At 71.0% G+C, this 57,671-nt stretch carries 46 protein-coding genes, 3 tRNA genes and 2 rRNA genes (1 of these 51 running past the window's edge); 43 read left to right on the forward strand and 8 right to left on the reverse strand.

All coding sequences use genetic code 11. The features are described 5' to 3' along the window. The 15 genes from VB059_RS07010 to VB059_RS07080 all read left to right on the forward strand — a co-directional run. Positions 1-1,726, forward strand: a 23S ribosomal RNA gene (locus VB059_RS07010); the annotation flags it as partial. 143 nt (positions 1,727-1,869) lie between these two features. Then, positions 1,870-1,986 (forward strand): 5S ribosomal RNA (gene rrf, locus VB059_RS07015). A 1,041-nt stretch (positions 1,987-3,027) separates the two neighbouring features. After that, positions 3,028-3,939 (forward strand): hypothetical protein, encoded by a 912-nt coding sequence (locus VB059_RS07020; RefSeq protein WP_323421312.1) that lies wholly within the window; start codon positions 3,028-3,030, stop codon positions 3,937-3,939. Further along, positions 3,932-4,930: an HAD-IIA family hydrolase gene (locus tag VB059_RS07025; protein WP_323421313.1), complete on the forward strand. Its 999-nt coding sequence runs from the start codon at positions 3,932-3,934 to the stop codon at positions 4,928-4,930. Before VB059_RS07020 ends, VB059_RS07025 begins: the two co-directional genes overlap by 8 nt. Next, positions 4,927-5,667: a TlyA family RNA methyltransferase gene (locus tag VB059_RS07030; protein ID WP_323421314.1), complete on the forward strand. Its 741-nt coding sequence runs from the start codon at positions 4,927-4,929 to the stop codon at positions 5,665-5,667. The genes VB059_RS07025 and VB059_RS07030 overlap by 4 nt, the downstream gene beginning before the upstream one ends. 164 nt (positions 5,668-5,831) lie before the next feature. Continuing rightward, a complete protein-coding gene (locus VB059_RS07035; protein ID WP_323421315.1) occupies positions 5,832-7,055 on the forward strand; it encodes an MFS transporter in 1,224 nt (407 codons plus the stop codon). Positions 7,056-7,064: 9 nt separating this feature from the next. Further along, positions 7,065-8,150 (forward strand): NAD kinase, encoded by a 1,086-nt coding sequence (locus VB059_RS07040; RefSeq protein ID WP_323421316.1) that lies wholly within the window; start codon positions 7,065-7,067, stop codon positions 8,148-8,150. Continuing rightward, entirely contained in the window at positions 8,147-9,895 is a 1,749-nt protein-coding gene (gene recN, locus VB059_RS07045; protein WP_323421317.1) for a DNA repair protein RecN, read from the forward strand. Before VB059_RS07040 ends, recN begins: the two co-directional genes overlap by 4 nt. An 11-nt stretch (positions 9,896-9,906) precedes the next feature. Next, complete coding sequence (locus tag VB059_RS07050; RefSeq protein ID WP_323421318.1) at positions 9,907-11,589, forward strand: CTP synthase; 1,683 nt, start codon at positions 9,907-9,909, stop codon at positions 11,587-11,589. 109 nt (positions 11,590-11,698) lie between these two features. Continuing rightward, a complete protein-coding gene (locus tag VB059_RS07055) occupies positions 11,699-12,331 on the forward strand; it encodes an NUDIX domain-containing protein (protein WP_416339518.1) in 633 nt (210 codons plus the stop codon). Between the two features lie 24 nt (positions 12,332-12,355). Continuing rightward, positions 12,356-13,309, forward strand: a complete 954-nt coding sequence (gene xerD / locus VB059_RS07060; RefSeq protein ID WP_323421320.1) for a site-specific tyrosine recombinase XerD — start codon at positions 12,356-12,358, stop codon at positions 13,307-13,309. A gap of 163 nt (positions 13,310-13,472) precedes the next feature. After that, entirely contained in the window at positions 13,473-14,348 is an 876-nt protein-coding gene (locus VB059_RS07065; protein WP_323421379.1) for a ParA family protein, read from the forward strand. A 95-nt stretch (positions 14,349-14,443) separates the two neighbouring features. After that, a complete protein-coding gene (locus VB059_RS07070; RefSeq protein ID WP_323421321.1) occupies positions 14,444-15,190 on the forward strand; it encodes a pseudouridine synthase in 747 nt (248 codons plus the stop codon). A gap of 137 nt (positions 15,191-15,327) precedes the next feature. Beyond that, positions 15,328-16,767 carry a Pup--protein ligase gene (gene pafA, locus VB059_RS07075; RefSeq protein WP_323421322.1) on the forward strand — a complete coding sequence of 480 codons (1,440 nt, stop codon included), beginning with the start codon at positions 15,328-15,330 and terminating at the stop codon, positions 16,765-16,767. A 52-nt stretch (positions 16,768-16,819) separates the two neighbouring features. Next, the gene (locus VB059_RS07080) at positions 16,820-17,854 is read left to right on the forward strand and encodes an FKBP-type peptidyl-prolyl cis-trans isomerase (RefSeq protein ID WP_323421380.1); all 1,035 of its coding nucleotides are present in this window, start codon (positions 16,820-16,822) and stop codon (positions 17,852-17,854) included. Here the strand turns inward: VB059_RS07080 and gluQRS are convergent. Further along, entirely contained in the window at positions 17,848-18,921 is a 1,074-nt protein-coding gene (gluQRS, locus tag VB059_RS07085) for a tRNA glutamyl-Q(34) synthetase GluQRS (RefSeq protein ID WP_323421323.1), read from the reverse strand. The genes VB059_RS07080 and gluQRS overlap by 7 nt on opposite strands. Positions 18,922-19,002: 81 nt before the next feature. On the opposite strand from gluQRS, the gene VB059_RS07090 reads away from it, so the two are divergent. From VB059_RS07090 to VB059_RS07135, 10 genes are all read left to right on the forward strand, one after another. Then, entirely contained in the window at positions 19,003-19,980 is a 978-nt protein-coding gene (locus VB059_RS07090) for a helix-turn-helix transcriptional regulator (RefSeq protein WP_323421324.1), read from the forward strand. Then, the gene (locus VB059_RS07095; protein WP_323421325.1) at positions 19,964-21,022 is read left to right on the forward strand and encodes a helix-turn-helix transcriptional regulator; all 1,059 of its coding nucleotides are present in this window, start codon (positions 19,964-19,966) and stop codon (positions 21,020-21,022) included. Before VB059_RS07090 ends, VB059_RS07095 begins: the two co-directional genes overlap by 17 nt. Next, on the forward strand, positions 21,019-21,324 hold the full coding sequence (locus VB059_RS07100) for a hypothetical protein (protein WP_323421326.1): 306 nt from the start codon (positions 21,019-21,021) through the stop codon (positions 21,322-21,324). The genes VB059_RS07095 and VB059_RS07100 overlap by 4 nt, the downstream gene beginning before the upstream one ends. A gap of 17 nt (positions 21,325-21,341) precedes the next feature. Then, entirely contained in the window at positions 21,342-21,614 is a 273-nt protein-coding gene (locus VB059_RS07105; RefSeq protein WP_323421327.1) for a twin-arginine translocase TatA/TatE family subunit, read from the forward strand. A gap of 4 nt (positions 21,615-21,618) precedes the next feature. After that, positions 21,619-22,539, forward strand: coding sequence for a twin-arginine translocase subunit TatC (gene tatC / locus VB059_RS07110; protein WP_323421328.1), 921 nt, complete (start codon positions 21,619-21,621; stop codon positions 22,537-22,539). Further along, complete coding sequence (locus VB059_RS07115) at positions 22,532-23,515, forward strand: diacylglycerol/lipid kinase family protein (protein WP_323421329.1); 984 nt, start codon at positions 22,532-22,534, stop codon at positions 23,513-23,515. Before tatC ends, VB059_RS07115 begins: the two co-directional genes overlap by 8 nt. Positions 23,516-23,565: 50 nt before the next feature. Beyond that, complete coding sequence (locus VB059_RS07120) at positions 23,566-26,427, forward strand: DEAD/DEAH box helicase (RefSeq protein ID WP_323421330.1); 2,862 nt, start codon at positions 23,566-23,568, stop codon at positions 26,425-26,427. A gap of 10 nt (positions 26,428-26,437) precedes the next feature. Further along, positions 26,438-27,205: an imidazole glycerol phosphate synthase subunit HisF gene (gene hisF / locus VB059_RS07125; protein WP_323421331.1), complete on the forward strand. Its 768-nt coding sequence runs from the start codon at positions 26,438-26,440 to the stop codon at positions 27,203-27,205. Continuing rightward, positions 27,205-28,170: an NAD(P)-dependent oxidoreductase gene (locus VB059_RS07130; protein ID WP_323421332.1), complete on the forward strand. Its 966-nt coding sequence runs from the start codon at positions 27,205-27,207 to the stop codon at positions 28,168-28,170. Before hisF ends, VB059_RS07130 begins: the two co-directional genes overlap by 1 nt. A gap of 200 nt (positions 28,171-28,370) precedes the next feature. Further along, a complete protein-coding gene (locus tag VB059_RS07135; protein WP_323421333.1) occupies positions 28,371-29,636 on the forward strand; it encodes a glycosyltransferase 87 family protein in 1,266 nt (421 codons plus the stop codon). A 54-nt stretch (positions 29,637-29,690) separates the two neighbouring features. Here VB059_RS07135 and VB059_RS07140 read toward each other — a convergent pair whose 3' ends face one another. Continuing rightward, positions 29,691-30,392 carry a TenA family protein gene (locus tag VB059_RS07140; RefSeq protein WP_323421334.1) on the reverse strand — a complete coding sequence of 234 codons (702 nt, stop codon included), beginning with the start codon at positions 30,390-30,392 and terminating at the stop codon, positions 29,691-29,693. 276 nt (positions 30,393-30,668) lie between these two features. Between VB059_RS07140 and VB059_RS07145 the strand changes: the two genes are divergently transcribed. The 3 genes from VB059_RS07145 (at position 30,669) to ilvC (ending at position 34,081) form a co-directional block, all read left to right on the forward strand. Beyond that, a complete protein-coding gene (locus VB059_RS07145; protein ID WP_323421335.1) occupies positions 30,669-32,426 on the forward strand; it encodes an acetolactate synthase large subunit in 1,758 nt (585 codons plus the stop codon). After that, a complete protein-coding gene (ilvN, locus tag VB059_RS07150) occupies positions 32,423-32,953 on the forward strand; it encodes an acetolactate synthase small subunit (protein ID WP_323421336.1) in 531 nt (176 codons plus the stop codon). The genes VB059_RS07145 and ilvN overlap by 4 nt, the downstream gene beginning before the upstream one ends. Before the next feature lie 93 nt (positions 32,954-33,046). Next, the gene (gene ilvC, locus VB059_RS07155) at positions 33,047-34,081 is read left to right on the forward strand and encodes a ketol-acid reductoisomerase (RefSeq protein ID WP_323421337.1); all 1,035 of its coding nucleotides are present in this window, start codon (positions 33,047-33,049) and stop codon (positions 34,079-34,081) included. 94 nt (positions 34,082-34,175) lie between these two features. Here ilvC and VB059_RS07160 read toward each other — a convergent pair whose 3' ends face one another. Next, entirely contained in the window at positions 34,176-34,748 is a 573-nt protein-coding gene (locus VB059_RS07160) for a cytidine deaminase (RefSeq protein ID WP_323421338.1), read from the reverse strand. A 22-nt stretch (positions 34,749-34,770) separates the two neighbouring features. Continuing rightward, complete coding sequence (locus VB059_RS07165) at positions 34,771-35,841, reverse strand: 3-isopropylmalate dehydrogenase (RefSeq protein ID WP_323421339.1); 1,071 nt, start codon at positions 35,839-35,841, stop codon at positions 34,771-34,773. A 192-nt stretch (positions 35,842-36,033) separates the two neighbouring features. Between VB059_RS07165 and VB059_RS07170 the strand changes: the two genes are divergently transcribed. The 4 genes from VB059_RS07170 (at position 36,034) to VB059_RS07185 (ending at position 41,319) form a co-directional block, all read left to right on the forward strand. Further along, complete coding sequence (locus VB059_RS07170) at positions 36,034-37,122, forward strand: branched-chain amino acid aminotransferase (protein ID WP_323421340.1); 1,089 nt, start codon at positions 36,034-36,036, stop codon at positions 37,120-37,122. 514 nt (positions 37,123-37,636) lie between these two features. Then, positions 37,637-39,343 (forward strand): citramalate synthase, encoded by a 1,707-nt coding sequence (gene cimA, locus VB059_RS07175; protein ID WP_323421341.1) that lies wholly within the window; start codon positions 37,637-37,639, stop codon positions 39,341-39,343. After that, on the forward strand, positions 39,340-40,032 hold the full coding sequence (locus VB059_RS07180; protein ID WP_323421342.1) for a DUF1707 domain-containing protein: 693 nt from the start codon (positions 39,340-39,342) through the stop codon (positions 40,030-40,032). The genes cimA and VB059_RS07180 overlap by 4 nt, the downstream gene beginning before the upstream one ends. Before the next feature lie 192 nt (positions 40,033-40,224). Then, positions 40,225-41,319: a hypothetical protein gene (locus VB059_RS07185; protein ID WP_323421343.1), complete on the forward strand. Its 1,095-nt coding sequence runs from the start codon at positions 40,225-40,227 to the stop codon at positions 41,317-41,319. Between the two features lie 92 nt (positions 41,320-41,411). On the opposite strand, the gene VB059_RS07190 is transcribed toward VB059_RS07185, so the two are convergent. Further along, positions 41,412-42,713 carry a thymidine phosphorylase gene (locus VB059_RS07190; RefSeq protein WP_323421344.1) on the reverse strand — a complete coding sequence of 434 codons (1,302 nt, stop codon included), beginning with the start codon at positions 42,711-42,713 and terminating at the stop codon, positions 41,412-41,414. A 70-nt stretch (positions 42,714-42,783) separates the two neighbouring features. On the opposite strand from VB059_RS07190, the gene VB059_RS07195 reads away from it, so the two are divergent. The 8 genes from VB059_RS07195 (at position 42,784) to VB059_RS07230 (ending at position 50,898) form a co-directional block, all read left to right on the forward strand. Next, positions 42,784-43,626, forward strand: a complete 843-nt coding sequence (locus VB059_RS07195; protein ID WP_323421345.1) for a fumarylacetoacetate hydrolase family protein — start codon at positions 42,784-42,786, stop codon at positions 43,624-43,626. A gap of 53 nt (positions 43,627-43,679) precedes the next feature. Beyond that, positions 43,680-45,155, forward strand: a complete 1,476-nt coding sequence (gltX, locus tag VB059_RS07200; RefSeq protein WP_323421381.1) for a glutamate--tRNA ligase — start codon at positions 43,680-43,682, stop codon at positions 45,153-45,155. 1 nt (position 45,156) lies between these two features. After that, positions 45,157-46,155 carry a type II CAAX endopeptidase family protein gene (locus tag VB059_RS07205; RefSeq protein ID WP_323421346.1) on the forward strand — a complete coding sequence of 333 codons (999 nt, stop codon included), beginning with the start codon at positions 45,157-45,159 and terminating at the stop codon, positions 46,153-46,155. Between the two features lie 95 nt (positions 46,156-46,250). After that, a tRNA-Gln gene (locus VB059_RS07210) sits at positions 46,251-46,325 on the forward strand. Between the two features lie 81 nt (positions 46,326-46,406). Continuing rightward, positions 46,407-46,482: transfer RNA gene (locus VB059_RS07215), tRNA-Glu, on the forward strand. Positions 46,483-46,668: 186 nt separating this feature from the next. Continuing rightward, positions 46,669-46,741, forward strand: a tRNA-Glu gene (locus tag VB059_RS07220). 237 nt (positions 46,742-46,978) lie between these two features. After that, on the forward strand, positions 46,979-48,886 hold the full coding sequence (locus VB059_RS07225; protein WP_323421382.1) for a potassium transporter Kup: 1,908 nt from the start codon (positions 46,979-46,981) through the stop codon (positions 48,884-48,886). 116 nt (positions 48,887-49,002) lie between these two features. Next, positions 49,003-50,898, forward strand: coding sequence for a potassium transporter Kup (locus VB059_RS07230; protein ID WP_323421383.1), 1,896 nt, complete (start codon positions 49,003-49,005; stop codon positions 50,896-50,898). 4 nt (positions 50,899-50,902) lie between these two features. Here the strand turns inward: VB059_RS07230 and VB059_RS07235 are convergent, their stop codons facing one another. Together VB059_RS07235 and VB059_RS07240 are read right to left on the reverse strand one after the other, a co-directional pair. Continuing rightward, positions 50,903-51,106 carry a hypothetical protein gene (locus VB059_RS07235; RefSeq protein ID WP_323421347.1) on the reverse strand — a complete coding sequence of 68 codons (204 nt, stop codon included), beginning with the start codon at positions 51,104-51,106 and terminating at the stop codon, positions 50,903-50,905. Positions 51,107-51,197: 91 nt separating this feature from the next. Next, on the reverse strand, positions 51,198-51,380 hold the full coding sequence (locus VB059_RS07240; protein WP_323421348.1) for a hypothetical protein: 183 nt from the start codon (positions 51,378-51,380) through the stop codon (positions 51,198-51,200). A 275-nt stretch (positions 51,381-51,655) separates the two neighbouring features. Between VB059_RS07240 and VB059_RS07245 the strand changes: the two genes are divergently transcribed. Together VB059_RS07245 and VB059_RS07250 are read left to right on the forward strand one after the other, a co-directional pair. After that, entirely contained in the window at positions 51,656-53,695 is a 2,040-nt protein-coding gene (locus tag VB059_RS07245; RefSeq protein WP_323421349.1) for an NAD(+) synthase, read from the forward strand. Positions 53,696-53,753: 58 nt separating this feature from the next. After that, positions 53,754-55,727, forward strand: coding sequence for an ABC transporter ATP-binding protein (locus VB059_RS07250; protein WP_323421350.1), 1,974 nt, complete (start codon positions 53,754-53,756; stop codon positions 55,725-55,727). A gap of 117 nt (positions 55,728-55,844) precedes the next feature. On the opposite strand, the gene VB059_RS07255 is transcribed toward VB059_RS07250, so the two are convergent. After that, the gene (locus VB059_RS07255; protein WP_323421351.1) at positions 55,845-56,438 is read right to left on the reverse strand and encodes a DNA-3-methyladenine glycosylase; all 594 of its coding nucleotides are present in this window, start codon (positions 56,436-56,438) and stop codon (positions 55,845-55,847) included. A gap of 81 nt (positions 56,439-56,519) precedes the next feature. On the opposite strand from VB059_RS07255, the gene VB059_RS07260 reads away from it, so the two are divergent. Next, on the forward strand, positions 56,520-57,671 hold the 5' end (the start) of the coding sequence (locus tag VB059_RS07260) for a 6-phosphofructokinase (protein WP_323421352.1). It continues 1,179 nt past the right edge of the window; only the first 1,152 of its 2,331 coding nucleotides appear in the window; its start codon is at positions 56,520-56,522; the stop codon falls past the right edge of the window.

A 57,671-nucleotide genomic window follows, 5' to 3' on the forward strand; every position in this document is an offset into this window, starting at 1 on the left:
TAGCGAATGACGGGTGAGAAACCCGTCCGCCGAATATCCAAGGGTTCCAGGGTCAAGCTAATCTGCCCTGGGTAAGTCGGGACCTAAGGCGAGGCCGACAGGCGTAGTCGATGGACAACGGGTTGATATTCCCGTACCGGTGTAATGGCGACCCTGCCGAGGCGCGCGATGCTGAGCACGGAAGCCGTTCCCATGGCACCTTCGGGTGGCGGGGTTCGGTGACTCTGCGACCCAGACGTGTAGTAGGCAAGCTACGGAGTGACGCAGGAAGGTAGCCCATCCTGGGCGGTGGTTGTCCCAGGGTAAAGGTGTAGGACGAGGTGTAGGTAAATCCGTGCCTTGTGTGTCTGAGACCTGATGCCACTGCCCCGTTGTGGGGTGGTGTGGGTGATCCTATGCTGCCGAGAAAAGCTTCGTGAGCGATGTCATGAGCCGCCCGTACCCTAAACCGACACAGGTGGATGAGTAGAGAATACTAAGGCGATCGAGAGAATCGTGGTTAAGGAACTCGGCAAAATACCCCCGTAACTTCGGGATAAGGGGGGCCGGATGCGTGATCTGCCTTGCGTGGTGAGCGTTGATGGCCGCAGAGACCAGGCCCAAGCGACTGTTTATCAAAAACACAGGTCCGTGCCAAGTCGTAAGACGATGTATACGGACTGACTCCTGCCCGGTGCTGGAAGGTTAAGGGGACGTGTCAACTTCGGTGAAGCACTGAACTTAAGCCCCAGTAAACGGCGGTGGTAACTATAACCATCCTAAGGTAGCGAAATTCCTTGTCGGGTAAGTTCCGACCTGCACGAATGGAGTAACGACTCGGGCACTGTCTCAACCACGAACTCGGTGAAATTGCACTACGAGTAAAGATGCTCGTTACGCGCAGCAGGACGGAAAGACCCCGGGACCTTTACTATAGTTTGGTATTGGTGATCGGTACAGCTTGTGTAGGATAGGTGGGAGACGTTGAAGCGGCCACGCCAGTGGTTGTGGAGTCATTGTTGAAATACCACTCTGGTTGTTCTGGTTATCTAACCTCGGACCATGATCTGGTTCAGGGACAGTGCCTGATGGGTAGTTTGACTGGGGCGGTCGCCTCCCAAAGAGTAACGGAGGCGCCCAAAGGTTCCCTCAGCCTGGTTGGCAATCAGGTGTCGAGTGTAAGTGCACAAGGGAGCTTGACTGTGAGACTGACAGGTCGAGCAGGGACGAAAGTCGGGACTAGTGATCTGACGGTGGCGTGTGGAAGCGCCGTCACTCAACGGATAAAAGGTACCCCGGGGATAACAGGCTGATCTTGCCCGAGCGTCCATAGCGACGGCATGGTTTGGCACCTCGATGTCGGCTCGTCGCATCCTGGGGCTGGAGTCGGTCCCAAGGGTTGGGCTGTTCGCCCATTAAAGCGGCACGCGAGCTGGGTTCAGAACGTCGTGAGACAGTTCGGTCCCTATCCGCTGTGCGCGTAGGAGTCTTGAGAAGGGCTGTCCTTAGTACGAGAGGACCGGGACGGACCAACCTCTGGTGTGCCAGTTGTTCTGCCAAGGGCATGGCTGGTTGGCTACGTTGGGAAGTGATAACCGCTGAAAGCATCTAAGCGGGAAGCACGCTTCAAGATGAGGACTCCCACTTTTGGTAAGGCCCCCAGTAGACGACTGGGTTGATAGGTCGGATGTGGAAGCCTGGAAACAGGTGGAGCTGACCGATACTAATAGGCCGAGGGCTTACCCAACATGTCAAGACACAATGTCTGCGGTAAGGTTGTTCGCGTCCACTATGTTGTTCCCGGAACACAAACACGGTTCCTGGCCCATCACCACCCTTGGCGGGTGGGTGGGTGACAGTTGAATAGTGTGGATACTGTTTCGACAGTGTTACGGTGATCATGGCGGAAGGGAAATACCCGGTCACATTCCGAACCCGGAAGTCAAGCCTTCCAGCGCCGATGGTACTGCACACGGGAGTGTGTGGGAGACTAGGACATCGCCGGACAACACACACCACCTTCGGGTGGAACGGCTGGAGGCCGGTACCGTGAGGTGCCGGCCTCAGCTGCGTTATGGACTCTTTGTGAAAGGACTCGCCATGGGCGACGAGAACAGGGGACACCAGGGCGGTCCCGGTCGCGGTGGTCGCAGTGGCGGTGGCCACGGCGGTCAGGGCGGCCAAGGTGGTCGCGGCGGTCAGGGCGGTCGCGGCGGACGTTCCGGCGGAGGCGAGCGGGGCAGCTACGGCGGCGATCGACGTGGCGGCCGTCCCGGTGACGACCGCGGTCGAGCGGGAGGTGAGCGCGGCCGCGATGGCCGACCGTCCGATGGCGGAAGGTCCGGCGGTTACCGCGGAGATCGGCCTGAGGGTGAGCGTTCCAGTGGCTACCGCGGCCGGTCGGGTGACCAGCGCTCGGGTGGCCAGCAGCGTGGCGGTTACCGCGGAGATCGGCCTGAGGGTGAGCGTTCCAGTGGCTACCGCGGCCGGCCGGGCGATCAGCGTTCCGGAGGCCAGCGCGACGAACGTTCATCGGGTGGTCGTTCCGGTGGCTACCGGGGTGAGCGGTCCGGTGACGAGGGCTCCCGTGGCTATCGGGGTCCGCGCTCGAGCGGCGGGCAGGCGGGCGGCGAAGGTCGCGGTGACCGACAGGGATGGCAGAGCGACTCCGGTCGGTCGGGGCGTGGAGGATCGTCGCAGGGCCGTGGCGGACGCAGTGCCGGCGGTCGGTCCGGCGAGCGCCCCCAGGGCGGTCGGGGATACCGACGGCCGGAGGACATGCGGCGTAGCGAGGGTGACCACGGCGACCAGATGCGCCAGGGATCGCGTCCCGAACGCGGCCGGGACGGCGCGCAGGGGAACCGTACCTGGCAGGACTCCCGGGACCGGCGGGGCGGAGATCGTGACCGAGGGCGTGACAGGTCGGGTTACGGCAATCGTGGTCCGTCCAGCCGCGGCCCCGAGCGTGATCGGGGACAGGGCGGCCGCTCCGACCGGGAGCGTGAGCCGCTGCCTCCGGGCCTCGAGCGGGCCGCGGACGAGCCGCCGGTGCCGACGGACGCGGACCTCTCGCGTCTGCCCCGGCAGGTCCGCGCCGAGCTGCGCAGCCTGTCGGCTGACGCTGCGGAGTTCGTGAGCGCCCATCTGGTGGCCGCCGGCGATCTCATCGACGATGATCCCGCCCTCGCCCTGCGCCACGCCCAGGCGGCCAAGCGTCGGGGTGCCCGGCTTCCGCTGGTCCGTGAAGCCGTCGCCGAGACGGCGTACGCGGCCGAGGACTTCGCCGTGGCACTCACCGAGTACCGGGCGCTGCGGCGACTCACCGGTGACTCGGCGTATCTGCCGGTGATGGCCGATTGCGAGCGTGCTCTCGGCCGTCCGGAGGAGGCGCTCCGGCTGGTGCGCGAGGCGAAGCTGGTGGAGATGACCCAGCGCAGTCGTGTCGAGCTGGTGATCATCGAGGCAGGGTCCCGTGAGGACCTCGGCCAGGCCAAGGAAGGCCTCCGGGTCCTCCGGTCGTTCCTCGGCCACCTGTCGAAGGAGGTCCCGCACGAGGCACACGCGCGGTTGGCCTACGCGTACGCGGCGATGCTGCTGCGTCATGACCAGCCGGAGGAAGCCCGCGAGTGGTTCGCCATCGCGGACGAGCTCGACACCGCCCGTGAGCTCGACGCGGTTGACCAGATCGAGCTGCTCGACGGTATCGACCTCGAATTCGACTTCGAAGACGAAGACGAAGACGAAGATGTTGAGCGCCAGAGTGAGGCAGTCGAGGGCGTCGAGGGCGAGGGCGTCGAGGCTGAGGGCGTCGAGGGCGAGGTCGCCGAGGCTGAGGTCGCAGAGGCTGAGGCTCCGGAGGCGGCTGACGAGGGGGACGACGAGACCCCTGACGATGCGACCGCTCCGGCGCCCGAGACACAGCAGGACAGGACGAAGGACGACAGGGCGGCCGGTGAGTGAGGTGATCTCGGAGTACGACGCCGCGCTGTTCGACCTGGACGGCGTGGTCTACCTGGGGCCGCAGGCGGTCCCAGGTGCCGCCGAGGGCATCGCCGCACTGCGGGAACGCGCCGTGCCGGTCTGTTTCGTGACCAACAACGCCGCCCGGGCCCCTGAAGCGGTCGTCGACCAGCTCGTCGGGCTCGGCATCCCCTGCACCGTGGCCGAGGTGATCACCGCGGGCCAGGCCGGGGTACGGATGCTCAGCCAGGAACTGCCCGCCGGGTCCACCGTCCTGGTCTGCGGATCCGACGCCCTCGCCGACCAGGTCGCGGCCGCCGGGTTCACCGTCGCCACGTCGGCCGAGGACGCCCCCGATGCTGTCATCCAGGGCTACGAGCCGGACCTGTCGTGGTCCGTGCTCACCGAGACCGCGCTGGCCGTGCAGCGCGGGGCGCGTTGGTTCGCCACCAACGCCGACCCCACCCGGCCGACCGACCGGGGGCTGGAACCCGGCGCCGGGGCACAGATCGCGGTGGTGCGGATGGTCGTCGGCGGCGATCCGCAGACCGCGGGCAAGCCCGAGAAGCCGCTGATGGAGGCGGCTGCCGCACGGCTGGGCGCGGGTCGGCCGATCTTCGTCGGTGACCGGCTCGACACCGACATCGCCGGCGGACGCAACGCCGACATGGACACCATGTTGGTCTTCTCCGGCACCCACCGCGCCGCGGACCTCTTCGCCGCCGACCCCGCACACCGTCCCACTCACATCGGGCGCGACCTGCGCGATCTCCTTGCGCCCGCTGCCACGGTGACGTCGGACGGCGACGGGGCCCGCTGCGGCGAGGCCCACGTACGCCTCGTCGACGACGCCGTGACCATCGTGGCCGCCGGCGACCCGCTCGACCTCGTCCGCGCCACCGCCCGTCTCGTCTGGTCCGTCCGGGACGCCGGCCGCGCCGTCGACCCGTCCGCCGTCGAGGAGGCGGTGGCCGCGGAGCTGGGTCGGTGACCCCGGCCGCCCGCAGACTGGACCGCGTCCTGGCCGAGCTGGGCCTGGCCCGCTCCCGCAGTCATGCCCAGGAACTGATCCGCTCCGGGCGGGTCAGGCTCGCCGGCCGGACCGTCACCCGGCCGGCGACCCCCGTCGCGCAGGACGTCGATCTCGACGTCGACCGCGAGGAATGGGTCGGGCGCGCCGCGCACAAGTTGCTCGGGGCCCTCGAGGACCTGCCGGTCCCGATCCCCGCCCGCGCCCTGGACCTCGGGGCCTCCACCGGCGGCTTCACCCAGGTGCTGCTCGTCCGCGGCTGCCCGGAGGTGTACGCCGTGGACGTCGGTCACGATCAGCTCGTCCCCGAGCTCCGTGACGATCCCCGGGTGCGGGTCCGGGAAGGACTCAACGCCAAGGAGCTGACCCTCGCCGACCTCGACGGCCGGCCGGTCGACCTGATCGTCGCCGATGTCTCCTTCATCTCCCTCACCCACCTGCTTCCGGCGCTCACCGGGGTGGCCGGCCCCCGGGCGTACGCTCTCCTCATGGTCAAGCCCCAGTTCGAGGTCGGACGCGAGGGGCTGGACGGCAGAGGCGTCGTCCGCGACGAGAGCGCGCGACGTGCGGCGGTCGACGGTGTGGCGACGGCCGCTGAGGAACTCGGCTGGACGGTGACCGGGCGCGCCCCGAGCCGCCTGCCCGGCCCGGCGGGCAACATCGAGTACTTCCTGCGCCTGGCGCGGAACGGAAGGTGAGCAGGACGAGCGAGCACGACACGGACAGCCCAGGGGACGACCCGGAGGGACCACGCGACGACCCGGACGAGGCCGCTTCGAGCGGGGAAGGTACGGGCAGGCCCGGTGGCACTCCCGGACCGGCGGGTCCCGGTGACGTGGTAGGACCGGCCGATCCCGACGACATGGCAGCCTCGGCGGGCCGTACGACCTGGGCCGGGCACCGGCGCGGCAGTCGTGACTTCACCCGGCTCCTGGCCGCGATGTTCTTCGCCGGCGTCGCGACCTTCGCCCAGCTCTACGCCCCACAGGCGGTGCTGCCGGCGATCAGCTCCGGACTGCAGGTCGCGCCCGCCGAGGCGGCGTTGCTCGTCTCCGCGGCCACCGGCGGGCTGGCCGTCTCCGTGCTGGCGTGGTCGTGGCTGGCCGACCGGCGCGGCCGCGTCCGGACGATGCTGATCGCGATCGTGCTGGCCACCGTGATCGGGGCCGCCGTCGCGTTCACCTCCTCGCTGCCGCTGATGGTCGTCCTGCGGTTCCTGGAGGGTGGCTGCCTGGGCGGGGTCGCCGGGGTCGCCGTGGCCTACATCACCGAGGAGACCCATGCGGCCTCGATGGCGGCCGCCACCGGGCTCTACATCTCCGGCACCTCTCTCGGTGGACTGTCCGGCCGGCTGGTGTCCGGCCCGGTCACCGATCTGACCGGCTCGTGGCGGGTCGGGGTCGGTGCCGTCATCGCCGTCAGTGCGGTCGCCGCCGTCCTGTTCGCGGTCCTCGTGCCTCCGGCCCGGCGGTTCACCCCACGGCGTACGTCACTGCTCGACGTCTCCCGACGCGCCGTCGCGCACCTGCGCCGGCCGCGGATGCTGGCCGTCTTCGTCCAGGCCTTCTGCCTGATGGGCGCGTTCGTCACCGTGTACAACTACCTCGGGTTCCGGCTGGAGCAGGCACCGTTCGCGCTGTCGCCCACGATCACCTCGCTGCTGTTCCTCTCCTACCTGGCCGGCACCTGGTCGTCCCAGCAGGCGACCCGCGCCGCGGTGCGGTTCGGGCGGCGTACGGTCCTGCTCGGCTCCGGCGGGCTGATGCTCGGTGGCCTGGCCCTCACCTGGGTGCCGTCCATCGCCGTCATCATCGTCGGCCTGGTCGTGCTGACGGCCGGCTTCTTCGCCGGCCACGCGATCGCCTCGGCCCTGGCCGGCATCATGGCCGCCGAGGGCCGGGCCCAGGCGACGGCCCTGTACAACTTCTTCTACTATGCCGGCTCGTCCCTGATGGGGTGGGGCGGCGGCTACCTGTTCACCATCGGCGGGTGGAGCGCGGTCTCGGCCTTCTGCGCGCTCGCCGTCGCCGCGGCCATGATCGCCGCGTGGGCCGGCCTGCGCCCCGATGCTTCCCGCTGCGTTTAGGCTGGCCCGGTGAGCACCTCGCACCCCGGTCCCGTCGTCTGCGCCACCGACCCGGCGGAGGGTGCCGGCGGGCGCCGCGTCGCGGTGATCACCCACACGCACCGGCCCGAGGCGGTGCGGGCCGCGGTGCAGTTCATGTACGGGGTCGGGGCCCAGGACATCACCTGTGTGCTGCCCCGGGCCGATGCCCGGGAGATGGCCCCGTTCCTCGACGGTGCCGACCTGCGGACCGACCTGATCGACGAGGCCGGGACGAACGGCTGCGAGCTGGTGGTCGTCTTCGGCGGCGACGGCACCATCCTGCGCGGTGTCGAGTGGGCCCTGTCGGTCGACCTGCCGATCCTCGGGGTCAACCTCGGCCACGTCGGGTTCCTCGCCGAGGCCGAGTCCTCCCAGATCGACCAGGTGGTCGCGGCCGTCTGCCACCGGACGTACCACACCGAGTCGCGTTTCACGGCCCGGGTGCGCGTGCTGTCCGAGCCCGCCGGGACGGTGCTCTGGGAGTCCTTCGCCGTCAATGAGGCCTCGCTGGAGAAGGCGTCCCGGCAGCGGATGCTCGAGGCCGTGGTGGCCGTCAACGACCAGCCGCTGTCGCGGTGGAGCTGCGACGGCATCCTGGTCTCCACGCCGACCGGTTCCACGGCGTACGCGTTCTCGGCCGGCGGTCCGGTGACCTGGCCGGGCGTGGACGCGATGCTCATCGTCCCGCTGAGCGCCCACGCGCTGTTCAACCGCCCGGTGGTGGTGCCCGCCGACGCGCACGTCCATGTCCAGGTGGTGCGGGCCGAACAGAACAACGCCATCGTCTGGCTCGACGGGCGTCGTTCGTTCGACCTCGCCCCCGGCAACGTGCTCGATGTGACCCGCGGCTCCCACCGTCTGCAACTGGCCCGCATCGCGCCCGACGACTTCACCGGCCGGCTGGTCCGGAAGTTCGGGCTGAACATCGAGGGCTGGCGCGGGGCCGCCGAGCGGCGTGATGGTGATGAGCGGCGCGGTGCTGACGAGGGGCAGGGGGCTGAGGAAGGGCACAGGGCCGATGAGCGGCCCGGTGTTGCGGAACGGCACAGGGCCGAGGAACGGCACGGGGCATGATCAACGAACTGCGGATCAGTGACCTCGGCGTGATCGCCGAGGCGACCCTCGAGCTGGCGCCCGGGTTCACCGCCGTCACCGGCGAGACCGGCGCTGGCAAGACGATGATCGTCAGCGGCCTGGGACTGCTGCTCGGTCAGCGCGCGGCCCGCGGCATCGTCCGACGCGACGGCGCCGGGACGGAACGTACGGCCCGGGTCGAGGGCCGGTTCGACCGCCTGCCCGGCCCGGTGCGCGCCCGCGTCGAGGACCTCGGCGGGGCCCTCGACGAACCCGACGACGACCCGGAGCTCGTCCTCGCCCGCACCGTCGGCGCCGCCGGCCGTTCCCGGGCGTACGTCGGGGGCGCCCAGGTGCCGGTCGCCTCACTCACCACGGTGAGCGAGGAGCTGATCACCATCCACGGCCAGTCCGGCCAGATCAGGCTCGCGCTGCCCGACACCCAGCGCGACATGCTCGATCGGTTCGGCGGGGACGCCCTGCGGGCGATCCTGGCCGACTACCGGGCCACCTGGCAGGCCTGGCGCACCGCCTCGGCCGAACTCGACACCCTACGGGCCCGGGCGCGTGAACGCGCCCGCGAGGTCGACATGCTGCGTCACGCCCTCGACGAGATCGCCGCGGTCGACCCGACGCCCGGGGAGGACGAGGAACTCGTCGCCGAGACCACCCGGCTGCAGGCCGTCGACGACCTGCGGGTCGCCGCGGCGAAGGCAGCGCTCGCCCTCAACGGCGACGAGGTCGACTTCGACACCTCACCGGGGGCGGCCGCCCTCGTCGGCGTCGCCCGGCACGCTCTGGAGTCGATCGCCGAGGCCGACGCGCAGGCCGCGTCGCTGGCGACACGCACCCGCGAGCTCGTCTACCAGCTCAACGACCTCGGTGCGGACCTGGCCGGCTACCTCGACGGACTGGAGGCCGATCCGGCACGGCTGGAGGAGATCACCGCCCGGCGGGCCGCCCTGGCGGGCCTGCACCGCAAGTACGGCGACACCACCGACGCCGTCCTGGCCTGGGCGACCGCCTCCCGTGCCCGTCTCGACGAGCTGGTCGGCACCGACGACCGGATCGGCGAGCTGGCGGCGGAGGTCGGTCGGTTGACCGCCAGGCTCTCCGGTCTCGCTGCCGAGCTGACCGCTGCCCGCGGCACCGCCGCCCGACGGCTGGAGGAGGCGGTCCGCGAGGAGCTCGCAGCGCTGGCCATGCCCAATGCCCGGCTCAGCGTCGTCGTGGAGCCCGGCGAGCCCGGCCCCTGGGGCGCGGAGTCGATCGAGTTCCTGTTCGCTGCGAACCCTGGCGCGCTGCCCGGACCGCTCGGCAAGGTCGCCTCCGGTGGCGAGCTGTCCCGGGTCCGGCTCGCCCTCGAGGTGACCGTGGCGGACAGCCCCGACCAGACGCTCGTCTTCGACGAGGTCGACTCCGGCGTCGGCGGCGCGGTTGCGGTCGAGATCGGCCGGCGGCTGAAGCGGCTCGCCGAGCGTTCCCAGGTCGTGGTGGTCACCCACCTCGCCCAGGTGGCCGCGTTCGCCGACCGGCACTTCGTCGTGGTGAAGTCCGACGACGGCCGGATCACCACCAGCGGTGTCCGCGAGGTCGCCCGGGCCGACCGGGCCGGCGAGCTGGCCCGGATGATGGCCGGCATCGACGCCACCGACACCGCGCTGGCGCACGCCGAGGAACTCCTGGCCGTGGCCGCCGAGCCGGCCTCGAACGGATCTTTGGTCGCCAGGCGCTCCAACCGATAGGGTGGAGGTCCGTGGGCCACGCGAATCTGAACCAGCATCATGTCGAGACCAAGCACATCTTCGTCACCGGGGGTGTCGCCTCATCACTCGGCAAGGGACTGACCGCCTCGAGTCTCGGCAGCCTTCTGGTCGCCCGCGGACTCCGCGTCACGATGCAGAAGCTGGATCCGTACATCAACGTGGATCCCGGCACGATGAACCCGTTCCAGCACGGTGAGGTCTTCGTCACCGAGGACGGCGCCGAGACCGACCTCGACATCGGCCACTACGAGCGCTTCCTCGACCGCAACCTCAATGCCGACGCGAACGTCACCACCGGCAAGGTCTATGCCTCGGTGATCGCCAAGGAGCGCCGCGGTGAGTACCTCGGCGACACCGTCCAGGTGATCCCGCACATCACCAATGAGATCAAGGACGAGATGCTGCGGATGGGCGGCGACGAGGTCGACGTCGTCATCCATGAGATCGGCGGCACCGTCGGCGACATCGAGTCGCTGCCCTTCCTCGAGGCCGCCCGTCAGGTCCGTCGCGAGGTCGGCCGGGACAACTCGTTCTTCCTGCACGTCTCCCTGGTGCCCTACCTCGGGCCGTCCGGTGAGCTGAAGACCAAGCCGACCCAGCACTCCGTCGCCGCGCTGCGCCAGGGCGGCATCCAGCCCGATGCGATCGTCTGCCGCTCCGACCGTGAGATCCCCGGTGGCATCAAGCACAAGATCGCGCTGTTCTGCGACGTCGAGGAGGAGGCGGTCGTCTCCTGCCCCGATGCGCCGTCGATCTACGACATCCCCAAGGTGCTGTACAACGAGGGACTCGACGTCTTCGTCGTCCGGCGCCTCAACCTGCCGTTCCGTGATGTCGACTGGACCAAGTGGAACGACCTGCTGGAGCGGGTCCACAAGCCCCGTGAAGCGGTCACCATCGCCCTGGTCGGCAAGTACATCGACCTGCCCGACGCGTACCTGTCGGTGACCGAGGCGCTGCGTGCCGGTGGCTTCGCCAACTGGGCCAGGGTCTCGGTCAAGTGGGTGCCCTCCGACAGCTGTGAGACGCCGGAGGGGGCGGCGGAGCACCTCGGCGACGTCGACGGCATCTGCGTGCCCGGCGGGTTCGGCATCCGTGGTGTCGAGGGCAAGATCGGCGCCGTCCAGTACGCCCGCGAGAACCGCATCCCGATCCTCGGTCTGTGCCTGGGCCTGCAGGTGATGGTGATCGAGGTCGCCCGCCACCTGGCCGGTATCGACGGCGCCGACTCCTCGGAGTTCAACCCCGACACCGCCGACCCGGTGATCGCCACCATGGCCGAGCAGCAGTCCATCGTGTCCGGCCAGGGCGACCTGGGCGGATCCATGCGGCTGGGGGCGTACGACGCCACCCTCGAGCGTGACTCCCAGGTCTCCCGGCTGTACGGGTCGGTGCACGTCTCGGAGCGCCACCGGCACCGCTATGAGGTGAACAACGCCTACCGGGACCGCCTCGAGAAGGCCGGACTGGTGATCTGCGGCACCTCCCCGGACCGCAACCTGGTGGAGTTCGTCGAGCTCGCCGAGGACATCCACCCGTACTTCGTCGCGACCCAGGCCCACCCCGAGTTCAAGTCGCGGCCGACCCGCCCGCACCCGCTGTTCGCCGGCCTGGTCCGGGCCGCGCTGCAGCGCCGGGACAGCGACCGACTGCCGGTCGAGGACGAGGCCTGAGGTGACCGACGGCCCCACCGCCGCCGACAGTCTCGCCCCTGCCGCAGGCGGCACGCTCGATCCCGCCGCGGGCGGCACCCTTGATCCGGCCGAGCTGCGCGACGTCCCGATGGCCTGGCCGGTCAGCTCCCGCCATCTGGTCGGCGAGGGGGCGGTGTTCGACCTCGTCCGCGACCAGGTGGTGGATCCGACCGGTGCCGACCTGCGGCGGGAGTGGATCCGCCACCCGGGCGCGGTCGGCGTCATCGCGCTCGACGACGCCGACCGGGTGGTCCTGGTCCGCCAGTACCGCCACCCCGCCGGCCTGCGCCTGGTCGAACCGCCGGCCGGTCTGCTCGACGTCGACGGGGAGGACTACCTCGCCGCCGCACAACGCGAACTCGCCGAGGAGGTCGGCCTGCGGGCCGATGACTGGCGGGTGCTGGTGGACATGTTCACCTCCCCCGGCGCCAGCCAGGAGAGCATCCGGATCTACCTCGCCCGCGACCTGCACGAGGAGCCCCTCCCCGACGGTTTCGTCGCCGACGGCGAGGAGGCCCAGATGGACGTCGTCCGGGCCGGCTTCCAGGACGTGATCGAGGCCGTCCTCGACGGCCGGCTGCAGAACCCGGTGCTGATCGCCGGGGTGATGGCCGCCGCCGCGGCCCGGCCCGGCGGCTGGGACCGGCTGCGCCCGGCCGATGCCCCGTGGCCCGCCCGCGGGCTGCGCGACGAATTCCTCGCCCGCGCCCCGTTCGCCTGAGCCCGTGGCGATGAGTCGACGACGATGAGCCGTGCCGCACGGGAGGGGCTCGACGACCTGGTGGCCGCCTTCCTGGCCCACCTCGGGGTCGAGCGGGGGCTGTCCGCGAACACCCTGAGCAACTACCGCCGCGACCTCGACCGCTACCTGGCCTACCTGCGCGGGCAGGGCATCAGCGCCCCCGGGGAGATCACCGAGGGGATCGTCGGGGGATTTCCCGCGCAGCTGTCCGCCGGCGACGCGGACCACCGCCCGCTCGCCGCCTCGTCGGTGGCCCGGGCCGTCGTGGCGGTCCGGTCCTTCCACCGGTTCACTGCGCGGGAGGGACTGGTCGGCGCCGATCCCGCCGCGGACGTCCGGCCGCCCGCGACCGGGCGGCACCTGCCCAAGGCACTGACCGTGACCCAGGTGGAGGCGCTGCTCGCCGCCCCCGACCGGGAGACGCCGGTGGGGCTGCGGGACGCCGCCCTGCTGGAGCTGCTGTACGGCACCGGCGCGCGGGTCTCCGAGGTGGTCCGGCTCGACGTGGACGACCTGACCCGGGCGCTGGCGGCCCTGGCCGACGGGCCCACCGCACTGCGCCTGCTCGGCAAGGGATCCAAGGAGCGGCTGGTGCCGCTGGGGTCGTACGCCGCCCGCGCCGTCGAGGCCTGGCTGGTGCGGGGCAGACCGGCGCTGGCGGCCCGGGGGAGCGGTGACCCCGCGCTGCTGCTGAACACCCGCGGGGCCCGGCTGTCGCGGCAGAGCGCCTGGGAGGTGATCCGGCGCGCCGCCGACGCGGCGGGACTGGACGTCGAGATCTCCCCGCACACCCTGCGGCACTCGTACGCCACCCATCTGCTCGACGGGGGAGCCGACGTCCGGGTCGTCCAGGAGCTGCTCGGGCACGCTTCGGTGACCACGACGCAGATCTACACCCTGGTGACCGTCGACCACCTGCGCGAGGTGTATGCGGAGGCCCATCCGCGGGCCCGGTGACCCCGGCGCCGAGCCGAGTGTCCCGGCGGTCGGCGCGGCCCCATGCCGCGCCGTGGCGCTGGACTTGACCGCCGTTGCCCGCTAGACATGGGTAGTGTTGGCTTCGACAGCTCGAGGGGGTTCCGTGGATCGGTTCGGTGAGGCGCGTGAGGGCGACGCGGCACTGTTCGACGTCGACGCACCCGACACCGATGAGGCCGGCCTCGGCCCGACCGGCCGGCCCTGGCCCGCTCTCCCGGAGCCCACTCCGCCCGGGCCCGGCCCGAAGCACGCCGCGATCATCGCGATGTGCAACCAGAAGGGCGGGGTCGGCAAGACCACCACGACGATCAACCTGGGTGCCGCGCTGGTGGAGACCGGGCGCAAGGTGCTGCTGGTCGATCTCGACCCGCAGGGCTCGCTGTCGGTCGGCCTGGGGATCAACCCGCACACCCTCGAGCTGAGCATCTACAACCTCCTCCTCGGCTCCCGCGTCGACGTCGACGACGTCATCGCGGAGTCCCCGGTCGAGGGGATGGACATCCTGCCCAGCAACATCGACCTGTCGGCGGCCGAGATCCAGCTGGTCTCCGAGGTGGCCCGGGAGCTGACCCTGTCCCGGGTCCTCGACCCGCTGCGGGACCGCTACGACGTGATCCTGATCGACTGCGCGCCCTCTCTCGGGCTGCTCACCGTCAACGCCCTCACGGCCGCCGACACCGTGGTGATCCCGCTGGAGTGTGAGTTCTTCGCGCTGCGCGGCGTGGCGCTGCTGACCGACACCATCGCGAAGGTGCAGGACCGGCTCAACCCGCGGCTGACCGTGCTCGGCCTGCTCGGCACCATGTACGACGGGCGCACCCTGCATGCCCGTGAGGTGCTGCAGACCGTCGTCGACGCCTTCGGCGACCAGGTCTTCCACACCGTCATCCGGCGTACCGTCAAGTTCCCTGAGACCACCGTCGCCGGCGAACCCATCACCACGTACGCGCCCAGCTCCCCCGGTGCCGAGGCCTACCGGTCGCTGGCCCGCGAGGTGCTCGCCCGCCTCGAGGCCTGACCCCACGCCGGCCCGCCGGCCCACCCGCCACGCGGCGCCGCCGCCCGGTCGCCACGAGCGGCCGCGACCGAGAACGAACCCACCGGAGGAGACCGATGACCGAGACCGATGATGAGCACGAGGGCACCCGCCTCCAGAAGGTCCTCGCGCAGGCCGGCATCGCCTCCCGCCGGGCCAGCGAACAGCTGATCCGGGACGGCCGGGTCGAGGTGAACGGCGAGCTGGTGACCGAGCAGGGCCGCCGGGTCGACCCCGAGAAGGACGAGATCCGGGTCGACGGCTCGCGGATCCCCACCGCCCGCCGCCACGTCTACACCGTGCTGAACAAGCCGCGCGGCGTCGTCTCGACGATGGATGACCCCGAGGGCCGTGAGACGCTCAGCGACTACATCGACCGGCGCAACGTACGTCTCTTCCACGTCGGGCGGCTCGACACCGAGACCGAGGGCCTGATCATCCTCACCAACGACGGGGAGTTCGCCCACCGGCTGGCCCACCCGTCGTACGAGGTGCCCAAGACGTACGTGGCGCAGGTGCTCGGTCAGGTGTCACCGCACACCCTCAAGCGGATCCAGCGCGGCATCACCCTCGAGGACGGGCCGGTGCGCCCCGACAAGGTGAAGGTGATGCAGACCCTGCCGGACGCGACGCTGCTGCAGATCACCCTGCACGAGGGGCGCAACCGGGTGGTCCGGCGGATGATGGAGGCCTTCGGACACCCGGTGCAGAAGCTCACCCGGATCGCCGTCGGGCCGGTGCGGCTCGGCCGCCTCCAGCCGGGCGAGATGCGTGACCTCACCCACGAGGAACTGGGCAAGCTGCTCGACCTGGTCGGGATGTGAGCCGGGTGACGGGCTCCGGGGCCGACCGCTCCGGGTCCGCCGGGCGTCAGGCGTGACGGGGCCGGCGGCGACCAGCGTGCCGGCAGGACCGGGTGCTCGGGGTGTGACGAGGGTCCGGAAGTGACAAGGGGTCAGGGATGACGAGGACGGAGCCGGGCGAGGCGCGGACCCGGCGGATCTACGGGCTGGAGACCGAGTACGGACTGACCAGCCGTCCCCGGGGCGACCGGCGGGTCGGGCCGGAGGAGATCGCCCGGCAGATGTTCCGCGGGATGGTCGCCTGGGGCCGCTCCAGCAATGTCTTCCTCGGCAACGGGTCGCGGATCTACCTCGACGTCGGCTCGCACCCTGAGTACGCCACCGCTGAATGCGACGATCTGCACGACCTGATCGCCCACGACGCGGTCGGCAACCGGCTGGTCGAGGACCTGCGCCGGCTCGCCACCGACCAGCTCGCGGCCGACGGCACCCCGGTGGACATCTTCCTGTTCAAGAACAACGTCGACTCGGCCGGCAACTCGTACGGCTGCCACGAGAACTACCTGGTCGACCGGGCCGTCGACATCAACCGCTACTACCGGGTCATCCTGCCGTTCCTGGTCAGCCGCCAGCTGATCGCCGGCGCCGGCCACCTGTCCCGGACCGGGCTCCACGAGCGGCCCGACCATGCCTCCGCCGCGGACCGGCCGACCGTGTTCCAGCTCAGCCAGCGGGCCGACCAGATGTGGGACACCGTCTCCTCGGCCACCACCCGGTCCCGGCCGATGATCAACACCCGCGACGAGCCGCACGGCGATCCCGAGCTCTACCGCCGGCTGCACGTCATCGTCGGCGACTCCTCGATGTCCCAGACCACGACCCTGCTCAAGGTCGGCGCGACCGAACTGGTGCTGCGGCTGGTCGAGGCCCGGGTGGCGCTGCCCGACCTCACCCTCGACAACCCCAACCTGGCCATCCGCCAGATCTCCCGCGACATCACCGGCCGCACCCCGGTCGGTCTGGCCGACGGCCGGACCACGACGGCGCTGGACCTCCAGCGGGCCTACCTGCAGGCGGTCCTCGACCACCGCGACCGGCTGGGGCCGTTCCCGCCCTCGCTCGAGCAGGCGCTGGCGCTGTGGGAACGTACGCTCGTCGCCGTCGAGGCCGGTGACCTGGCGACCCTGTCACGCGACATCGACTGGGCGATCAAGTACCGGCTGGTGACCCGCTACGCCGACCGGCACGGCCTGCCGCTGGACAGTCCACGGCTGGCGCAGCTCGACATGGCCTACCACGACATCGCCGAGGGGCGCGGGCTGTTCCGGCTGCTCGACGCCCATGGAGAGGTGAGTCGCGTGGTCGACGAGGCTGCGGTGGACCTGGCACTGACCACGCCACCGCCGACCCGGGCCCGGCTCCGCGGGGCGTTCATCGATGCCGCCCGGGGGGCCGGGGTGGACTACCTCGCCGACTGGATGCACCTGCGGGTCAACCGGGGCAATCGGACCCGGGCGCTGACCCTGCGTGACCCGTTCCGCGACACCGACGAGCGGGTAGACGCCCTGATCGCCTCGCTGGCCGAACCGGTGTGGTGACCCGTCGCGGTGACCGGCCGCGGTGACCCGTCGCGGTAGGCTGCCCGACGTGATGGACTACCTGCCGCCCCGTCCCGCTCGTACGCTCCGGCGCCGCCGTGCCGCGCGCCCGGCCCTGGTCGCCTCGGTCCTGGCCCTGGGCCTCGGGCTGGCCGGCTGCTCCGCCGGCGGTCCGGCCGCCCCGTCCGCCTCGCCGAGCGCGTCGGCCTCGGCGGCCGCCGAACCGGCCCAGGTCGCGAACCTGGACGGGGTGAGCGTGGAAGGCAGGTTCGGCGAGTCGCCGACGGTGAAGTTCGCTCCGTTCACCGTCGCCGAGACCCAGTCCAAGGTGCTGATCGAGGGCAGCGGCCCCGAGGTCACCGCCGACATGGCCGTCACCGTGCACTACCAGGGTCTCAACGGCCGGACCGGTCAGGTCTTCGACGCCTCGTACGCCAACGGCAAGCCCACGTCGTTCAAACTCAACGGCGTGATCCCCGGCTTCTCGAAGGGCCTGGTCGGCAAGAAGCAGGGCTCCCGGGTGCTGATCGCCATGCCCGGCAAGGACGGCTATGACTCCAGCGGCGGCATCGCACAGGCCGGCATCCAGGTCGGCGACACCCTCGTCTTCGTCGTCGACATCGTCAGCGTCCCGCTCAGCGGGCCCTCCGGTGACAAGGTCACCCAGCCGTCGGGACAGCCGACCGTCAGCGGTGCCCTGAACGATCCCCGGATCTCCATCCCCGCCGGCGCCGCCCCGAGCCAGCTGGTGGTGCAGCCACTGATCAAGGGCACAGGCGACAAGGTCGCGACCGACTCGACCGTCGTGGTCAACTACCGGGGCTGGCTGTGGGACGGGTCCAAGCAGATCGCCGACACGTATGCGGCGAAGATGGTGAACGGCCAGCAGGTGCCGGCTGCGCCGGAGTCCGGACCGCTGTCCGACCTGATCAAGGGCTGGCAGACCGCGCTGAAGGGCCAGCCGGTCGGCAGCCGGATCCTGATCGTCGTCCCGCCGTCGCAGGCCTATCCCGATGGCTCGCCGGACCAGGGCATCCCCGCCGGCGCGACCCTCGTCTACGTGGTCGACATCCTCCAGGTCTACTGAGCTTCCGGGCCGCTCGGGCTGTTCCCCGGGCCGACCGGGTCCGCCGGGTCACCGGGCCGACCGACCGAGCCGGCTGGGGGCTCGGGCCGCTCGACGGCTGGGTGCTCGGGCCGCTCGGCCGAGGGTCGCCGACCGTCGGCGTCCCACACCCATGGGGTACGGGGGAGCGTAGCCGGGTCGAAGCGGGCCAGCAGATCCGCCGGGGTGACCGGCTCCCCGGGCTCGGCCAGGCCGAGCGAGACGGCGAGCCGGGACCGGACAGCGGCCGCGGGCGTCCCGTGGGCCGCCAGGTCGGCCAGCGTCACCGCGCCGTCGCGCTTGGCCAGCCGGCGGCCCTGCCGGTTCACCACCAGGGGGACGTGCGCGTACGTCGGCACCCGGCCCCCGAGGCGCTCGGTCAGCCAGGCCTGCCGCGGGGAGGACGCCAGCAGGTCGTCGCCCCGTACCACCTGGTCGACCCCTTGGGCGAGGTCGTCCACCACCACGGCGAGGTTGTACGCGTACGCCCCGTCGTTGCGGCGCAGCACGAAGTCGTCAACCGTCCCGGAGCACCGGCCGGCCAGCTCGTCGACCACTTCGACGGTGATGTCCCCGCCGCGGACCCGCACTGCGGGCCGGCGCTCGACCGCCCGCCGGGCCCGGTCCTCCGCGGTCAGCCGCCGACAGGTGCCGGGGTAGGCGCCGGGCGGGGCGTGCGGCGCGCTGACCGCCTCGGCGATCTCGCGCCGGGTGCAGAAGCACGGGTAGGTGCCGGGATCCTCGGTCAGCCGGTCGACCGCCGCCGCGTACGCCGCGAGCCGGTCCGACTGGCGGACGACATCGCCGTCCCAGTCCAGGCCGAGTGCGCGCAGATCCGCCAGCTGCCGGGCGGCCACCGCGGGGTCGTGGGCGACCCGGGCGGTGTCCAGGTCCTCGATCCGGACCAGGAAGCGCCGCCCCGAATGCCGCGCGAACAACCAGGCCAGCAGGGCCGTGCGCAGGTTGCCGACGTGCAGGTCCGAGGTCGGGCTCGGGGCGAACCGCCCCGCCCCCCGGCCGACCGGGCCCGGCTGATCCGGAGTGGTCATCGGCGGCTCCTCCCCGGTGGTCGTCATGGCGACTGTTAGTCTCGCAGGCACGAGGGTAGACGGGCGGACGGAGGAGTGGCCATGGCGCCCAGCAACGCCGAACGGCGGGTCGTGCTGACCATGTTGCTGCTGGGTGCCCCCCAACCGCTGACGAAGGCCCGGATCCGTGCCCTGGTCGAGGGCTACGCCGGACTGTCGGACGCCGCCTTCAACCAGAGTTTCGAGCGTGACAAGCGCGCCCTGCGCGTCGAGATGGGCCTGCCGATCGAGACCAGCGGTGTCGGCGAGGAGGAGGGCTACCGGATCAGGGTGGGGGAGTTCGCCCTCGCCCCGGTCGACCTCACCCCCGAGGAGGCCGCCGCCGTGGCCCTGGCCGCCCGCAGCTGGCGGGAGGCCGGGATGGCCGCCTCCTCACAGCGAGCGCTGATGAAACTGCGCTCGATCGGGGTCGAGCCGGACACCGAGGCACTGGCCACGCTGTTCACCCCCAGCGACGTCGCCGAGACGCGGCCGGAGGCCACCCGCGGCCTGACCGTGCTGCGCGACGCCATCACCAATCGGCGCCGGGTCACCTTCGACTACGCCGATCGTGGCACCCGCCACGTCGAGCCGTGGGGTCTGACGATGGCGCACGGCCAGTGGTACCTGTTCGGGGCCGACACCGACCGGCGCGCCACCCGGAAGTTCAAGCTGGCCAGGATCCGCGGCACGGTGAAGGCAGGCGCGTCGAACTTCGCCTTCCCCGAGCCCGACCCGGACGCGGTGAGCCGGCTGGCCGAGGAGGTGTCGACGGTGCAGGCCCGCAACGAGGCCGTCATCGCCGTCCGGCCCGGGCGCGAGGCCGCCCTGCACCGGGAGCTCACCCCGGTCGACGACCCCGCCCCGGCCGGCTACCGCGCCTGGCGGGTGGAGTACCCGTACCGGAAGGGCTTCGTCGGGGAGCTGGCGATGCTCGGCACCGATGTCGTCGTGCTGTCCCCGCCCGCGTTGCGGGCCGAGCTGGTGGACCACCTCACCGCGCTGGTGGAAGGAGGGGACGGCCATGACGACCGCCGCTGAACAGGTCCCCCGGCTGCTCGCCCTCAGCACCTGGCTGCGCGGCCAGGACGAGACGACGGTCGACGATGTGGCCCGGGAGTTCGGCGTGAGCGCCGGCCAGGCCCGTGAGGACGTCCGCCTGCTGACCATGTGCGAGGTGCCCGGTCAGCTCGGCTTCTACCTGCTCGACGTCGACTTCGACGCCCTCGACCAGGGGATCATCCGGCCCTCGCTCGACAACGCCCCGACCCGGCCGGCCCGGTTCAGCCCGGACGAGGCGGTCACGCTTCTGGTGGGGCTGCGCGTCCTCGCCGACACCTCCACCGGCCGTACGGCCCAGGTGATCGCCTCCGCCGCCGCGAAGATCGCCGGCGCCGCCGGGGAACACGCGGCCGCCGCGGACCTCTTCCGGCTGTCGGTCTCCTCCGCCACCCCCGAGGTACGGGATGCGGTGGCCCGGGCCCTCGAGGAGCGGCGCAGCCTGGCTCTCGACTACGTCGACGCGCAGGGACGGGCCAGCCGGCGGACGGTCGACGGGCTCACCACCAAGGTCGTCGACGGCTACCACTACCTGGAGGCCTGGGACCTCGACCGGGCCGACCGGAGATCCTTCCGGATGGACCGGATCCGCGCCGCCACCGTGCTCACCCGGGCCGCGCTCGACCACGGCGACATCGAGAGCGGACCCAGCTGGATCCACCGCCTCGAGCAGGCGGACCAGATCACCCTGTGGGTACGCCGCGCGGCGGGCTGGCTCGTCGAGTACTACCCGACCACCGAGGTCCGACCGGCCACCGCGGCCGATGCCGCCCGGGCCGGCCGCGATCCCGCCGACGGGGACCTGCTGGTCACCCTCGGGGTGCTCGACCCGACCTGGCTGACCGGGCTGCTGCTGCGCTGCGGCGCCGACGTCGTGCTGCTCGACCCTGCCGAGGCGCGCGAGGGTGCGCTGGAGCGGGCCCGGGCCACCCTCGCCCTCTACCGGGCTCCCGGCCCCGGCGGCGAGGGCCCCGGGACGGGCGGCCGATCCCGCCGTACGGGTCGGGTAGGGTCTCCTTCATGATCTGGGTGCTCGTGTTCGTCGGCATCGCGGTGCTCGGGCTGGTCGGCCTGGTCGCCTACGCGGTCTGGATGTGGCACAAGGCCCAGGACCTGCTCAGCGAGGTCGAGATGGTCGGGCGTCAGGCTGAGGAGATTCTCAGCCTCGTCGACGGACTCGCGCCACTCCCCGTCGATGGCCCCCGCGCGGGGCCGGAGGGGGCGTCGGACCCCGACGCGGAGCGCGTACCATCGGGTCAGGTGGATCTGGAGTTCGAACCCGACTTCGGCGGTTTCGGTCCCCGAGACGCCATGCACCGTCACTGAACGAGACAGAGGTTCCTATGTCCCCCCTCTCCCTGGCAGGACTCGGCGGCCCCGAGCTGCTCATCATCCTGGCCATCGTGCTGCTGATGTTCGGCGGCACCCGACTCGCCGGCCTCGGCAAGAGCACCGGCCGCGCCATCCGTGAGTTCAAGGAGGAGACGAAGAACCTCCATCCCGACCCCAAGGCCGTCGGCAACGCCGAGCAGAAGCCTGCCGCCGACGAGGTGAAGGGGACCGCGGAGGTCCACGACGCCGAGATCGTCGACCCGGAGAACAAGAAGGACCACTGAGCCCGTGGCCGATTCGCTCGACCCCGTACGATCCGCCGCGGCGGACGCCACCGGGCCGGTCGGGGCGACTCCGGAGGGGGCGCCGCTGAAGAAGCGGCGCCTCGCCTGGCTGCGTCCACCGGAGATGTCCGAGGACGGCCGGATGACACTGGTCGACCACTTCCGGGAGCTGCGCTACCGGGTGATCGTCATCGTCGTCCTCGTGCTCGTCGGGATGGCCGTGATGGCCTTCTTCTACAACGATCTGTACGCGTTCCTGCTGCGTCCGTACATGGCCGCGCTGCACCAGATCAACCAGTCCCGACCCGGCCAGGAGGTGATGGTCGTCAACGCCGGCGTCGCCGCCCCGATGACGCTGGCCATCAAGATCGTGGCGATCGCCGGGACCGTCGTCAGCAGCCCTCTCTGGCTCTACCAGATCTGGGCGTTCATCGCGCCCGGGCTGCTGGCCAAGGAGAAGAAATGGGCGATCGGCTTCATCGGCGCCGGCGTCCCGCTGTTCCTCGCCGGTGTCGCCCTCGGCTACTGGGTGCTGCCGAAGGGCATCGTGGTCCTGCTCGGCTTCACCCCGCAGAACTCGCCGGTGGCGAACATGGTCGAGATGGTGCCGTTCCTCACCTTCATGATCCAGATCATGCTGGTCTTCGGCCTGGCGTTCCTGCTGCCGGTGGTCATCGTGGCGCTGGACTTCGCCGGCGTGGTGACCGGCGTCCAGCTGGGGGCGGTCCGCTCCTACTCCATCGTCGGCATCTTCGTCTTCGCCGCCGTCGCGTCGCCGTCGACCGACCCGATCTCGATGCTCGCCCTGGCGGTGCCGATGACAGTGCTGTACGTGGCGGCGGAGATCATCTGTCGCGTGAACGATCGGCGCAAGGGGGCCCGCCTCGCCGCCGAGGAGGCCGCGGCGGGGAGCGTCGGTGACTGACGACGCCCCCGTCCTGACCCTGGTGGTCAACCCCAGTGCCGGGCTGGGCCGTGCGCGCAAACTGCTGCCGAAGGTGGTCACCGAGCTGGTCACGTCGATGCCGGGGGTGGACGTACGCGTCCACCTCGCCGCCGGTTTCGTCGAGGCCACCGCCCACTGCCGACGGGCTGTCGCCGCTGCCCGGCCGGGGGAGGGTGAGCGCCGCGGCGACGCCCTGCTGGTGATGGGGGGCGACGGGATGATGCACCTGGGGGCGAACGCCTGTGCCGGCACCGACGTCCCGCTGGGCCTGATCCCGGCCGGCACCGGCAACGACTCCTGTCGTGGCCTGGGGCTGCCGCCGGCGAATCCGGTGGCCGCGGCGCGCCTGGTGGTGCGCGGCGCCACCCGACGGATCGACCTGGCCCGGGTGACCGGTGGCCTGGTCGACCGCGGCCCCGACGACGGGTCGCAGGAGCACGTCGTCTCGGTCGTCTCCACCGGCTTCGACGCCCTGGTGAACCTCCGGGCGAACCGGACGACCTTCCCGCGGGGGCGGCTGCGGTACGCCTGGTCGGCGACCGTCCAGCTGGCGCAATTCGAACCATTGGCGTACCGGCTGGTCATCGACGGCGAACGCCGCGACATCCCCGCGATCCTGGTCGCCGTCGGCAACGCCGGCTACCTGGGCGGTGGCATGGCGATCTGTCCCGACGCGGACGTCACCGATGGGCTGCTCGACCTGACCATCGTGCACCCGGTCAGCAGGGGGACCTTCATCCGACTGCTACCCGCCCTGTTCACCGGCGCCTTCGTCCGTGATCCCGCGGTGGAGCAGCTCAGGGCCCGGGAGGTCGTCATCGACGGCGACGGCCTCTACGGCATGGCCGACGGGGACGAACTGGGCCCGGTGCCGCTCACCGTCACCGCCGCGCCGGACGCGCTCACCATCTTCACCCCGGCACCCCGCACGCCGATGCTGCGCCGGGGGCACTGAGCGGTACGGGCCGGCCCGCCACGGCGTCGTCCCCGCGCTATCTTCGGGGCATGGCAGAAGCTGAGGACCTCTCCCCGGCCGAGGCGTACGCCCGCTTCCGGCACCAGCAGGCATACCCGCAGCTGCGGCGATTCGCCGACGACTACAGCTTCGACTTCGACGACTACCAGGTCGAGGCCTGCCGGGCCGTCGAGAGCGGCTCCGGGGTGCTGGTCGCCGCGCCGACCGGCGCCGGCAAGACGATCGTCGGCGAGTTCGCCGTGCACCTGGCTCTCGCGCAGGGGCGCAAGGCCTTCTACACGACTCCGCTGAAGGCCCTGTCGAACCAGAAGTACAACGACCTGGTCGACCGCTACGGCGCCGAGAAGGTGGGGCTGCTGACCGGCGATTCCTCCGTCAACGGGGACGCCCAGGTGGTGGTGATGACCACCGAGGTGCTGCGCAACATGATGTACGCCGGATCGCCGACGTTGCGCGGTCTCGGCTTCGTGGTGATGGACGAGGTGCACTACCTCGCCGACCGGTTCCGCGGCCCGGTGTGGGAGGAGATCATCATCGGGCTGCCCGACTCGGTGCAGCTGGTCTGCCTGTCGGCCACGGTGTCCAACGCGGAGGAGTTCGGCAGCTGGCTCGGCGAGGTGCGCGGTGAGATGGAGGTGGTGGTCTCCGAGCGCCGCCCCGTGCCGCTCTACCAGCACGTGCTGGTCGGCAATCGGCTGACCGACCTCTTCGCCGACGTCGCGCCCACCGCCGACCTCGAGGACCGCGCCGCCACGTACGACGTGAACCCCGCGCTGGTGCGGATCGCCAAGGAGGAGTCGCGGGCGGTCCGCGACGACTCACGACGTCCCCGGGGCCGCTCCGGCAAGGGCAAGCGGAACGCCGCCGCCACCCGCTACGGCGGTGGCGCCGCACGCGAGCACCAGGAACGGTCGCGCTACCGGCCCGCCCACCGCGCCGAGGTGGTCCGGGTGCTGGAGCGGGCCGACCTGCTGCCGGCGATCGTCTTCATCTTCTCCCGGCAGGGGTGCGACGCCGCGGTCCGTCAGCTGCAGGCCGCCCACGTGCACCTCACCCAGCCCGACGAGGAGGCGGCGATCCTCGCGATCGCGCGGCGCCACGTCGAGGGGTTCAGCGACGACGATCTGCACGCCCTGGGCTACGAGTCGTTCCTCGACGGCCTGCTCCGCGGCGTCGCCGCGCACCACGCCGGCGTCCTGCCGGCGCTCAAGGAGTGTGTCGAGGAGTGCTTCGAGGCGGGGCTGGTCAAGGTGGTCTTCGCCACCGAGACCCTCGCCCTGGGGATCAACATGCCGGCCCGCTCGGTGCTGATCGAGAAGCTGGTCAAGTACAACGGCGAGGCCCATGTCGAGATCACGCCGGGGGAGTACACCCAGCTCACCGGCCGGGCCGGGCGGCGCGGCATCGACGTCGAGGGACACGCCGTGGTGGTCTGGCAGCCCGGGATGGACCCGCGGGCGGTGGCCGGCCTGGCCAGCAAGCGCACCTACCCGCTGCGCTCCGCCTTCCGCCCGACGTACAACATGGCCGTCAACATGCTCAACCGGATGCCGCGCGGCCAGGTGCGTACGGTCCTGGAGCTGTCCTTCGCCCAGTTTCAGACCGACCGGTCGGTCGTCGGTCTGGCCCGCCGGCTCGCGCGCAGCTCGGGGGACTACGCGGATCTCGCCGCCCAGGCCGCGTGCGATCTCGGCGATTTCATGGCGTACGCCCGGCTCCGCGACGAGATCCACCGGATCGAGACCGCCGCGGTCCGGCAGGACAAGGAGCTGCGGCGCGAGGAGACCGAACGCGTCCTGGCCGCCCTGCGCCCCGGCGACATCGTCCGGGTGCCGAGCGGCCGCACCCAGGGCTGGGTGGTCGTCCTCGACAATGCCCACCTGGACGCCCAACAGGGCCCCCGACCGACCGTGATGACCCCGGACCGTCAGGTGCGGCGGTTGTCCCTGACCGACTTCCCGGCCCTGCCGCAGGTGGCCGGCAAGGTCCGGATCCCGAAGCACTTCCAGTCCCGCGACCCCTCGCACCGGCACAGCCTCGGCGCGGCGCTGCGTCAGCGCCTCGACGAGCTCGACACCACGCCACGGCCGGTACGGGCGGAGGGCTCGCTCAACGACAAGGAGCGGGCCCGGATCGCCGATCTGCGCGACGACCTGGCCGAGCATCCCTGCCATGCCTGCCCGGACCGGGAGACGCACGCCCGGTGGGCGGAGAAGGCGCTACGGGCCGAGCGCGACGCCCGCCAGATCGAGCACCAGGTCGCCCGCCGGACCCGGTCGATCGCCGACCGGTTCGACAAGATCTGCACCGTCCTGGGGTCCCTCGGCTACGTCCGGGCCACCGGCACCGACGACCTGGAGGTCACCCGGGAGGGCCGTACGCTCGCCCAGATCTACTCCGAGGCGGACCTGGTCGTCGCCGAGTGCATCCGCGACGGCGTTCTCGACGGCCTGTCGGCCCCCCAGCTGGCCGCGGTGCTGTCGGTCTTCACCTACCAGCCGCGGCGGGGCGATGAGCACCGGTCGCAGCGGATGCCTGACCTGCCCAGCCATGAGGCGTACGAACGGGTCGGCCGGATCGCCCGGCGGATCTCCCTGGTGGAACGCGACGCCCGGCTGGAGTCGATCATCGAGCTGCCACCCGGGTTCGCCCGGGCCGCGTTCGACTGGTGCGCCGGGCTGGCGCTGGCCGAGGTGCTGGACCACGCCGAGATGAGCGCCGGCGACTTCGTCCGCTGGGCCCGGATGGTCGTCGACCTCGCCGACCAGGTCGCCACCGGATCGGGCCCCGGCGACCTGCGGGAGACCTGTCACGAGGTGCGCCACCGGATGCAGCGCGGTGTCGTGGCCGCCGCCATCTCGGCCCCCGAGGAGGAGGGCGAGGACGGCTAGGCTGGCGCCCATGAGTGTTGCCATCCGCGTGATCCCGTGCCTGGACGTGCACGACGGACGCGTCGTCAAGGGGGTCAACTTCCGCAACCTGCGCGACGCCGGCGACCCGGTCGAACTGGCCGCCCTGTACGGACGCGAGGGGGCCGACGAGGTGACGTTCCTCGACATCTCGGCGTCGCGGGAGGGCCGGGAGACCACCCGTGACGTCGTCCGGCGGACGGCCGAGACGGTCTTCATCCCGCTCACCGTCGGCGGGGGCGTCTCCTCGGTCGAGGACGTCGACGTCCTGCTGCGGACCGGGGCGGACAAGGTGTCGATCAACACCGCCGCGATCCGGCGGCCCGAGGTGATCCGGGAGATCACCGAGCGTTTCGGCAACCAGGTGCTGGTGCTGTCGGTGGACGCCCGCCGGGAGGCCGGGATGCCGTCCGGCTACGGCGTCACCACCCACGGCGGCACCACCTCGGCCGGGATGGACGCCGTCGAGTGGGCCCGGCAGGGCGTCGACCTCGGCGCGGGGGAGATCCTGCTGAACTCGATGGACGCCGACGGCACCACGTCCGGTTTCGACCTGCCGATGCTGGCCGACGTCCGCCGCGCGGTCGACGTCCCGCTGATCGCCTCGGGTGGCGCGGGCACCGTGGCGCACTTCGTCGAGGCCGCCGACGCCGGGGCGGACGCCGTCCTGGCGGCGAGCGTCTTCCACTTCGGGACCCTCACCGTCGGTGAGGTCAAGGACGCGCTCGCCGCGGCGGGCCACACGGTGAGGAGGGCATGATGGGGCGCTGCGCATGGCTGCCGTACGTGGACCGGGACGACGCGGAGGCGCACATCGGCCCGATCCCCGAGGGGATCGACGTCGACTTCTTCACCGAGGGCGACTGCCGCGGTGACGAGATCCACTGGCCGGAGACGATGTCGGAGGTGGAGTTCCTGGTGCTGCCGTACCTGTCGGGCGCCGCCGGCCTGACCCGGACCGCCGACATGCCGCGGCTGCGGATCGTCCAGTCGCTGATGGCCGGCTACGAGCACCTGCTGGCGCTGGTCCCGCCGGGGGTGACGCTGTGCACCGGCGCGGGCATCCACGACACCGCCACCGCCGAGCTGGCCCTGGCGCTGGCCCTGGCCAACCTCCGCTCGATCGACGTGTACGCCCGCAACGCCGCCGATCCCGCGCTGCGCTGGCAGCCGTCGGCCAGCCGCTCGCTGGCCGACCGGCGGGCGCTGATCCTCGGCTACGGACGGATCGGGCACGCCATCAGGCGCCGTCTGGAGGGCTTCGAGACCGCGGGCATCACCCTGGTCGCCCGCCACGAGCGCACCGGCGACCTCAACACCGGCGAACCGTACGTGCACCCCTTCGAGCACCTGCCCGCGCTGCTGCCGCAGACCGACGTGGTGTTCGTGATCTGTCCGCTCACCGAGCAGACCGAGGGCCTGCTGGACGCCGAGGCCCTGGCCCTGCTGCCGGACGGTGCCCTGGTCGTCAACACTGCCCGCGGCCGGGTGGTGGACACCGACGCGCTGGTCGCCGAGTGTGCGAGCGGGCGACTGCGCGCCGCCCTGGACGTCACCGAGCCCGAACCGCTGCCGCCCGACCATCCGCTGTGGACCACCCCCGGGGTGACGATCACCCCGCACGTGGGTGGCTGGTCGGACGCCTTCCAGCCCCGGGCCGATGCGCTCATCGGTGCCCAGCTGCGCCGCTGGGCCGCCGGCGAACCCCTGCGGAACGCCCTGTGACGGCCACCGGCTCTGCTCCCGGTTCTGCCCCGGGCCCCGGTTCCGTGCCGGGTACGGGTTCTGCCCCGGGTACCGGTTCCGCGCCGGGTACGGGCTCTACCCCGGGTACCGGTACCGCCCCGGGCCCCGGCCGTACCGCCGCCCGCGTCGAGGACCCGGCCGGGGCGGGGCGGGACGCGGTCATCGATCAGGAGGCCTCCGTGACCACATCTGTCCGCCCGCAGGGCCGGGTCGCCCGCTTCGCCGTCGAGTACGGTCTGCCGTTCGTGGTGGCCGTGCTGCTGGCGCCGTTCGTCATCACCGGCGGCCACCTGTGGCCCTGGGACCCGGCGATGATCGACCTCGGGGTCTACCGCTTCGGGGTCCAGTCACTGGTGGACGGCAAGGGTATCTACGACGTGCTGAGCCCGGGCTGGAACCTCGCGTACATCTACCCGCCGTTCGCCGCCATCGTGATGCTGCCGCTGGCGCTCGGGCCGGAGTGGCTCTGGCGCCTGCTGTGGATCGCCCTGCTGATCTGGGCCCAACAGTCGGTGCTGCGCCGCTGCGGGGTGCCGCGGGGCTGGACCCTCGGGCTGGTCGGGGCCGGTGCCCTGGTGGCGATCGAGCCGCTGCGGACCACCCTCGGCTACGGGCAGGTCAACACCCTGCTGATGGCACTGGTGGTGCTCGACCTGCTGCCGGACCACCGCCGGCGCTGGCCCCGCGGCGTCGGCATCGGCGTCGCCGCGGCGATCAAGCTGTTCCCGGCCCTGTTCGGTGTCTTCGCGCTGTTCGCCCGGCGGGCCCGGATGGCCTGGACCAGTGCGGCCGCCTTCGGGGTGGCGACGCTGATCGGTGTCATCGTGCTGCCCGCCGAGAGTCTGCGGTTCTGGACCTTCCGGATCCCCGCCGGGACCTCCGGCCCGCAGTACGTCGGCAACCAGTCCCTGCAAGGGCTGACCACCCGGTTCTTCGGGATGGGCGTCACCGGACGGGTGCTCTTCGCGGTCCTCGCCGTCGTGGTCGCCGTGCTGGCCGTCCTGGTGGCCCGGTACTGGTGGCTGACCGGGCACAAGGTCTTCGCCCTGTCCCTGGTGGGGCTGGCCACCAGTCTGGTGTCCCCGTTGGCCTGGACCCACCACTTCGTCTGGGTCCTGCCGCTGTTGGTCGGCGTGATCACCGACGACGGCCTGCCCCGTTGGGTCCGCCGCGTCGGGATTGCCTGGGGGGTCTGGATCAGCATCCAGCTGCCGCTGACGGTCCTCCCGTACGCCTTCGAAGCCGCCAGGAGCTATTCCTTCGGCCAGAACCTGCTGGCCAATGTCACCCCTCTGGTGGGGTTGCTCTTCTACCTGGCCCTGTTCGTCCAGCTGCTCGGCCGGCCCCGTGGCGAGGCCGCGGCCCGGGACCGCGAGCTCACCGAGCAGGCCGAGGCGCCCGCGCCCGCGCAGGCGTCCGGTCAGCCGGTGACCACGGCCGGCTGACCGCGGCCGACTGACAACTGACCGCGGTCGGTTGACCACCGGCCCAGGGGGGCGTCAGCTCGCGTCGCGCGGCTGCAGCACCCGGGCCGGCAGCCGCTGCCAGGTCTCCCCCGAGGCGGCCATCTGCCAGAAGGCCACCTCGTAGTACAACGAGTCGACGAAGGCGCACTCCATCCGGGCGCGTTCGTCGGCACCGGCGGCTGCGGCGAGCGCGTCGATCCGGTCGCGGTAGTCGACGACCAGGGCCTGGCACTCCTCGGAGGCATAGAACGCGAACCAGGCCCGGAACGGATGGTCGTCGCCGGGGGCCTGCTCGCGGTACGCGCGCAGCGCCGCCCAGGTGTAGGTCCATTGGCAGGGCAGCAGCGCGGCCATCAGCACGCCCAGGGTGTCGTGGCCGGACAGCTCCATGTGATCGGCGTACGCCTGGGCCGTCGGCGCGAGCCGGGCGGCCTGGCAGCCGTCGTAGTCGACGCCGAAGTGCTCGACCAGAGCCCGGTGCGCGTCCGGCTCCTCCTCGAGCATCAGGCGGGCCCCGTCGAGGAAGAACGCCGTCCAGTCGGTGTCCGGGGCCTTCGCGATCCCGAGCCCGTAGCAGCGCAGGAACGCCCGCAGGTACTGCACATCCTGCGCGACGTAGTGGACCACCGCCTCCTTCGACGCGGTCGCGTCGAGCAGGCCGCGGAAGAACGGGTGGGCCCAGAACGCCTCGAACAGGTCGGCGTACCTCTCGTGCATTTCAGCGGTGAACGACATGGCGCCCACCCTAGGGTCTCCGCGGCGACGGGGCCCGGTCGGGCCGGCGCGTGGCGGGGGCGGATATCCACATGCTGGGAATCCTGGCCTATCGGTTGACACGACCGTCACAGTGCGGGAATCTTCTTCCGTGCTCGGCATGATTCTCGTAGTTTCCTAGCGTGTCCCTCGGGTCCCGACCCGACCGGACACGCTTCCCTCGCACGCCTCGCGGCGGCGGGGGTTTTTTGTTGCAGGATCACCGACGAACCAACGTCCAGAGGAAGTAGAGAGGCCATGGAGGACAAGACCGCCACGTCCACCACACCGATGCTGACCGGCGCCCAGTCGCTCGTCCGCTCGTTGGAGCACGTCGGGGTAGACGTCATTTTCGGCCTCCCCGGTGGCGCCATCCTGCCGGCGTACGACCCGCTGCTGGACTCCGGGCAGATCCGCCACATCCTCTGCCGCCACGAGCAGGGTGCGGGGCACGCAGCCGAGGGATACGCGATGACGACCGGTCGGGTCGGGGTCTGCATGGTGACCTCGGGCCCCGGGGCGACCAACCTGGTCACGCCGATCGCCGACGCGATGATGGACTCGGTGCCGATGGTCGCGATCACCGGCCAGGTCGGCTCCGCGATGATCGGCACGGACGCCTTCCAGGAGGCCGACATCCGCGGCATCACGATGCCGGTGACCAAGCACAGCTTCCTGGTGACCAGGGCCGAGGACATCCCGCTGGCGATCAAGGAGGCGTTCTACATCGCCGAGTCCGGTCGTCCGGGCCCGGTGCTGGTGGACATCACCAAGGACGCCCTGCAGGCCTCGGCCGCGTTCAGCTGGCCCGAGGAGATGGACCTGCCCGGCTACCACCCGATCACCCGGCCGCACCACCGCCAGGTCAAGGAGGCCGCCCGGCTGATCACCGAGGCCCGCCGCCCGGTGCTCTACGTCGGGGGTGGGGTGATCAAGGCGCACGCCGCCGCTGAGCTGGCCGAGCTGGTCGAGCTCACCGGTGTCCCGGTGGTCACCACGTTGATGGCCCGTGGCGCGTTCCCCGACTCGCATCCGCTCAACTTCGGCATGCCCGGCATGCACGGCACGGTGCCCGCGGTGGGGGCCCTGCAGCAGGCCGACCTGCTGATCGCGCTCGGCACCCGCTTCGACGACCGGGTCACCGGCCGGCTGGACTCGTTCGCCCCGGGGGCCAAGGTCATCCACGCCGACATCGACCCGGCCGAGATCTCCAAGAACCGGGTGGCCGACGTCCCGATCGTCGGCGATGTCCGGGAGGTCCTGATCGACCTGAACCAGACGCTGCGGGCGGACGGGCACATCCCCGACTACAGCGCCTGGACCGGCTATCTCACCGAGATGGCGCGCAAGTACCCGCTCGGCTGGGAGGAGGGCTTCGACCGGCTCTCCCCGCAGAAGGTGATCAAGCGGATCGGTGAGATCGCCGGACCCGACGCCTACTACGTCACCGGGGTCGGCCAGCACCAGATGTGGGCCGCGCACTTCCTGCCCTTCGAGAAGCCCGGCCACTGGCTCAACTCCGGCGGTCTGGGCACGATGGGCTACTGCGTGCCCGCGGCGATGGGCGCCAAGGTCGGCCAGCCCGAGGCCGTGGTGTGGGGGATCGACGGCGACGGCTGCTTCCAGATGACCAACCAGGAGCTCGTCACCTGTGCCCTGGAGGGCATTCCGGTGAAGATCGCGGTGATCAACAACGAGTCGCTCGGCATGGTGCGGCAGTGGCAGACGTTGTTCTACAACGAGCGCTACTCCAACACTGACCTGCACTCCTACCGGATCCCCGACTTCCCCAAGCTCGCCGAGGCGATGGGGTGCGTGGGTCTGCGGGCGGAGACCCCCGAGGAGGTCGACGCCGTGATCGAGCAGGCGATGGCCATCAACGACCGCCCCGTCGTGGTCGAGTTCGTGGTGCACAAGGACGCCATGGTGTGGCCCATGGTCGCGGCGGGCACCAGCAACGACGACATCAAGATCGCGCGCGACATGGCGCCGAAGTGGGAAGAGGAAGAACTGTGAGCAGCCACCGTACGCTGAGCGTCCTCGTCGCCGACAAGCCGGGTGTCCTCACCCGGGTGGCGGCCCTCTTCTCCCGTCGCGGCTACAACATCGAGTCGCTGGCCGTGGGCCCGACCGAGAACGAAGGTGTCTCGCGGATGACCGTCGTCGTGGACGTCGACGACCTCGTCCTCGAGCAGATCACCAAGCAGCTCAACAAGCTGATCGAGGTGCTCAAGATCGTCGAACTGGAGCCGGACGCGATCCGTCGCGAGCTCCAGGTGGTCAAGGTGCGCTGCGACGCGAACACCCGCAGCGAGATCCTCGACATCGTCCAGCTCTTCAAGGCCAAGACGGTCGACGTCACGCCGGATTCGATCACCATGGTCGTCACCGGCAATCCGGACAAGCTCGACTCGCTGCTGGCGATGCTCGAGCCGTACGGCATCCGTGAACTGGCCCAGTCGGGACTGGTCGCGCTGGGCCGTGGTGCCAAGTCGATCAGTGAGAAGACCCGCAAGGACCGGGCGCAACAGGCCCAACGGTGAACCATCGGGCCCCGTACGGCCCCTCCGGTCTAGGCTGGCGCGTACGGGGCCGGGTGCCGGACTACCCACCTCACAACACAAGGAGTTAGCTCAGTGGCAGCTGAAATGTTCTACGACAAGGACGCGGATCTTTCGATCATCCAGGGTCGCAAGGTCGCCGTCATCGGCTACGGCTCGCAGGGCCACGCCCACTCGCTGAACCTGCGGGACTCGGGCGTCGACGTCCGGATCGGCCTGCAGCCCGGCAGCCGGTCGCGTGCCCGGGCCGAGGAGCAGGGCCTGCGCGTCCTCACCCCGGCGGAGGCCGCTGCCGAGGCCGACGTCATCATGATCCTGGCCCCCGACCAGGTGCAGGCCGATCTCTTCACCGCGGAGATCGCCCCCAGCCTCAAGGACGGCGACGCGCTGTTCTTCGCCCACGGCTTCAACATCCGCTTCGGCTTCATCACCCCGCCGGCCGGCGTCACCGTCGCGATGGTCGCGCCGAAGGGCCCGGGTCACCTGGTCCGTCGCGAGTTCGAGAACGGCCGCGGCGTCCCGGCGCTGATCGCCGTCGAGCAGGACCCGCAGGGGATCGGCCAGGCGCTGGCCCTGTCCTGGGCCGCCGGCATCGGTGCCACCCGCGCCGGGGTGATCCGGACGACCTTCACCGAGGAGACCGAGACCGACCTGTTCGGTGAGCAGGCTGTCCTCTGCGGCGGCATGTCGCACCTGGTGACCGCCGGGTGGGAGACCCTGGTCGAGGCCGGCTACCAGCCCGAGATCGCCTACTTCGAGTGCCTGCACGAGCTGAAGCTCCTGGTGGACCTGATGAACGAGGGGGGCATCGCCAAGATGCGCTGGTCCATCTCCGACACCGCGGAGTACGGCGACTACATCGCCGGGCCGCGGGTCATCGGTCCGGAGTCCCGCGCCGCGATGAAGGGCCTGCTGGCCGACATCCGGTCGGGGGCGTTCGCCAACGACTTCATGAACGACCAGCGCAACGGCAAGCCGAAGTTCACCGCCTTCCGCAAGGCCGGCGAGGAGCACCCGATCGAGGCCGTCGGCAGGGAGCTGCGCGGTCTGATGGCGTGGGTCGACACCAAGGGCACCGAGGACTACGTCGAGGGCCACGCCGGTCGCTGACCGGCGGTGTCGCCGACGGACCGCTGAGGTCCACGCCGCAACAGAGGCGGCAGAAGGGGCCCGGGGTCATCCCCGGGCCCCTTCGCCGTGCCGGTCAGATCCGGGTGCAGAGCAGCACCCCGGCGTCCGGCGCCGCCGCGACCTCGCAGCAGAGCAACCGGCCGTCGTGCATCCAGGACTGCAGGGCGATGCTGTCGCGGTCGGTGCCGACATCAGGCCAGGAGTGCGGGTCCTCGATGACGAGCAGGGCCCCCGGCGCGAGCAGCTCGACCAGCCGGTCGCGGGCCCCGCGGGCGGTGGACATGTCGAGGGTGACCAGGGAGAGCGCGGAGATGCCGTGGGCGGCCCAGTCCAGGGTGCTCCAGTCGCCGGTGAGCACCCGGACGCCCGTGCCGGCGAACAGTCGGCCGGCCGTACGGGCCAGGTGCGGGTCGCGCTCGACGGTGACGACCCGGGTGGCCTCCGGGGCCCCGGTACGCAACCAGGCCGCGCCCACCCCGCAACCGGTGCCGAGATCGGCGATCGTGCCGGTCCGGGAGGCGGCCAGGGTGGCGAGCAGCCGGCCGGTCTCGGAGCGCGTCGAATCCAGGTAGCCGATCCGCAGTGACTCCCGCAACGCGGCCCCGACCAGATCGGGGACGTCCCAGGGGGAGGCCGGAGAGCTCACGGTTCGACGCGCTCCGCGGTGGTCAGGCCAGCCGGGCGGCGATCGCGTCGCCGACCTGGGCGGTGGTGCGGACCGTGGTGCCCCGCTCCGCGATGTCGGCGTTGACCGCGGAGACGATCTTCGCCGCCTCGTCGGCGCGCCCGAGGTGCTCGAGCATCATCGCGACGGACAGGATCGCGGCGGTCGGATCGGCCTTCTGCTGGCCGGCGATGTCGGGAGCCGAGCCGTGCACCGGCTCGAACATCGACGGGTAGGCGCCGGACGGGTTGAGATTGCCCGAGGCCGCCAGGCCGATGCCGCCGGTCACCGCACCGGCCAGGTCGGTGATGATGTCGCCGAACAGGTTGTCGGTGACGAGCACGTCGAAGCGGGCGGGGTCGGTGGCCATGAAGATGGTGGCGGCGTCGATGTGCAGGTAGTCGGTCTCGACCTGCGGGTACTCGGCGGCGACGGTCTCGAAGATCCGGCGCCACAGCCCACCGGCGTTGACCAGCACGTTGTGCTTGTGCACCAGGGTGACCTTGTTGCGCCGCTGGGTGGCGTGCTCGAAGGCGAAGCGGACGACCCGCTCCACCCCGTGGGCGGTGTTCACCGACACCTCGGTGGCGATCTCGTGCACCGTCCCGGCCCGCAGCTTGCCGCCGTTGCCGGCGTACAGGCCCTCGGTGCCCTCACGGACGACGACGAAGTCGATCTCCTTGCCCTCGGTGACGTGCGGGGCCAGCGGGGTCGGCACGCCGGGGTAGAGCTTGGACGGGCGCAGGTTGACGTAGTGGTCGAAGGCGAACCGCAGCTTCAGCAGGAGTCCGCGCTCGAGGATCCCGGACGGGATGCGGGTGTCCCCGGGGGCGGCACCGACGGCACCGAGCAGGATGGCGTCGTGCTGGGCGAGAGACTCCATCTCGGACTCGGGCAGCACCTCTCCGGTGCGCAGCCAGCGGTCGGCGCCGAGGTCGTAGTGGACCTTGTCGAAGGCATCCGGACCGGCCACGGCGTCGAGGACCTTGAGGCCCTCAGTGACGACCTCGGGACCGATGCCGTCGCCGGCGATCACAGCGATGGACGGGCGATCAGCAGAGTTCTGAGTAGACACGGCGTCAGGCTAGCCGGGCGGCGCGTCCACGGCGCGGGATCTCACGAACCCATGCGTCGCGACCTGCTCACCAGGGGTCGCCGGGCGCCTACCGGGTGACGTCCTCGGGGTGGTCCCCGCCAGTGCTCCTGAGATGGTCTCACCCAGTGCTCCGGGCATCATGGCGGGCGGTCGGGGGCTAGATTCTTCCCCATGAGCCTGAGCTTCGACGTGCACCCCCATCCGTCCCCGGCAACTGCCGAGGAGCGCGCGGTCGTCCTGGCTGCGCCCGGGTTCGGCCGGCACTTCACCGACCACATGGCGGTCGCCACGTGGACCGTGGAGGACGGCTGGGGTGACGCGAAGCTCGTACCGTACGGCGGGGAGACGTTCAACCCCGCGTCGGCGATCTTCCACTACGCCCAGGAGGTCTTCGAGGGCCTCAAGGCGTACCGCCACGCGGACGACTCCATCTGGCTGTTCCGCCCGGAGGCGAATGCCCAGCGGATGGTCGACTCGGCCGAGAGGCTGGCGCTGCCGACCCTGCCGGTGGAGGATTTCATCGCCTCGATCGAGGCCCTGGTGCGGCAGGATGCCGCCTGGGTGCCGACCGGCGGTGGCGAGAACAGCCTCTACATCCGCCCGTTCACCGTCGCCCACGAGGACTTCCTCGGGGTGCGTCCGGCGCGGACCGTCCGCTACTACTGCATCGCCTCGCCGTCCGGGCCGTACTTCGCCGAGGGAGCCAAGCCGGTCGACTTCTGGGTCTCGCGGCACTTCACCCGGGCCGCTCCGGGCGGCACCGGTGCGGCCAAGTGCGGCGGTAACTACGCCGCGAGCCTGGCCGGCCAGGAGGAGGCGTACGCGCACGGCTGCCCGCAGGTGCTGTTCCTCGATGCGGGCGAGTTCCGCTACGTCGAGGAGTTCGGCGGGATGAACTGCTTCCTGGTCACCCGGGACGGGCGCCTGCACACCCCGGAGCTGACCGGCACCATCCTGCCCGGCGTCACCCGCCGGTCGATCCTCGAGCTGGCGCGTGAGCGCGGCCTCGAGCCGGTCGAGGAGCGCATCGCGGTCGACGAGATGCTCGCCGGGGTCCGCAGTGGGGAGATCACCGAGGCGTTCGCCTGCGGCACCGCGGCGGTGGTCGCCCCGGTCCGCTCCTTCAAGGACGGCGACGAGGAGTACGTGGTCGGTGACGGCACCTCCGGCCCGGTCACCATGGGTATCCGCGAGCACCTGCTCGACATCCAGTACGGCCGGGTGGCCGACACCCACGGCTGGATGCGCCAGGTCTGCTGAGGTCGGTCTCCCGAGCTGGTCCGCCGAGGCCGGGCTCTGAGCCGACCGGGCCGCTGAAAGACCGATCCGCCGAGGCCGAATTGCTGACGGCGGGCTGCAAGGCCGAGGGCACGGCCGCGCTGCGTCGGACCGCGGGCGGGCCGGGATCCCCGAGAGGACCCGTCCCGCCCGCGTCGTCCGGGCCCTCGTTCCGTGCGCATCCGCGGATCGCGCTCGTTCCGCGGACGTCGGATCTCACTTTGTGAGAAAGGGCTGGTGCTGCGGGAAGCGCGCGGGCAGAATCGCGTACGTGACGCACCGCACGCTCATTATTCACCAGCGCGTCTGAGCCCCTCCGGCCCCGACGCGCTGTACCTCCTGTCCACGCACAGGAGGTTTTTTGTTGCCCAGACTGTTGCCCCCTGGCGGTGCCCCCGTGGTCGCCGCCCCGAGCCCCCCACTCGCCGCCCCGAGACCCCGAACCCGCCCCACCCACCGACGGGCCAGCGCCCACCGATCCAGAGGACCGAGCACCATGGTTGCCACGACTCCCACCCCACCCCGGACCTTCCAGGTCTACGACGTCACCCTCCGCGACGGTTCGCAGCAGGAGGGCATGCAGCTCTCGATCAACGACAAGCTCCGGATCGCCTCCTACCTCGACGACTTCGGAGTGGGGTTCATCGAGGGCGGTTGGCCGGGGTCGAACCCGAAGGACTCCGAGTTCTTCCGACGGGCCACCTCCGGTGAGCTCCCGCTGCGCAACGCCGAACTGGTGGCCTTCGGGATGACCCGCCGAGTCGGGGTGAAGGCGGCGGACGACCCGTTGATCGGCGCGTTGCGCGACTCCGGCGCCGCCGTGGCGACCCTGGTCGCGAAGAGCCACGTGGGTCACGTACGGGAGGCACTGCGGACCACCCTCGAGGAGAACCTCGAGATGCTGCGTGACTCGGTCACCCACCTGCGCTCGGAGGGGATGCGGGTGTTCATCGACGCCGAGCACTTCTTCGACGGTTACCGGCTCGACCGGGCGTACGCCCTCGAGGTGGTCCGCACGGCGGCGGAGGCGGGCGCCGAGGCGGTCGTGCTGTGCGACACCAACGGCGGCATGTTGCCGAGCTGGATGGGGGAGATCGTCTCGGCAGCGGTGGGCGTCGGTGCCCCGATCGGCATCCACTGCCACAACGACTCCGGCTGCGCGGTGGCCAACACACTGGCGGCCGTCGACGCCGGCGCCGTCCACGTCCAGGGCTGTGTCAACGGCTACGGGGAGCGGACCGGCAACGCGGACATCATCAGCATCGTCGCCAACCTCGAGCTGAAGTACGGCTGGCCGGTGCTCCCCGAGGGCAACCTGGCCGAGGCCACCCGCACCGCCCAGGCGATCGCCGAGATCACCAACGTGCCGGCCGGGCCGCGCCGGGCCTACATCGGCACCTCAGCCTTCGCCCACAAGGCCGGGCTGCACGCGTCGGCGATCAAGGTCGACCCCAACCTCTACCAGCACGTCGACCCGGCCCGGGTCGGCAACGACATGCGGATGCTGGTCTCCGACATGGCGGGCCGGGCGAACATCCAGATCAAGGGCGAGCAGCTCGGCTTCGACCTGTCCGACCGTACGGTGGCTGCGGCCGTCACCGACCGGGTGAAGGAGAAGGAGCTGCAGGGATACACGTACGACGCCGCGGACGCCTCCTTCGAACTGCTGCTGCGCCAGGAACTGGACCAGCTGCCGGAGGTGTTCACGGTGTCGCACTGGACCACCACCTCGTTGGCGAACGGTGACACCGACCCGGTCAGTGAGGCCGTCGTTAAGCTCGTCGCCCTGGGTCACACGCAGTACTTCGTCGGGGAGGGCAACGGCCCGGTCAACGCCCTCGACATGGCGCTGCGCCGCTGCCTGATCCCGGTCTATCCGACGATGGCCGGTTATGAGCTGCAGGACTACCGGGTGCGTATCCTCGACGGGTCATCGGGCACCGAGGCCTCGGTGCGGGTGCTGATCGACACCACGAACGGGGAGCGCACCTGGACCACGGTGGGCGTCGGGACCAACGTCATCGAGGCCTCCTGGGAAGCGCTCTGTGATGCCTACCGGTACGGGCTGATCCACCTGCTGGAGAACCGCGTGGAGTCCGCCGAGAGCGGGCGCCCCGGCGACGACGGCGGCCGACCGGTGCCGGGCCCCGACGATCGTGGCGATCTGGCCCGGGCCGGTGGGTCCGTAGACTCGGTGCGGTGAGCGAACGCAATGACATGAGGGTCGGGGACACCGAGCGTGACCAGGTCGTCGACCTCCTCCAGCACGCGGTGGGTGACGGCCGGTTGACCATCGCCGAGGGACGCGAGCGGCTCGAGCTGGCCGTCGCCGCCCGGACGTTCGCCGATCTCGATCCACTGGTCGCCGACCTGACCCCGGTGCTGCCGTCGATGGCCCAGGACGTGGCGGGCCTGCACCCCGCCAACCGCCCGCTGGACCAGGTCGCCGTGCCGGGGGAGTCCCAGCTGCCCGGCTGGCGGCCCGACGACCCGCTGGTCATCTCCGCCCCGTTCGACGACGACCGGAGGGTGGGGGAGTGGTCGCTGCCGCCGTACGTCAAGGTGACGACCGGGCTGGGCAACGCGACGCTGGTCTGCCTGGAGGCGACGGCGGAGACCCGGGTGATCAGGATCGAGGTGTCCGGCGGTGCCGGCAACATCCGGCTGATCGTCCCGGAGGGCTGGGCGGTCCGGGCCGACCGGGTGTCCAAGGGCCTCGGGGGCGTCCGCCTCAAGGTCCCCGACAGGCCGGCCCACGGCGCCCCGCTGCTCGAGGTGACCGGCACTCTCACCCTGGGCAGTCTGGTGGCCCGTCCGGCGAACATCGTGGATCGCTGGCTGCTCCGTCGCCGCCAGCAGCGCCGGCGCCAGCAGCGGGCCCTGGAGGCCTGACCCGGCCACCGGGGCCGGTGGCCGTCCCCCGCACACCGGTACGATGCCGGCCGAGGTGACTGGGGTGTCCGCCGGATGGAGGTGTTGTCCGGGACGGTGGGGGTGTTGTCCGCGCGGCGCTGGTGTTGTCGCGATGTTGCCCGTCCCACCGCCACCCTTGAGCGGCCGCACCGGGTGCCGTGGGATGGTCGCATGACGACGACTCACCCCGGGGTAGCGGTCCCGTTGCCGGACCTCGAGTTCTTCTCCGCCGACGACGTTCTCACGCTCGGTGGGGACCCCCGACTGCTCCAGCGTGCGCTCCGCCGGGGCGACGTGGTGCGGGTCTGCCACCGCATCTACGCCCGCAGCCGTCCCGACGACGAGGTGGAGCGCCACCTGCAGGTGCTCCGGGCCTGCCTGTCCGGCCCGGTCAGCGACGGGGTGGTCGGTGGCGTGACTGCCGCGCTGCTGCACGGCCTCGACCCCGGTCCCGAGGTCCTGCCCACCCGGGTGACCCTGCTGCGGCCGGGGGCCGGCGCCTGTACCCAGGACTACGAGGTGCTCGCCACCAGGCTGCCGGCCTCGCACATCTGCGAGCTCGACACCACCCCGGTGAGCAGTGTGGCGCGGACGGTGGTCGACATCACCCGGCGGGAGCCGTTCGGCAGCCTGACCGGGCTGGTCGTCGTCGATTCCGCGCTGCGCCGCTGCGCCGACCCGGGTGCCCTGCGCGCCGAGATCGAGCAGGTACTCGCGGACCTGCGCGGGTGCACCGGCCTGAGCCGGACCCGCAGTGTGCTGCGCGAGGCGACCTCCCACGCGGCCGGTGCGACCGAGACGATCAGCCGGGCTCTGCTGGGACGGATGGGGATCCCCGCCCCGCTGCTGGACGTGACCTTCCGATGGCCCCCGGCACTCGATGACGCTGCGCCCCCGTTCTGGACGCCGCAGCGGACCGGCGACGTCGAACCGGGGCGTCCCGGGACAGGTGCCGTGACGATTCCGTTCAGCTGGCCCGACACCCGACTGCTCGGGGTCGTCCTCGACCGGTCGGGTGAGCGGGGGATCCCGACCGGCTGGCAGGGCGATCGCCGGGAGTGGCTGCGGGGACCCCGCCGGCATCTGCGCGAGATCGGCTGGCACCTGGTGGAGTGGTCCCCGGAGGACCTGCGTGATCCGTGGCCGCTCAGCCAGCGCCTGACCACGATCATGCGCGAGCTCAACGGTGGATTCGGTCCGCTGTCCTGGTCATCGCTCGGACGACCGATCTCCGGCGGGCAGCGCCGGGCGTCCCTGCCGTTCTGAGTACTGTGCCGACGTTCTGCCGGCCGTCCCCGTGTCCGGCCGTCCCGTGTCCGGTCGGCCCGTGCTCGGTCGGCCCGTGCTCGGTCGGGCGGTCAGTCCACCCGGCCCAGCAGCAGCGGTCCGGGGGCCGCCGCGGATCGGGGATCGGCGACACCGACGGCGCCCGCCAGGGCGGCGCGGGCGGCGGCGAACCGCTCCGGCGTGTCGGTGTGCAGGGTGAGCAACGGCTGCCCGGCCCGGACCTCGTCGCCCCGTTGGGCGTGCAGCTCCACCCCTGCGGCGGCCTGGACGTCATCCTCCTTGCGCACCCGGCCGGCGCCGAGGTGCCAGGCGGCCAGTCCGACCGCCATCGCGTCGAGACGCTCCAGGACGCCGTCCGACGGCGCGGTCACCACCTCGGTCTCCAGCGCGGTCGGCAGCGGGGCGTCCGGATCCCCGCCCTGGGCCCGGACCAGGCGTCGCCACCGGTCCATCGCCCGGCCCGAGGCGAGCACCTCGGCGGGGTCCGCCTCGACCCCGACCGCGGCCAGCATCTCGCGGGCCAGCGCCAACGTCAGTTCGACCACGTCGTCGGGCCCGCCGCCCGCGAGCACCTCCACCGCCTCGCGCACCTCGAGGGCGTTGCCGGCGGTCAGCCCCAGCGGGGTCGACATGTCCGAGAGCAGCGCCACGGTCCGGACCCCGGCGCCCGACCCGATCCGCACCATGGTGCGGGCCAGTCGCCGGGCGCTGTCCAGGTCCTTCATGAAGGCGCCGGAGCCGACCTTGACGTCGAGCACCAGGGCCCCGGTGCCCTCGGCGATCTTCTTGGACATGATCGAGGAGGCGATCAGCGGGATGGACTCGACCGTGCCGGTGACGTCGCGCAGGGCGTAGAGCTTGCGGTCGGCCGGCGCCAGGTCGGGACCCGCCGCGACGATCGCGCCGCCCACCTCGAGCAGCTGGCGACGGACCTGCGCGGAGTCGAGGTCACCGCGCCAGCCCGGGATCGACTCCAGCTTGTCCAATGTCCCTCCGGTGTGCCCCAGTCCGCGGCCGGACAGCTGGGGCACGGCCACACCGCAGGCGGCGACCAAGGGCGTCAGGACGAGGGTGATCTTGTCCCCGACCCCGCCGGTGGAGTGCTTGTCGACGGTGGGGCGGTCCAGATCGGAGTAGTCGAGGCGTACGCCGCCGGCGACCATCGCCGCGGTCCACGGATCGAGCTCCTCGGCCGACATCCCCCGGAAGAACACCGCCATCGCCAGGGCGGACATCTGCTCGTCGGCGATCCACCCGGCGGTGTAGGCCTCGATGATCCAGGTCGCCTCGTCCGGTGACCAGGCCCCACCGTCGCGCTTGCGCCGGATCAGGTCGACGATGCTGTAGCGGCGGGGGTCGAGAGCGACGTCCATGGCGTCATTCTGCCCGCTGCCCGCAACGGTCGTCGGCGGCCCGGCGTCCTCGGCGCGATAAGGTGAGGCAATGCGAATCGCACGCTACTCGATCGCCGGTCAGGATCCCGCCTTCGGGGTGGTCGAGCTCGCCGAGGATCGCGGCGAACATCCCGACAGCGTCAGCGAACTCACCGGGGACCCGCTGGCCGGTCCGGTCCAGTACACCGGAGCCCGCCACCACCTCGCCGACGTCCGCCTGCTGGCGCCGGTCATTCCGCGCTCGAAGATCGTCGGCGTCGGGCGCAACTACGCGGCGCATGCCGCCGAGCTCGGCAACGAGGTGCCGAGCACCCCGCTGTGCTTCTTCAAGCCGAACACCGCCGTCATCGGCCCTGATGAGATCGTCGTCCCGCCGGCCGCCTCGCACTTCATCAGCTACGAGGGCGAGCTCGCCGTCGTCATCGGCCGGATCTGCAAGGACGTCCCGGTGGAGCGCGCCGAGGAGGTCATCTTCGGCTACACCGTGGCCAACGACCTCACCCTGCGCGACCTGCAGGAACCCGACAAGCAGTGGTCGCGGGCCAAGGGCTTCGACACGTCCTGCCCGCTCGGCCCGTGGATCGCCACCCACCTGCGCCTCGCCGAGGCCGCCGACCTGATGATCACCACGGTGGTCGACGGTGAGCAGCGCCAGCACGGCTCGACCGCGCTGATGGTCCGGTCCATCGCAGACCTGATCGCCTACATCACCAGCTTCACCACCCTGCTGCCCGGCGACGTCATCCTCACCGGCACCCCTGCGGGTGTCGGCCGGCTCGAACCCGGCCAGGCGGTCTCGGTCACCATCGACCAGATCGGCACTCTGACCAACACCCTCGTCCCCACGCCCGTGGCGGACACCACTTCGACAAGCGGAGACAACGCCAAGTGAGCGACACCACCACCGACCAGCACGGCAGGACCGACGCAGACGTCCTCGGGGACATCGCCCCCCAGGACGTCCGGGTGCGTTTCCCACCGTCACCGACCGGCAACCTGCATGTCGGCAATGTCCGCTCCGCGCTGTTCAACTACGCCTTCGCGCGCCACTACGGCGGCACCCTGGTGCTCCGGATCGAGGACACCGACGTTGCCCGGTCCACCGAGGAGTCGTACAACAATGTCCTCGACTCGCTGAACTGGCTCGGCATCACCTGGGACGAGGGCCCCGACGTCGGCGGACCGTACGGCCCGTACCGCCAGTCCGAGCGCACCGAGATCTACCGCGGCGTCGTCGACAAGCTGGTCGAGTCCGGTGCCGCCTACCCGTGCTACTGCACCACCGAGGAGCGGGAGGCGCGGGAGAAGGCCCGCGGTGGCGACACCATCGGCTACGACGGCTTCTGTCGTGACCTCACCGCCGACCGGATCGCGGCGTACGAGGCCGAGGGCCGTCCGCACGTGCTGCGGATCCGGATGCCCGAGGGCGAGATCGCGTTCGACGACCTGGTGCGTGGCCACGTGGTGTTCGACACCCGCAACGTGCCGGACTACGCCATCGTCCGCTCCAACGGCGAGCCGCTCTACACCCTGGTCAACCCGGTCGACGACGCGCTGATGGGGATCACCCACGTGCTGCGCGGCGAGGACCTGCTCTCCTCGACCCCCCGTCAGATCGTCCTCTACCGGGCACTGTCACGGATCGGTGTCGGCTCCGGGATCACCCCGCGCTTCGGTCACCTGCCGATCGTGATGGGCGAGGGCAACAAGCGGCTCTCCAAGCGTGACAAGGGGGCCGGCCTGGAGGAGTACCGCGAGCGCGGCTTCCTCCCGGAGGGTCTGATGAACTACCTCGCCCTGCTCGGCTGGTCGATCAGCGACGACCGGGACGTGTTCACCATGGCGGAGATGGCCGAGGCGTTCGACATCCGCCGGGTCAACGCGAACGCGGCGCGCTTCGACCACAAGAAGTGCGAGGCGATCAACGCCGCCCACATCCGGCTGCTCAGCGCCGAGGACTTGGCGACGCGGATCACCCCGTTCCTCCAGGCGGCGCAGTACGTGGCGACCCCGCCGACACCGGACGAGCAGCAGCTCCTGATCGGTGCCGCCCCGCTCATCCAGGAGCGGCTCACCTGTCTGTCGGAGGCGGTCGACAAGCTGGCCTTCCTCTTCATCCCGGACCAGGAGCTGGCGATCGAGCCGGGCGCGGCACTGAAGGCCGAGGAAGGACCGGTGCTGCAGGCCTCCCGCACGGCGCTCGCCGACGTCACCTGGGACCACGCCTCGATCGAGGCCGCGCTGCGCTCCGCCCTGATCGACGGACTGGGGTTGAAGCCGCGCAAGGCGTTCGGCCCGGTACGCACCGCCGTGACGGGCAGCAAGGTGTCCCCGCCGCTGTTCGAGTCGATGGAACTGCTCGGCCGCGGGTCGAGCCTGACGCGCATCGACCGGGCGCTGGCGACCGTCCCGAGGGGCTGAGGTGACGCGCACCCCGGTGCCGGCGGGCCGCGGACGGTTCGAGACGTACGTCGGGGGGTTCGAGGACCCGCCGCCCGGGGTGTCGTACCCCTTGGTGTTGCGCCGGCCCGGCACGGAGGCCTGGCGGACCGTGCTCGGGATCGTCGCGGGCTTCGTCCTCTACCTCAGCGTGATGTCGGTGCTGCCGGGCCTCGTCGTGGGCCTTGCCTGGCTGGTGACCGGGGCGGGCGTCGCGTACGGCACCTTCGCGCAGGAGGCGAACGCCTACCTCAACCCGGCCGGCATGCTCGGGCTGAACCTCGCCATCGGCTGTCTGGTCCCGCTGTCCTGGCTGCTGGTGGCGACCCTCCATCGCACCGCGCCCCGCTGGCTCGCTTCGGTCCGGCCGCGGATCCGGTGGCGCTACCTGGCGGTCTGCGCCGTGGTTGCGGTCGTGGTGCTCAACGCCATGCAGGTGGTCACCTGGGTGGTCACCGGCACCGTCGTCCACCTCGCTCCCCAGCAGGGGTTCTGGGGCTTCCTGGCGGTCATCCTGGCGACCACCTGGGTGCAGGCGACCGGTGAGGAGTACTTCTTCCGCGGCTACCTGATGCAGGCGCTCGGCTCGCTGACCGCCCTGCGGGGCTTCGGGGTCATCGCCTCGGCGCTGGTGTTCGCCGCCATGCACGGATCGCAGAACCTTCCGCTCTTCCTCAACCGGCTGGCGTTCGGGCTGGTGGCCGCCGTGCTCGTCTGGCGCACCGGGGGTCTCGAGGCCGGTATCGCCGGTCACGTCGTCAACAACGTGTTCGCGTACGTCTGGGCCGGTCTGACGACCGGTATCGCTGCGACCCGCGGCCTCACCGAGACGACCTGGATCGGTTCCCTGATCGGGGTCGGTGGGTACGCCCTCTACGCCCTGGCGGCCTGGGGGATCGCCCGGGCGATGCGGCTGGAGACCACCACGCCCGGTCGAGTAGCGGTGTCGGGGACCTCCCGCCGGGGCGGGCGAGAGCGCTGACGTCGGGGGCGGAACAACGCCGGGCGGCCGATTTGTGCTCGGCCGGAGGGGTGCGCTAGAGTTACACGTCGTTGCCCCTCGGGACAACAAAATAATGGGGTATGGTGTAATTGGCAGCACGAGTGATTCTGGTTCACTTAGTCAAGGTTCGAGTCCTTGTACCCCAACCAGGAAAGTCTTTCGGCGGAATGTGATGAATGCATTTCCGGCGGTCGGCTTTCTGGGTCTCCGGTAATTCGGTGACCGGCTGGGGCCCCGTTGTGTAGCGGCCTAGCACGCCGCCCTCTCAAGGCGGTAGCGCGGGTTCGAATCCCGTCGGGGCTACCAACAGAAATCCCTCCGCAGGCGCGGAGGGATTTCTGCTTTTCAGCTGCATGTGGTGCATGTTCGGCGTCTTTTCGGGTGCTTGTCCGGCGTCGCCGGTGCAGGATCGGTGACGCCGGCACGGATTTGAGCGCCGGGGGTCGGACCTGCTAAGCTTCCGCAGGTTCCCGGGTGACCGGGAAGTGCTGGGGCCCCGTTGTGTAGCGGCCTAGCACGCCGCCCTCTCAAGGCGGTAGCGCGGGTTCGAATCCCGTCGGGGCTACTGAGTGAGCGCCCGGTCGTCGTCAGGACGACCGGGCGTTTCTGCATCTCGGGCACGGGGGGCCACCCGGGGGCGCACCTTGGCGAACGCTGAGATCACCCGCCCACCCGCAGCCGCGTGGAGCGTTGGCACCAAGAGTGCTCTCAGGTACAGACTGGCATCATGCGCGAAACCGATGGCCGCCGCCGTGCCCGATCCCTGGGGCGCCCGGGCAGATCGACGGACGTCACCCTGACGATGATCCCCACCGTCCGGGACAGTCACCAGGGGAAGGACCCGCTCGCCGGTCTCGCGCTCGCCGCGCTGGGCGTCGTCTTCGGCGACATCGGCACCAGTCCGCTCTACTCCATGCAAACGGTCTTCGCGACCCACCACAACGATGTGCGGCCGATCCCCGAGGACGTCTACGGCGTCATCTCGATGGTGCTGTGGACCATCACCATCGTGGTCTCCTTCAAGTACATCTCGTTGGTCATGCGGGCCGACAACGAGGGCGAGGGCGGCATCCTGTCGCTGACCGCCCTGTTGCGCGACAACGTGACCTCGACGCGACGGATCGCCATCGTGACCGCCCTGGGCATGCTCGGCGCAGCGCTGTTCTTCGGCGACTCGGTGATCACCCCCGCCATCTCGGTGATGTCGGCGGTGGAAGGCCTCAGCGTGGTCAACGAGGGGCTGCAGGCGTGGGTCGTCCCGGCCTCGGTGGCGATCCTCTCGGTCCTGTTCTTCTTCCAGAAGCTGGGCACCGCCGCGGTGGGGAGGTTCTTCGGGCCGATCATGGCGCTCTGGTTCCTGACGCTGGGGGCACTGGGCGTGCCGCACATCATCAGCCACCCGCAGATCCTCGGTGCCGTCTCCCCGCACCACGCCCTGCTCTTCGCCATCGCCCATCCCTTCATCGCGTTCATCGCCATGGGCGCGGTCGTGCTCACCATCACCGGTGCCGAGGCCCTCTACGCCGACATGGGCCACTTCGGCAAGACCCCGATCCGGCTCGCCTGGTTCGTCCTGGTCTTCCCCTGCCTCGCCCTCAACTACTTCGGGCAGGGCGCGATGATCCTCGAGGACCCCGCCACGGTGAACAACCCGTTCTTCAACCTGGCACCGTCGTGGGCGACCCTTCCGCTGGTGCTGCTGGCCACCGTGGCCACCGTGATCGCCTCCCAGGCGGTCATCTCGGGCGCCTACTCGGTGGCCCGCCAGTCCGTACGCCTCGGGCTGTTCCCGCGACTGCTGGTGCGCCACACCTCGAAGCTGGAGGGTGGCCAGATCTACCTGCCGGCGGTGAACTGGATCCTCTTCCTCGGGGTGCTCGCCCTGATCGCGATCTTCCGCAGCTCGGTCAACCTCGCCGCCGCGTACGGCCTGGCCGTCACCGGCACGCTGATCCTGGAGAGCCTGCTCTTCCTCTCCCTGGCCCACATGGTCTGGAAGGAGCCGGCCTGGAAGATCGGCGTCTACATCGTCGTGGTGATGGGCGTCGAGGTGGCGTTCTTCGGCGCCAACCTGGCGAAGGTGGTCAGTGGCGGCTGGCTGCCGCTGCTGATCGCCACGATGGTGCTGATGGTGATGACCACCTGGCGCAAGGGCTACGCACTGGTCACCGCCCACCGCCGCGAGCTGGAGGGCCCACTGGACGAGTTCGTCGAGGCGTTGCGGGAGAGCGACATCCCTCGCGTTCCCGGTGTCGCCGTCTACCCCCATCCCAACCACGAGACGACACCGCTGGCGCTGCGGTCCAACGTGTACTTCAACCACGTCGTGCACCAGCACGTGATCCTGGTCGAGATCGTCAACGAGAACGTCCCGCACATCCGCCACGTCGACCGGGTCCGGGTGCACGACCTCGGATTCGAGGACGACGGCATCGTCCACATCAGCGTCCACGTGGGATTCAGCGACTCCCAGGACGTGCCGAAGGGCCTGGCGCTGGCGGTGGGCAGGACACCCGAACTGGACATCCGCCCCGGGGACGCGCACTATTTCCTCTCGGTACTGACGTTGCAGCCGACCGGCCGCTCACGGATGTCACGCTGGCGTAAGCAGTTCTTCGTGCTGATGGCCAACAATGCAGCGTCCCGGACCGATGTCTTCCATCTGCCGCCGGATCGTACGGCGGTGATGGGCGCCGAAATGGAGATCTGAGCCCCGACGCGGTCGGGGCCCGGGCTCCCGGAACAAGGATGAGACTTATGCGTCCACTCAGGGGTGCGAACAGGGCCGGCTCGACCGGGGGCACGAGTCCCGATCCCGACACCACGATGATCCGGCCGGTGCCCGGCCGTTCGAAGCTCCCCACCCTCGCCCTGGCGGCTCTCGGGGTCGTCTTCGGCGACATCGGCACCAGCCCGCTCTACTCGATGCAGACGGTCTTCAGCATCGACCACAACAACGTCAAGCCGATCCCGGTCGACGTCTACGGCGTCATCTCGATGGTGCTGTGGTCGATCACCCTGATCGTGACGTTCAAGTACGTGATCCTGGTCATGCGTGCCGACAACGACGGTGAGGGTGGCATCCTCGCCCTCACCCACCTGCTGATCGACCGGGTGCGTCAGCCCCGGCGGATCGGGATCGTGCTGGCCCTCGGCATGCTCGGGGCGGCCCTGTTCTACGGCGACTCGGTGATCACCCCGGCCATCTCGGTGATGTCGGCGATCGAGGGTCTCACCGTGGTCAACCCGCACTTCCAGGACCTCGTGCTGCCGTTGTCGGTGGTCATCCTGTCGGCCCTGTTCTTCGTCCAGCGCTGGGGGACCGCCGCGGTGGGGCGCGCCTTCGGCCCGGTGATGACGGTGTGGTTCGTCGTCGTCGGCGCGCTGGGCGTGCCGCACATCGTCCAGCACCCCGGCATCCTGCGGGCGATCTCGCCGACGTACGCCGTCGCCTTCGTCCTGGAGCACCCGTTCACGGCGTTCATCGCGATGGGTGCCGTCGTGCTCACGATCACCGGTGCCGAGGCCCTGTACGCCGACATGGGCCACTTCGGGCCGCTGCCGATCAAGGTGTCCTGGTTCGCCATCGTCTTCCCGGCCCTGGCCCTCAACTACCTGGGGCAGGGGGCGATGATCCTCAACGATCCGGCCACCATCGACAACCCGTTCTTCAACCTGGCACCCTCGTGGGCCACGCTGCCCCTGGTGGTGCTGGCCACGCTGGCCACCGTGATCGCCTCCCAGGCGGTCATCTCGGGGGCCTTCTCCGTCTCCCGGCAGGCCGTCCGCCTCGGCCTGCTGCCGCGGCTGCTGGTCAAGCACACCTCGAAGGAGGAGGGCGGCCAGATCTTCGTGCCGGTGATCAACTGGGCGCTCTACCTCGGCGTGCTCGCCCTGATCGCGATCTTCGGCAGCTCGGCCGCGCTCGCCTCGGCGTACGGTCTGGCGGTCACCGGCACCCTGCTGCTCACCAGCCTGCTGTTCCTGGCGCTGGCGCACATGTCCTGGCACCGGCCGTTGTGGCAGCTGATCCTGTACGGGGCCACGGTGGTCGTGGTCGAGGTGCTCTTCTTCGCCGCCAACCTGGTGAAGGTGGTCAGTGGCGGCTGGCTGCCGCTGCTGATCGCCGGCCTGATCATCATGGTGATGACGACCTGGCGACGTGGGTTCGAACTGGTGTCGGCGCGTCGCCGTGAGCTCGAGGGGCCGCTCGACGAGTTCATCGAAGCCGTGCACAACTCCGAGCTGCCGAGGATCCCCGGCATCGCGGTGTTCCCGCACCCCAACAGCACAACGGCGCCACTGGCGCTGCGCACCCTGGTGATGTTCACCCACGCGATGTTCGAGCACGTCGTCCTGGTCGAGATCGTCAACGAGAACGTGCCGCACATCCGCCACCGCGACCGGGTGCACGTCCACGACCTCGGCGACGCCTCGGACGGGATCGTCCACATCAGCGTCCATGTCGGGTTCAACGACTCCCAGGACATCCCCCGTGGCGTGGCGCTCGCCGTCGGCCGCAGCGAGGAACTCGATTTCGAGCCGCAGCAGGTCCGCTACTTCCTGTCCGTGCTGACCCTGCGCCCGACCGGCGACGCCCGGATGGCGGCGTGGCGCAAGCGGTTGTACGTGCTGCTCGCCAACAACGCCGCCTCGCGGACCGAGGTGTTCCACCTGCCGCCCGACCGTACGGTCGTGATGGGCGCCGAGATGGAGCTGTGAGCGTTCAGTCGGTGAACGTGACGTCCCAACGGTCCCTGCGGGCGACGACCTCGACCGCGGTGGGCGCCGGCCGGCCGGTCATCGCGAGATAGACGGTCCGGGCCAGCTCGACGGCGGCCCGGTCGTTCTTCGCCTGCCGGCGGGTGACCTCGATCGTGGTGGTGTCGGGCCCCTCCGCGGCGTCCTGGTGCCGGTGCTCGGTGGTCATCGTGGATTCCCGTCCCGGGCGTACGCCCGTCGTGCATGGCGTGCCGGCATGTCCGCGCCGGCAACTCTGTCCGAGCGTGCCCGTCCGCGGCTCAGTCGACGCGGGGTGGCTCGTCCCCCCGCAGGTCCGGCTCGTCGTCCGCCTCGCTGTCCTCGTCCTCGAGCGGTTCCTCCCGCTCGTCGGTGAACGCCTCGCGGGCGTCCGGATCGTACGGCTCGGTCTCGGCGCTGTCGGCGCGATCGACCTCGGAGATCTCGTCCTCGTCGGGGCTCATCGCATCCTCCCGGTGGTTGGTCCGATGATGTTCAGCATCCTAGGGCGGCCGCGGCGGCGACGGGATGCGTTCGCCCGGCCCGGCGTCGCGGATCCCCGGGAGCACTCGTCGATCCGTGGGGGCGGTGGTCGGTCGGTGGCCGGGGGATCGGTGCGTGGGCGGATGGTCGATCCATCGGCACGGCGGTCGATCCGTGACCGGGTGGTCGGTCCCGGGGCCGGCCACCGGTCGTTAGGCTGGTCCCCCCAGCAGTCACCGGCCCGAGGAGCACCCCCGTGCAGTTCGCATCGGCCTACGACCAGGGCTTCGTCCGGGTCGCCGCCGTCACCATTCCCGTCACCGCCGCCCAGCCCGACCGCAACGTCGAGGCCGTCCTCGAGGCGGCCGAGGAGCTGTCCCGGCGCGGGGTGGGGCTTGCGGTGTTCCCCGAGCTGTGCCTGACCGGGTACGCCCTGGACGACCTGCTGCTGGCGGCCCCGCTGCTCGACGCGGCCGAGGAGGCCCTGGCGGCGCTGGTCGGGGCGAGTCGGGAGCTGCTCCCGGTGCTGATGGTCGGCCTGCCGGTCCGCCACCGCAACCGGGTCCTCAACGTGGCGGCCGTGGTCCACCGCGGTGAGCTGCTCGGCCTGGTGCCCAAGGCGTACGTCCCCACCTACCGGGAGTTCTACGAGCGGCGCCACTTCGCCCCCGGCGACGACATCCGCGGTGAACTGGTGCTCGCCGGCCACCGGGCCCCGATCGGCCCCGACCTGCTGTTCGTCGCCGAGGACATCCCCGGCCTGGTGATCCACGCCGAGGTCTGCGAGGACATGTGGGTGCCGGTCCCGCCCAGCGCGGAGGCCTCCCTGGCGGGGGCGACCGTGCTGGCGAACCTGTCCGGGTCGCCGATCACCGTCACCAAGGCCGAGCACCGCAAGCTGCTGGCCCGGGCCGCCTCGGCCCGCTGCCTGGCGGCGTACGTGTACGCGGCGGCGGGGGAGGGCGAGTCCTCCACCGACCTGTCCTGGGACGGCCAGACCTTCGTCTACGAGGACGGCGACCTGCTGGCCGAGACCGAGCGGTTCCCGCGCGGCTGGCGCTGCTCGGTCGCCGATGTCGACCTGCAGCGGCTCACCGCCGAGCGGTACCGCCAGGGCACCTTCGACGACAACCGGCGCACGCACGCCGAGCGGGTGGAGGCGTTCCGTACGATCCGGTTCCGGCTCGACCCGCCTCGTCATGACATCGGCCTGGAGCGTCAGGTCGACCGGTTCCCGTTCGTCCCCGACGACCCGCAGCGGCTCGCCCTGGACTGCTACGAGGCGTACAACATCCAGGTCACCGGGCTGGCCCAGCGGCTCACCGCGATCGGCACCCCGAAGGCCGTCATCGGGGTGTCCGGCGGGCTGGACTCCACCCACGCGCTGATCGTCGCCGCCCGGGCGATGGACCTGCTCGGCCGGCCCCGCACCGACATCCTCGCGTACACGATGCCCGGCTTCGCCACCACCGAGCACACCCGCAGCAACGCCGAGGACCTCTGCCGGGCCCTCGGGGTGACCTTCGCGCAGCTCGACATCCGCCCGGCGGCCCGCCAGATGCTCGCCGACATGGGCCACCCGTTCGCCGGTGGGGAGCCGGTCTACGACGTCACCTTCGAGAACGTCCAGGCCGGGCTGCGCTACGACTACCTGTTCCGGCTGGCCAACCAGCACGGCGGCATCGTGGTCGGCACCGGCGACCTGTCCGAGCTCGCGCTCGGCTGGTGCACGTACGGTGTCGGTGACCAGATGTCCCACTACGGGGTCAACACCGGGGTGCCGAAGACGCTGATCCAGCACCTGATCCGCTGGGTGATCTCCTCGGGGCAGGTCGGCGAGGGGACCGCGACGATCCTGCGGTCCATCCTCGACACCGAGATCAGCCCCGAGCTGATCCCCGTCGCCGAGGGGGAGAAGCCGCAGTCGACCCAGGACTCCATCGGGCCGTACGCCCTGCACGACTTCACCCTGCACCACCTGCTCCGGCTCGGGTACGGCCCGGCGAAGACCGCCTTCCTCGCCCACCACGCGTGGCGCGACGCCGAGCGGGGCAGCTGGCCGCCCGGCTACCCGGCCGACGAGCGCGAGGCGTACGACCTGGCGACGATCCGGCACTGGCTCGAGGTCTTCCTGCGGCGGTTCTTCGGCAACCAGTTCAAGCGCTCGGCGCTGCCCAACGGGCCGAAGGTGATGGCCGGCGGGGCGCTGTCGCCGAGGGGCGACTGGCGGATGCCGTCCGACGCCGCGGCCCGGACCTGGCTGGCCGAGCTGGAGCGTGACGTGCCGTCGGTCTGACCCTTCCGACGGCCCTACCATGGGGCCCGTCCCGTCGTCGAGAGTCCGGAGAAGGCGCATGCGATCCCTCGTCAGGATCCTGTCCACCACCAGGGAACTGTGGCCGTACTACCTCGGCATCGTCGCCAGCTCGCTGCTGATGTCGGTGACCGCCCTGGTCACCCCCTTCATCATCGGCCGGGCCACCGACGAGGTGGTGGCCATCGCCGGCGGGCACGGTGGCACGGTCCGGACGATCGTGCTGCTGGCCCTCGGCCTGCTGGTCGCCGAACTGCTCAACACCGTGCTGACCAACGTCGGCGGCTACCTCGGTGACACGATGACCGCCCGGCTGCGGCAGATCCTGTCGGTGCGCTACTTCGAGAAGCTGCTCGGCCTGCCGCAGCGCTACTTCGACAACGAGCTCAGCGGCACGATCATCGGGCGGTTGTCGCGCTCGATCACCGAGGTCACCAACTTCCTCAAGTCGATGGCCAACACGTTCTTCACCATGCTGGTGACGACGGTGGCGGTGCTGGTGATCAGCGGGTTCTACTCCTGGCCGCTGGCCGTGATGCTGGCCGTGATGTTCCCGGCCTACATGTGGCTGACCACCCGGACCTCCAGCAACTGGCAGCGCCTGGAAGGGGAGAAGAACGACCGGATCGACCTCGCCAACGGCCGGTTCTCCGAGGTGATCGGCCAGATCCGGGTGGTGAAGAGCTTCGTCCGGGAGCGCTCCGAGCTGGCGATGTTCGACGCCCGCTACGGTTCCACCATCGACCTGACCCGCGGCCAGGCGCGGCACTGGCACACCATGGACACCGCCCGCCGGGCGGTGCTGAACCTCGCTTTCCTGGGCATCTACCTGGTGCTGTTCCTGCAGACCGCGCACGGGGCGTTCAGCATTGGCGTGATGGTGCTGCTGCTCCAGTTGATGGCTATGGCGCGCACCCCGGTGACGATGATGAGCTTCATCGTCGATTCCGGCCAACGGGCGATCGCCGGGTCCGAGTCGTACTTCGAGGTGATGGACCAGGTCCCGGAGGTGCGTCGGGCCCTCCCGGCTGCCCGCGCGGCCGACACCGCAGCCACCGCCGGGCAGCCATCGGCGCCCGCGGTGGGCCCGGAATCCGCGGCGGGCCCGGTGCCGGATGAGCGGCCGGTGTCGGTGGTGGGGCCGGAGCCGACGGTGGAGATGGTCGACCCGCACGCCTTCGCCTTCCGGCACGTCGACTTCGGCTATGAGCCGGGACGACCCGTCCTGTGCGACGTGACCTTCCATGCCGACGCCGGTGAGCGGATCGCCCTGGTCGGGGAGTCGGGCGGGGGGAAGTCGACCCTGGTGAACCTGCTGCTCGGCCTCTACCCCGCCGACGCCGGCATCGTCAGCCTCGGCGGGCGCGACATCTCCGCGATGCCGGTCGAGAAGCTGCGCCGCGACGTCGGGGTGGTCTTCCAGGACCCGTCGCTCTTTTCCGGCACGATCCGGGAGAACATCGCGTACGGCCGCCCCGACGCCACCGACGACGAGGTCGCCGAGGCGGCCCGCCGGGCGAACGCGGACCGCTTCATCGAACGCTTCCCCGACGGGTACGACGCCCTGATCGGCGAGCGCGGGGTGAAGCTGTCCGGAGGGCAGAAGCAGCGCGTCGCGGTCGCCCGGGCGCTGCTCAAGGACGCCCCCGTCCTCGTCCTCGACGAGGCGACCAGTTCCCTCGACACCAAGTCGGAGCGGCTGGTGCAGGAGGGCCTGGAGGAGCTGATGGCGGATCGTACGACCCTGATCATCGCCCACCGGCTGTCGACCATCTCCAGCGTCGACCGGATCGTCACTCTCCGGGACGGGGCGGTGGACGAGATCGGCTCGCCGGCCGAGCTGGCCGTCTCCGGCGGCATCTACGCCGAACTGCTCGCCCTGCAGGCCTCCGACGACCTGGCCGACCGGGCCCGGCTGCGGGCGTACGGCATCGACGCCGGGGTGGAGACCGGCGATCCGGACGACCGGACCGAGGACGCCGAGACCGCGGACGCGGGCGCCGGCCGACGTTGACATCGGGCCGGACCTGACACTGGGCCGGACCTGACGCCGGACGGGCGACCGAGACCGGGCCGGGCCCCACCGATCCGCCCGGCGGAGGATCGCCCCCGGGCGGATCGCCCGCCGGTCTCAGCCGGCCATGGCGCGCGGATGGCGCTTGAACACCGACACCGAGGCCGACCCGGCATCCCAGAACCGCCACGGCCGGTCGGCCGCCGTCGCCACATTCACCCGCGGCCCGATCCCCAGCGTCCGGGGGGTACGGACCGCCGGGAGCAGCCGGACGACCGGCCCGGCCAGCAGGTCGGCCCCGTTGTGCTCGGTGGTGATCCCGAGCGCCCGGCAGAGATTGCCCGGGCCGCGGGCGAGGTCGCGTGGGACCACGGGGGTGGCCCGCCGGGCCTCCCGGCGCGCCGTGGCCTCCTCCCGGCCGGCCTCGACCTCCCCGGCACGCAGCAGGACGGCGGTGGCGATCCCCGCGGGCCCGCACACCACGTTGCAGCAGAACGAGCCGTGCAGTTGGTAGACGTAGAGGTGGCCGCTGGGGCCGAACATCACCGTGTTGCGCCGCGTCTGTCCGCGGTAGGCGTGCGAGGCGGGGTCGTCGCCGCCCTCGTACGCCTCGACCTCGACGAGCCGCACGGTGACGGCCCCGAGCTGCAGCCGGCAACCGACGAGGAGAGGGGCCACCTCGAGGGAATGACGGGACAGATCGGGCAGCACTCTGTCACTGTCGCACCCACCGGTGCCTGCCCGCCGGGCGGTCCATACACTGGGTCGCGTTCGTACGTCGCCTGCCGAAGGATGCCCACCGTGCTCGAGACCCCCGGACCCGTACGCATCGGCGTCCTCACCAGTGGTGGCGATGCCCCCGGCATGAACCCGGCGATCCGCGCGGTCGTCCGCTCCGCGCTGGCGGCCGGTGCGGAGGTCTTCGCCGTACGCGAGGGGTGGCAGGGCGCGGTCAACGGCGGCGAGGACATCGTCGCGCTGGAGTGGGACGACGTCTCCGGCATCATGCAGCGGGGCGGGACGGTGATCGGCACCGCACGCTGCCAGGAGTTCCGGGAGCGCGACGGGCGGCGCGCGGCGGCCCTCAACCTGGTCCGCAACGGGATCGACCGGCTCGCCGTGGTCGGCGGCGACGGGTCCCTGACCGGTGCCGACACCCTGCGCCAGGAGTGGCACGAGCTGCTCGAGGAACTGGTCGCCGAGGGTCGGCTGGACCGCCAGGTCGCCGACACCCACCCTGACCTGATGATCGCCGGGCTGGTCGGCTCGATCGACAACGACATGGTCGGCACCGACATGACGATCGGCACCGACACCGCGCTGCACCGGATCATCGAGGCGGTCGACGCCATCGCCTCCACCGCGGCGAGCCACCAGCGGATCTTCATCGTCGAGGTGATGGGCCGCGAGTGCGGTTACCTCGGGCTCAACAGCGCCGTCGCCGGCGGCGCGGCGTACGTGTTCATCCCGGAGGCGCCGCCCGCCGAGGGCTGGCAGCAGCACATGTGTGATCTGATCCAGCGGGGCCGGGCGGCCGGCCGGCGTGACTCGCTGATCATCGTGGCCGAGGGGGCCCGGGACCGGGCCGGCAACCCGATCCACTGCGACGACGTCCGCCAGGCGCTGCAGGACAACCTCGGCCAGGACGCCCGGGTGACCATCCTCGGTCACGTCCAGCGTGGTGGATCACCCACCGCGTACGACCGGTGGATGTCGTCGATGGTCGGCGTCGCGGCCGCCGAGGAACTCCTCAACGCCACCCGGGACACCGTGCCGGTGGTGATCGGTGTCCACCGCAACCGGATCATCCGCAACCCGCTGGTCGACGCCGTGCGGGCCACCCGGGCGATCGGTGACCTGGTCCGGGCGCATGACTTCGAGGGGGCCGTCGAGGCCCGCGGCGACGGGTTCCGGCGGATGGTGGAGATCTTCAACGCCCTCGCC

This window comes from Raineyella sp. (assembly GCF_034933565.1).
Lineage (GTDB): Bacteria > Actinomycetota > Actinomycetes > Propionibacteriales > Propionibacteriaceae > Raineyella.

Coding starts and splice junctions, on each gene's coding strand:
- VB059_RS07035 (WP_323421315.1), top strand. CDS start 5,832: ATGGCAGCCTCGGCGGGCCGTACGACCTGGGCCGGGCACCGGCGCGGC.
- recN (WP_323421317.1), top strand. CDS start 8,147: ATGATCAACGAACTGCGGATCAGTGACCTCGGCGTGATCGCCGAGGCG.
- VB059_RS07055 (WP_416339518.1), top strand. CDS start 11,699: ATGGCCTGGCCGGTCAGCTCCCGCCATCTGGTCGGCGAGGGGGCGGTG.
- xerD (WP_323421320.1), top strand. CDS start 12,356: ATGAGCCGTGCCGCACGGGAGGGGCTCGACGACCTGGTGGCCGCCTTC.
- VB059_RS07070 (WP_323421321.1), top strand. CDS start 14,444: ATGACCGAGACCGATGATGAGCACGAGGGCACCCGCCTCCAGAAGGTC.
- pafA (WP_323421322.1), top strand. CDS start 15,328: ATGACGAGGACGGAGCCGGGCGAGGCGCGGACCCGGCGGATCTACGGG.
- VB059_RS07080 (WP_323421380.1), top strand. CDS start 16,820: ATGGACTACCTGCCGCCCCGTCCCGCTCGTACGCTCCGGCGCCGCCGT.
- gluQRS (WP_323421323.1), bottom strand. CDS start 18,921: ATGACCACTCCGGATCAGCCGGGCCCGGTCGGCCGGGGGGCGGGGCGG.
- VB059_RS07090 (WP_323421324.1), top strand. CDS start 19,003: ATGGCGCCCAGCAACGCCGAACGGCGGGTCGTGCTGACCATGTTGCTG.
- VB059_RS07095 (WP_323421325.1), top strand. CDS start 19,964: ATGACGACCGCCGCTGAACAGGTCCCCCGGCTGCTCGCCCTCAGCACC.
- VB059_RS07100 (WP_323421326.1), top strand. CDS start 21,019: ATGATCTGGGTGCTCGTGTTCGTCGGCATCGCGGTGCTCGGGCTGGTC.
- VB059_RS07105 (WP_323421327.1), top strand. CDS start 21,342: ATGTCCCCCCTCTCCCTGGCAGGACTCGGCGGCCCCGAGCTGCTCATC.
- VB059_RS07120 (WP_323421330.1), top strand. CDS start 23,566: ATGGCAGAAGCTGAGGACCTCTCCCCGGCCGAGGCGTACGCCCGCTTC.
- hisF (WP_323421331.1), top strand. CDS start 26,438: ATGAGTGTTGCCATCCGCGTGATCCCGTGCCTGGACGTGCACGACGGA.
- VB059_RS07130 (WP_323421332.1), top strand. CDS start 27,205: ATGGGGCGCTGCGCATGGCTGCCGTACGTGGACCGGGACGACGCGGAG.
- VB059_RS07140 (WP_323421334.1), bottom strand. CDS start 30,392: ATGTCGTTCACCGCTGAAATGCACGAGAGGTACGCCGACCTGTTCGAG.
- VB059_RS07145 (WP_323421335.1), top strand. CDS start 30,669: ATGGAGGACAAGACCGCCACGTCCACCACACCGATGCTGACCGGCGCC.
- VB059_RS07170 (WP_323421340.1), top strand. CDS start 36,034: ATGAGCCTGAGCTTCGACGTGCACCCCCATCCGTCCCCGGCAACTGCC.
- cimA (WP_323421341.1), top strand. CDS start 37,637: ATGGTTGCCACGACTCCCACCCCACCCCGGACCTTCCAGGTCTACGAC.
- VB059_RS07185 (WP_323421343.1), top strand. CDS start 40,225: ATGACGACGACTCACCCCGGGGTAGCGGTCCCGTTGCCGGACCTCGAG.
- VB059_RS07190 (WP_323421344.1), bottom strand. CDS start 42,713: ATGGACGTCGCTCTCGACCCCCGCCGCTACAGCATCGTCGACCTGATC.
- VB059_RS07195 (WP_323421345.1), top strand. CDS start 42,784: ATGCGAATCGCACGCTACTCGATCGCCGGTCAGGATCCCGCCTTCGGG.
- VB059_RS07225 (WP_323421382.1), top strand. CDS start 46,979: ATGATCCCCACCGTCCGGGACAGTCACCAGGGGAAGGACCCGCTCGCC.
- VB059_RS07230 (WP_323421383.1), top strand. CDS start 49,003: ATGATCCGGCCGGTGCCCGGCCGTTCGAAGCTCCCCACCCTCGCCCTG.
- VB059_RS07235 (WP_323421347.1), bottom strand. CDS start 51,106: ATGACCACCGAGCACCGGCACCAGGACGCCGCGGAGGGGCCCGACACC.
- VB059_RS07240 (WP_323421348.1), bottom strand. CDS start 51,380: ATGAGCCCCGACGAGGACGAGATCTCCGAGGTCGATCGCGCCGACAGC.
- VB059_RS07250 (WP_323421350.1), top strand. CDS start 53,754: ATGCGATCCCTCGTCAGGATCCTGTCCACCACCAGGGAACTGTGGCCG.